The following is a 55,090-nucleotide window of genomic DNA, read 5'->3' as shown; positions in this document are numbered from 1 at the left end:
TAACGCTTGAATCGTTTACTTGTCAGGGTTGACACACAAGTAAGTTTACTCTAAAATTAAAAGTATAAATTTAGTACCACTGTATCGGAGTACCCCTCACGATTTAGGAGTCCGAAAAAATGACTAATAGACGCACACGCAGGACACGCAAGACAAGCCACACACGCCAGAGCCTTACAGCCTCCGGTTGGCTAAAACCCCAGTGCTGGCAAATCTCCAAAAAAGAAGCAGCCGAAGCCCTGAGAATGCCCGTCAACCGCATAGTGAAAGTCTACCCCAAACAACATCAAGTAATAGTCGTTTACCTGAACAAGAAAGGACAAAAATGCAGTTCCTTTTTCAGCTACAGACTATTTGCCAGATGGGAACAAGAGGCGATCGCAGCAATTGCCAGTTGTCGAAACCAGCAAATCCTAGCACCCCTAGAAGTCATTGTACAATACGACCTCGAACATTTCAAATATCCAGTAGCGATCGCCGATGCAATTTGGGAAGCCCTACTCAACCAAATCTCCCGCGTAACAAGGGAACTGAGGCTGAGCAAACAATGCGCCTAGCCCCCCATCACTCCATTAATTAGTAGAAGCAGCCAACTCAGCCAAACGTTCCTGCTGATCCTGAGAAATGCAAGTTTGAATAATCCCCTCAATATCCCCTTCCAAAACACTATTGAGCGAGAAATTTTCCCCCAAACGGTGGTCGGTAGCCCGATTGTCCTTATAGTTGTAAGTGCGAATCTTCTCCGATCGCGAACCAGTACCAACCTGAGCTAAACGCCGGGACTTCACCTCATCCTGCTGCTCCCGCAACTTCATCTCATAGAGCTTAGCCCGCAAAATCTGCATCGCCCGCTCCTTATTCTGCAACTGACTGCGCTCCTCAGTACAGAAAATCCGAATTCCCGTCGGCTTGTGAAACAAATCCGCAGCCGTTTCCACCTTGTTCACGTTTTGGCCGCCAGCGCCGCCCGATCGAGCCGTGCTCATCTCAATATCCTTCGGATCGATGTGAATCTCCACATCATCAACCTCCGGCATCACAGCCACCGTCGCCGTCGAAGTATGCACCCGGCCGCCAGCCTCAGTCACAGGCACCCGCTGCACCCGGTGTACTCCAGCCTCAAACTTCAGCTTGCTGTAAACGCTGTCGCCCGTAACTTCCAGAATCACCTCTTTAAAGCCGCCCATTTCCGCCAGCGACTCGCTCACCAACTTCACCTGCCAGCCTTGAGTTTGAGCGTAGCGCGAATACAGCCGCAGCAAATCTCCCGCCCAAATACTAGCCTCATCTCCGCCAGTACCCGCCCGAATTTCCAGCATAATATTCTTGTCATCGTTCGGGTCGCGGGGGAGCAGCAAAACCTTCAAACGACTTTCCAAATTCTCCAGCTTCGCCTCAAGTTCCTGAACTTCCAGCCCAGCCATTTCTTGCATATCTCGATCGCCCGCGGCTTCCTTGAGAACCTGTCGCGCGCCCACCAAATCTTCCTGAGTGGTTTTCCACAAAGCAAAAGTATCGACCACTTCCTCCAAGGACGATCGAGCTTTTGCTACCCGTTGAAACTCTTGATTGTCCCTAGCGACATCCGGGTCAGCCATGCGGCGAGTCAACTCATTAAAAGTTTGCTCTACCGACTTCAATTTATCCAGCAAATAAGATTCAGCCATTGTCAGTTGTCCTTTGTCAATCGATTTTAGATTTTAGATTTTAGATTTTAGATTTTAGATTTGAAGAACAGTTGGAATAGAATCTCCATCGAACTCTACTGCCTGCTTAGCAAGTCTTCAATCTAAACTCTCCAATCCGAGGGCGGATCGATTTTAGATTTTAGATTTTAGATTTTAGATTTTAGAACTCAAGAGCAGTTAGGATAGAATGTCGATCGAACTCTACGCGATAGAACTCAACTGCCTGCATAGCGAAGTCTTCAATCTAAAATCTAAAATCCGAGGGCAGTAAGTTGCCAGTAAAAAGAACTACTCTCAACAAACTGCGGACAAATGACAATCCGGCTACTTCTTCTTTTTGCCTTTACCAGCAGCCTTAGCAGCATCTGCTTTCGGGTCTTCCATTTTCAGCGGTCCAGAGGAAGCATCTGCCTTCGGCATTTCTACCTCGGTCATGCCGTATTTCCGCATAAAGCGCTCCACACGACCTTCAGTATCAATAATCTTCTGAGTGCCAGTATAGAAAGGATGATTTCCCGACCAGACATCAACTTGAAGCTTTGGTCTTGTTGAACCCACAGTCATCACAAGTTCGCCGTTGCAATAAACCTGAGATTCGGGATACCACTCAGGGTGAATGCCTTCTTTTGCCATTGTTTTTTACTCTCTAATTTTTGACTTTACAACCATTTTAGCTGCCGCAGGACTTGTACACCAACAACAGCAGGAATTTTGCCTTATATCTATTGGAACCAGGAATCAGGAATCGGAAATAAACTTCAAAAAAAGGCAGATAAAATCTGGATAGATAATTTTTGCCTTTTCTTTCTTCCTTCTTCCTTCTTCCTTCTTCCGTCAATCCGAACTTCCGTTACATCCGTTACATCCGTTAAAAAATCCGTTGCCGAACTTCCATTACATCCGTTACATCCGTTACACAATCCGCTGCCGAACCTCGATTACCGCTTCGAGTATTGAGGAGCCTTGCGAGCTTTCCGCAAACCGTACTTTTTCCGTTCTTTTGCCCGCGGGTCGCGAGTCAAATAGCCCTCAGTCTTCAGAGGCTTGCGGTTGTCCGGGTCTAATTGACAAAGTGCTCTAGCGACACCCAAGCGAATCGAGTCAGCCTGACCTGTCAAGCCACCGCCTTCGACTTTTACCAAAATGTCGTACTCATTTTCCAGACCCAAAGTTTCCAGAGGGGCCTTAGCCAGAGCCAAATAAGTAGGGTTGAATTGCAGGTACAAATCCCCCTCTTTACCATTGACAGTCAGTATGCCAGTGCCGGGAACCAAGCGCACCCGCGCTACGGAACACTTGCGGCGGCCGGTACCCCAGTACACAGCGCGACCCGATGTATCTGTTGCTTGCATTACTCATTTCCTCCCGGAATCGTGTGAACAATTAATTCTTCTGGTTTTTGAGCTTGGTGCGGGTGGTTGGGGCCAGCGTACACCTTGAGTTTAGTAAACAGTTGTCTGCCCAGAGAAGTGTGAGGCAGCATTCCCCGTATAGCTTCTTCGACAATTCTTTCGGGCAAACGTGCTTGCAATTTGGCAAAAGTTTCTGTTTTCATGCCGCCCGGTCTTCCAGAATGGCGGCGGTAGATTTTCTGGGTGCGTTTTTTGCCAGTAACAGCGATTTTGTCCGCATTGATGACAATTACGAAGTCGCCGGTATCCATAGAAGGAGTGTAAGTCGGTTTGTGTTTCCCCCGGAGGTACATGGCAACTTCAGTTGCCAGACGGCCGAGTCGCTGGTCGGCGGCATCGACCACGTACCACTTGTGCTCTAGGGAGTCTTGAGTAGGGACGTAAGTTTTGTTCATTGTTTGTTGTTAGTTGTTATTTGTTAATTGTTATTTGTTAATTGTTATTTGTTAATTGTTATTTGTTAATTGTTAGTTGTTGCCAATAACTAATAACCAATAACTAATAACTAATAACTAATAACCAATAACTAATTTGGGCTGGGTGTCGTACCAGACCTCTGGGGGAAAGGGAAATTCTGAATAGCCAACCCGCAGCAGGCACAAACCTTGAGCGGGAGCGGCATATTTTACCATTTCTCGGCGTTCGTTGACCCAGATATCGGTGAAATTGTCGATCGGCCTTTCCCCGCGACCCACCTGCACCAGCAACCCCACCAGCAGCCGCATCATCCCGTACAGAAACCCGCTCGCCTGAACCTCTATATAGATAAGAGGCCCAGAACGCTGACACTCGGCCGCTTGCACGTCCACCCAGGAATGGGGGCGGGCAGAACCCGCGCGGTGGAAAGCAGCCAGGTGATGCCGCCCGATGAGCGGTGTCAAAGCTGTTTGAATCAAAGATTCATCCACAGGGGCGTGATAGCAGTGCCAAGCAAAAGGACGCACAAACAAATTAGGGGTCGGGTCTGTATAAAGGGTGTAGCGATAGCGCCGCCAACTGGCTGAGAACCGAGCGTGCCAGGTAGGTTCCACCTTTGCCGAAGCTCGAATTAAAATATCTTTTGCCAGTCGAGAGTTGAGAACGCTTGCCCAGCGGTGAGCCGGAATTGGGCCGTGGGCATCAAAATGCGCTACTTGAGCAGCGGCGTGAACTCCCGCATCGGTTCTCCCAGCAGCGTGCAGCGTTACCGGGCGTTCCAGAACAGTCGATATTGCTGTTTCAATTTCTTCTTGTACTGTACGCTGGTTCGGCTGTCGCTGCCAACCGTGAAAGTTAGTGCCGAGGTATTGGATTACTAGAGCAACGCGCTGTATCGATTGGGGATTTTCGATTGGGGATTTTGGATTGTCAGTCATAAATCACAAATCTCCAACCCAAAATTGAATTAAACCAGTTCAACGATCGCCATTTCGGAATTGTCTCCTTGACGGGGGACAGTTCGCACTACGCGGGTGTAGCCGCCGTTGCGCGAGCCGTACCGTTCTTGGGCAGCCTCAAACAGGGCGTGTACTAACTGTTTATCGTAGATATAGCCCATAGCTTGGCGGCGAGAGGCTAAGGAGCCATCTTTGGCCAGGGTAATCATCCTGTCCGCCTCTGAGCGCAGCGCTTTGGCGCGGGCGAGAGTGGTAGTGATTTTACCGTGGCGGATTAATTCGGTGGTCAGCGAGCGCAGTAGGGCGCGGCGCTGGTCAGCCGGTTTGCTGAGTTGGGGAACGCGACAGCGGTGACGCATGGCAGTTGGTAATTGGTAATTGGTAATTGGGTGCCGGGATAGTCCGCGATCTAGGGGGGTGATTTCTTTAACTTAAAAACTCACCTACTTAAAATTCAGAACTTTTTTACCCGTTACCCGTTGATTAACTTTTAGCTGATTTTTCCTGTGGCAAGGTAATGCCCAAGCGTTTTTGTAAAGCTTCAATCACTTCTTCAGCAGACTTCTGCCCGAAGTTCTTGATCTCGAGCAAGTCTTCTTGGGTATAATCCAATAAGTCTGCGACTGAGTTGATCTGAGCCCGCTTGAGACAGTTGTAAGCCCGGACGGACAACTGCAATTCTTCGATCGGAATTTGGCTAGTAGGATCGGCTTCACCTGGATACTCTGGTTTGAGAGAATCTTGGGTGATGTCTTTGAGAGGTGAAAATAAATCTACCAGGATGTTGGCAGATTGACTCAAAGCTTCTTGAGGAGTCACGCTGCCATCAGTCCAGATTTCCATAATCAGCCGGTCTTTCTCGACAGTACCGCCTACCCTAGCATCTTCAACGCTGTAGTTGACTCTGCGAATCGGCATAAAGATGGCGTCAATTTGGAGAAAATCCAAAGCCGACCCATCATCGCGACTGCGGTCTACTGCTCGGTATCCGATGCCTTTTTCAATTCTGAATTCCATTTCCAGAACTGAGCCTGGGGAGAGAGTTGCAATGTACTGGGAACGATCGATCAATTCCACCTCAGAGGGCAAATCGAATCTATCGGCCGTTACTGTGACAGGCCCCTCAATCCGCAACCTGCCGATTTGGGGCTGCTGAGAATGAGTTTTGAGGACGACCTCTTTCATGTTCAGGAGAATTTCTAGAACATCCTCACGTACCCCTTCGATCGTGGCAAACTCGTGATTGACGCCCGCGATTCGGACTGAAGTTACTGCTGTTCCTTCCAAGTTTGACAGCAGAACTCGCCGAAGCGCATTCCCAACAGTTGTTCCTTGACCGCGATCGAGCGGTTCCAGGACAAATTTTCCGTACTGACTGCGGTCTTTGTCAGTGTTAGACTCTATACATTCAATTTGAAACTGCGCCACGGAGTGACCTCCCTTTTCCACTTTGGATTTTTGATTTTGGATTTTAGATTGCAGAGCATACCCCTGAACGGATTTCGGATTTTGGATGGACGGGGCAACAGTTAGAACCATTAGTTTTTGACTTTAAGCAGTTAGCCATTATCCAAAATCTAAAATCTAAAATCTCAAATCGTTTTAGACTCTACGCCGCTTGGGAGGGCGACAGCCGTTGTGAGGAATTGGGGTAACATCTCTAATCAGGGTGATTTCCAGTCCCGCCCCTTGCAGCGCCCGGATTGCAGTTTCTCTACCTGCTCCAGGCCCGCTCACCATTACTTCTATTTGGCGCATTCCTTGGTCGTTGGCTCTGCGGGCAGCACTTTCTGCTGCTGTTTGAGCGGCAAAGGGAGTTCCCTTTTTAGCTCCTTTAAAACCGCTGGAACCTGCAGATGCCCAGGATATCACTTCGCCGTTGAGGTCGGTAATAGTTACAATCGTGTTGTTAAAGGTAGACTGGATGTAGCCTACCCCATTGGGTACATTCCGTTTCTGCTTTTTTGCACCAGATTTCTTGCCTGTTTGTGGTCGCGCCATATTAGTCTCTTTAACGTTTCTCTCAACTAATGTCCCGAAGCGCTAGGAGCCAGCAGCCCCCAGCGTATTTTTCCCAAAAAGATGTTACTTCTTGGAAGGTGCCTTTTTCTTGCCCGCAACTGTTCGGCGGACGCCACGACGGGTTCTGGCGTTGGTACGGGTTCGTTGTCCCCGCACCGGCAGACCCAAACGGTGACGCCGACCGCGATAAGTTCCGATGTCCATCAGGCGCTTGATGTTCATTGACTCCCAGCGCCGGAGGTCTCCTTCGATTTGGTATGTTGTTTCTACATGAGCCCGCAGAGCTGTCACGTCGGCCTCTGTTAAATCCTTGACGCGAGTGTCAGGATTTACGCCTGTTGCAGCGATAATTTTTTGGGCTCGCGACAAGCCTATTCCGTAAATGTATGTCAGACCTATTTCGACGCGCTTATCGCGTGGAAGGTCTACCCCGGCAATCCGTGCCACACTTTTTCTCTCCCTAGTTTTCCTGTTTGGCTACAATGTTCAATTAGGATGCACCTGCGTGCAGTGCCCAATCTTCTTTTTTTCTAACCTTGGCGTTGTTTGTGTTTCGGGTTAGTGCATATCACCATCACTCGACCGCGACGGCGGATGACGCGACATTTCTCACAAATTTTTTTGACAGATGCTCGAACTTTCATCTTTCTTCCTGCCTGGAGAACCCCGCTCTAGCGGAGAACAGGCACGCTGGGACTGCCCGTAGAGCGGTGGGAGGAGAGGCTGGGCAAGGTGTAGACCTCTCCTCGATTAAATTGTATAAAGTGCGGGTTGTTTCATGAAGGAGCCCGCTTGCACCCACTCCCATTGCTGGGTAAAGTTCGCCTGCGCCAGAGTGGTGGCGAGCGATGTTTTTACGGTGTAACAATGACTTAACCCGATACACCGGTAGGTTGTTGACGCCCTTCTCGGCAACACTACAAACGTAGCATTATAGCATAAATTTGAAGCTTTTTACCAAATTCTCTCTAAATTAAACTTAGAATTAGTTTTTAGAAAGTTTTATCTAAGCCTATTTTTTCCGAAGGCGATATGTAATCCTGCCTTTGGTCAAGTCATAGGGAGTCAATTCGACTTTGACGCGATCGCCAGGCAGAATTTTGATGTAGTTGCGGCGGATCTTGCCGGAAATGTGAGCCAGCACGTTAAACCCATTATCTAGGTCAACGCGAAACATCGCATTGGGCAGGGATTCCGTCACTGTCCCTTCCATTTCAATTAAATCTTGCTTAGACAATTTGGTATTTACCTCAACTCTACATTTGATTAACTAGGAGTGTCCCGGCGTGAGCCTCAAAACCTATTTACTGGTAGGAGTCCAACGGGAACGGGGGGCAATAATTAGGGCGCCTCGATCGACTTTAATACTCAACCAACCGCTTGTTTTAGCTTTACTTGAGTAAAGTTGTGGCAATTAGTATCGAGTTCAATCCGGTCTCTAGCAACCCTCACAAAACCTGATAGCACAAAAAGCTCCTAGTTAACATATCTTAGCAAAAGCTTGTGAGTAACAAGCTGTATTGAGAGGGTTCAAGAGTCGATCGAGAGAGATTGTTGCAGTTCTGCGGTGACTAATTCCATTGCTCGATCGCCATCAACCGCAACTAACTGTTGACGGCCGCTGTAAAAATCAATCAAAGGCTCAGTTTGCTCGCGATAAACTTGCAACCGACGGCGGATCGTCTCCTCATTGTCATCCTGCCGGCCCCGCGACAGCAGGCGAGACACCAAAATGTCGTCAGGAACGTCGAGATTAACAGCTTTGAGACCACATTTTGGGTTCGATGTACTCCCCTCGGCACCGCTAAGCTCGTGCAGCAGTTTGTCTAAAAAAGTTGCCTGGGTAACAGTGCGGGGAAAGCCGTCGAGAATCCAGCCCGCATTAGCGTCCGGTTCATTCAAGCGTTCCTGCACGATATCCATCAGCAATTGGTCGGGAACCAACTCACCCCTGTCCATGTAGGCTTGCGCCTTTAGACCCAAGGCAGTTTTCGCCACCACGCAGGCGCGCAGGATTTCGCCGGTAGAAATGTGGGGTATTTTCCAGAGAGCGCCTAATATCTGAGCCTGAGTTCCCTTTCCCGCCCCTGGAGGCCCCATGAAAATAAATTGCATTACGATTACTTCACCATTCCTTCATATCTCTGGGAGATGACGTAAGTTTGAATTTGCTTAGCAGTTTCGATCGCGACACCTACTAGAATCAGTAGGGAAGTTGCGCCAAAACCTCTAAAAGTTTGCACTCCGATCGCGCTTTCTACAGCAGTTGGTACAATGGCCACCAGACCGAGAAAAATCGCTCCCAAGAAAGTCAAACGGTTCAAAACCTTCTCCACATAATCACTCGTTTTCTGACCCGGACGAATTCCCGGAATGCTAGCGCCCATTTTTTTCAAGTTCTGAGACATATCTACGGGGTTGACAATCAACGAAGCGTAGAAATAGCTGAAGAATAGAATCAAAGTCAGATAAAACAGCGCGTAAGCCCAAGGGGCTGGGCCGTTCGGACTCAAAACATTAGCAACTTGAACCAAAAACGGGTTATTGAGAGACTGAGCGAGGAAAGAAGGCACAATCAACACCGAAGATGCAAAAATAATCGGCATCACTCCGCCTTGATTCAAGCGCAGGGGCAGATAACTCCGGCTCTCCCGATAAACTTTGCGGCCGACTTGGCGCCGGGCAGAGATAATCGGAATGCGGCGAGTACCTTCCTGAACAAAAACAATCCCGACAATCGTCACCAAAAAGACCAGCAGTAGAACGACTACGCGGCCGACAACTTGCGTGTCCCCACTTTGAGCCAATTCAAAAGTTTGTCCCAAAGAGCGTGGCAATACCGACACAATATTGATAAAAATCAACAACGAAGCTCCGTTCCCGATACCTCGTTCCGTCACCACTTCCGATATCCACATCACAAACATTGAGCCGGCTGTCAGAGCCAAAGCAGTTTCTGCTATGAATAAAGGCGCTGGAGATTGAGCAAAAGGGCTGACCCAAATCGCAATGCCAATACTTTGCAGAATTGCCCAGCCCAATGAAACGTAGCGAGTAATTTGAGAAATCTTGCGCCGCCCCGCTTCCCCTTCATTTTTTTGCAAGTCTTCTAAGCTTGGCAGAGCCGCAGTTAGAAGTTGCACAATAATTGAAGCATTAATGTAGGGCAAAATCCCCAACGCGAAAATCCCCAAAGCAGACAAGCCGCCTCCTGAGAACAAATCCAGAAAGCCAATTAAAGGGCTATTTTGGACGTTTTGGGCAAAGGCGACTCGATCGATGCCGGGGACTGGCAAGTGGACACCCAGGCGTACTAAAATCAGTAAGCCAACGGTTACGAGGATGCGGCCTCGCAAACCAGCAGCTTGAGCCATCTGCATGAACGTCTCTTGTGCAGTTGGCGCTTTCTCTCTACTAACGTCCATAGTTACGATTTTGGATTTTAGATTTGGGATTTTCGACTAAATCATTTTCTGATAGCAAGCTTGAGGATTTGAGATTTGGACAGACTCTCAAACCTCAAATCTTCACGCAACTAATTCGCAACTTCCGCCTGCAGCTTCAATTTTGGTGCGAGCACCTGCGGTAAAAGCCGAGGCGCGCACTTGCAAAGGTACATTCAGTTCGCCATCTCCTAAGATTTTCAGCGGCCCGTCGTCTGTGGTGACAATTTTTGCTTGGATCAGAGAGGTGAGAGTAACTTCGGTGTTTGCTGGCAGCGATGCTAATTTACTTACATTAATGGTAGTGTACTCTTTCCGGTTCACTAGAGGGAAGCTTTTCAACTTGGGGAGACGGCGGTAGAGAGGATTTTGACCTCCTTCAAAACCGGGTCTAGTGCCGCTACCGGCTCTAGATTTTTGACCGCGCATCCCTTTGCCGGAGCTCGCGCCTTGACCGGCAGAAATACCTCTGCCCAAGCGTCGGGGGCGCTTTTGGGAGCCTGCTTTGGGTCGGGCGTCTTGCAATCTCATAGTTTTAGTAATTGGTAATTGGTAATTGGTATTTAGAGAGGGGGTACGCAGTAGTTTTGAGTGCGTGAGTTTTGAGTTGCGGATTTTTTTATTTTCACCGCAAGCACTTAACACTCAAAACTTACAGTTTCCCATTCTCGCGTGCCCTAACCGTAGAGATTTTCTACTGGAATTCCGCGCTCTTGAGCAACTTCGGACAAGGTGCGGAGGGTGGAGAGGGCATTGACTGCGGCTCGGGCGTTGTTTAAGGGATTTCCAGAACCTAGCTGTTTGGCTAAGATGTTGCGGACTCCTGCTAGTTCGAGAACAGTTCGCACTGCTCCCCCTGCAATTACCCCGGTTCCTGGAGCGGCCGGCCGCATCATCACTTTAGCTCCGCCACCGTCACCGTTGATGGGGTGAGGGATGGAGTTAGATTTGGTGAGGGGGACTTCAATTAGGTGCTTTTTGCCGTCAGCGACGCCTTTTTTAACGGCACCGATTACGTCGCTAGCTTTGCCGACTCCTACTCCTACTTGACCGCGTTCGTTGCCGATAATGACTATGGCGCGGAAGCTGAGTTTTTTACCACCTTTGACTACTTTGGTAACGCGCCGAATCTGAACAACCCGTTCTTGCCATTCGGATTCTTTTTCGCGCCCTTTGTTGTTGCTGCTGCTTTTTTTCTTGTTGCGCTGTTCTTTTTGTTCTGCCATAGTTTTGTTCTTTGGGAATTGGGGATTAGTAACTGGTAGTTGGAAATGAGAAATTAACAATTAGGAATTAAGAATTTTGTTGTATATTCTTTTTTCCTTCTTCCTTCTTCCTTCTTCCTTCTTCCTTCTTCCTAAAAGTCTAACCCCGCTTCGCGAGCTGCTTCTGCGAGGGCTTTGACACGACCGTGATAGAGGTTGCCCCCGCGATCGAATACGACTTTGACTATGCCAGCGCTGGAACAGCGTTTGGCAATCAACTGACCGACTTGCACGCTCGCGGAACAGTTGCCGCCAGAACTGAGAGTTGACTTCAATTCGGGATCGAGGGTTGACGCGGAGGCCAAAGTGTGCTGGGCGGTGTCGTCGATGACTTGAGCGTAGATGTGCTGATCTGAGCGAAATACCGCTAGTCTGGGACGTTCGGCGGTGCCGAACACCTTGCGCCGAACACGGCGGTGTCTGCGCTGGACTGATTCTTTGCGAGTAAGCTTCATTGTTACTTCTTACCTGTTTTGCCTGTTTTACCAGCTTTGCGCCGGACAACTTCGCCGCTGTAGCGAATGCCTTTGCCCTTGTAGACTTCGGGCGGACGCACCGCGCGGATGCGGGCTGCTGTATTGCCTACGAGTTCTTTGTCAATGCCGGAGACAATGACGTTGGTGTTGCCTTCAACTGCCATTGTGATGCCTTCTGGAGGGGGCATTTCAACGGGTTTGCTGTAACCGACGTTTAAAATCAGGTTCCGTCCTTGAACCTGTGCCCGATAACCTGTGCCGATAATTTCGAGACGCCGCTGAAAACCTTCTGATACACCTTCGACCATGTTGGCGACGAGGGTGCGGCACAAGCCGTGCAGTTGTCTGGCGACGCGAGATTCGTCTCGGCGGGTAACGAGTAAAGTCTCGCCTTCAATTCCCATGAGGATTTCGGCTGGGATAACTCGGGAAAGTTCACCTTTAGGGCCTTTGACGGCTACTTTTTGACCGTCTAGGGTGACGGTGACTTTCGTGGGGATGCTAATCGGACGCTTGCCAATTCGCGACATAGTTTTTTGGTCCTTTGTTTTTAGTTATTAGTCCTTGATTATTAGTGCTTAGTTATTAGTCCTTAGTGATTGATTTTTGAGTCTGTTGCCAACGACCAGTGACTAATGACTAATGACTAATGACTACCAAACATAACAAAGCACTTCACCGCCCAAACCTTGGCGTCGAGCTTCTCTATCCGTCATAATGCCGCTGGAGGTGGAAATAATGGCAATGCCAATTCCGCCTAATACTCTGGGCAATTCTTTACGGTTCGAGTAAACGCGCAGTCCTGGTTTGCTGACTCGCTTAAGTGCCGTGATAATGGGCTTGCGAGTTTTACCTTTGTACTTTAGAGAAAGCACTAAATGTCGCTTGACCCCTTCTGCTTCTGCTTCTTCAAATTCGCCGATGAAGCCTTCACTTTTGAGGACTTGGGCGATGCTGCGGGTCATTTTTGTAGCTGGAATTTGCGTTGTTTGGTGGCGCGCCATGCAAGAATTGCGAATGCGCGTCAACATATCTGCTATGGTATCGTTAGCTGCCATCTTTTGCTTCTTACTCTAGTGCTTAGTTGTCCCGGAACGGCATTCCCATTTCTTTAAGCAAGGCGCGTCCTTCTTCGTCGGTGTTTGCTGTGGTGATAATTGAAATGTCCATGCCTCGAATTTGATCGATGCGGTCATATTCTATTTCTGGAAAAATTAGCTGTTCTCTCAGACCCAAGCTGTAGTTGCCGCGCCCGTCGAAGCTTTTGGGGCTGATGCCGCGGAAGTCGCGGATGCGGGGAAGTGCGAGGTTGATCAGCCGATCGAGAAAATCGTACATCCGATCGCCGCGCAGCGTCACCATAACGCCGACGGGTACTCCTTTGCGGATTTTGAAGCCTGCGATCGCTTTTTTGGCCCGCGTCACCACTGGTTTTTGCCCGGTGATGATCCCAATCTCGTTGATCGACGAATCGAGTGCCTTAGCGTTTTGAGATGCTTCTCCCAAACCGCGGTTCACTGTAACTTTGACGAGTTTGGGAACCTGATGGATATTAGTATATTTAAACTGATCCATCAGTGTGGGAACGATTTTTCCTTGATAAAGAACCTTGAGTTTGTCCGGCATAGTTTTTGTGTTTCGTTAACTGTCCCTGGGCTTGGTCAGGGAATTATTAGTTGTCAGTTGACTGTTGTCAGTTGTCCGTTGTCAGTTGTCAGTTGTCAGGAAAGCATTTGTCTAATGACTAATGACTAATGACTAATGACTAATGACTAATGACTAATGACTAATGACTAATTATCGAGGATTTCTCCGGTTTTTTTGAGTTGTCGCAGTTTCCGGCCATCTTCGCTAAATGTATAGCAAACGCGGCTCGCTATTTTCTCTTTTTCGGAATAGTGCATGACATTTGAGCTGTGAATGGGAGCCTCAAACGTGACTATTTTGCCTGATTCTCCCTCTTGCTGGGGCTTGACGTGCTTTGTTCTGATGTTTACACCTTTAACAATTACTTTGCTGACTTTAGGATATGTCTTTAAGATTTCTCCGACTTTTCCTTTCTCTTTGCCAGTAATTATTTGCACGGTGTCGCCTGCTTTGACGTGCATTCTGTAGCGCTGCGGTTCGCTAGTTGGTTTACCCTTTTTTCCGTACATTTTAAAGTACCTCCGGGGCTAAGGAAACGATTTTAGTAAAGTTTTTGTCGCGCAGTTCGCGGGCTACCGGGCCGAAGACGCGAGTGCCTTTGGGGTTGCCGTCTACGTTGATAATAACGGCGGCGTTATCGTCAAAACGAATGCTCATGCCACTGTCGCGGCGCAGGCCTTTGCGGGTTCTGACAATGACAGCCCGGACGACATCTGATTTTTTGACGGCCATATTGGGGATGGCGTCTTTGACGACGGCAATGATGACATCGCCGACTCCGCCGTAGCGACGGTTGCCGCCTCCCAATACGCGGATGCACATCAGTTTGCGGGCTCCGCTATTGTCGGCGACATTGAGGTATGTCTGGGGTTGAATCATGGTGATTGTTGACTGTTAACTGTTGACTGTTAACTGTTGACTGTTAACTGTTGACTGTTGACGGCTAATTGATTAATCAAGTACCGATCGGGCGGGCGCGAGATCGCAATTAACTGTTAGCCGTTTTTTGTCCCGAAAATCTCAGCAACCGTCCAACGTTTGGTTTTGCTCAGTGGTCGAGTTTCAGTGATGCGGACACGATCGCCCGATTTGCACTGATTTTCTTCGTCATGAGCTTTGTAGCGCTTGGTGCGGACTACGATTTTGCCGTATTTGGTGTGGGAGGAGCGGTTTTCGATTGCTACCACGACGGTTTTATCCATCTTGTCGCTGACTACTACGCCAACTCGTTCTTTAATTGCCATAGCTACCTATTTTTGTTGTGCAATTGACTTGTTTTTAGCTACTGTGCGATCGTCGGCTCGGCTGCTTCTGACTCTTGGCTGACTGCTGCGGTTGCAGCAGGCTGTGCTACCTGTTTAGCTGCGGCTGATTTTGCTGCTGCTTCTTTCTCAGCAACGATTTGGCGCTCGCGTTCAACTGTCATCAATTGAGCTAGCCGGTGTTTGGCGTGCTTGAACAGGTGAGGCTTTTCCATGCGGCCGGTAGCTTGCTGGAGCCGCAATTCCATTAGTTGGCGCTTGACGGCTAAAATTTGCTCTGCTACTGCAGCATCGCTTAATTCTCTAGCTTCTTTAATCTTGGTCAAAGACATAATTGTGTGCTTTATCGTTAGCGAGCGGTATGACAGAAGACAGAATTGTCTCGCTTGGCTGAAGGTCGAAGGAAAGAAAAGTTATGAAAGCCAGATTTTAAAATGCTGTAGCCGTTTAAAATGCTGATTAATACAGACCTAATTCTACCTTCGCTCTTCGCTATGACTGGTCTTCTTCGCGAGTGATGAACTTGGTTTTAATTGGTAATTTGAAAGATGCCAAACGCATTGCTTCGCGGGCAGTTTCTTCACTTACGCCGCCAATTTCAAACATTACCCGGCCCGGTTTGACCACGGCAACCCAAAACTCTGGTGAGCCTTTACCAGAACCCATCCGGGTTTCTGCTGCGCGCTGGGTGACTGGTTTGTCGGGAAAAATGCGAATCCAGATTTTGCCGCCCCGGCGGATATAACGGGTCATGGCGCGCCGTCCGGCTTCTATTTGGCGGGAAGTGATCCAGGCGGGTTCGACGGCTTGGAGCGCGAAGTCGCCAAAGCTAACTGTGTTGCCGCGGGTGGCAACACCGCTCATTCGCCCGCGCTGTTGTTTGCGGAATTTGGTTCTTTTAGGGCTTAACATGGCGAAAGGGAGTTGGGTAATTGGTAATTGGTAATTGGTAATTGGTGATTGCTAATTGCTAATTGGTTTGGAACAACTGACAATTAACAAGTGACAACTAACAGTTAACAATTAGCTAGCCTTCGTTCGATCGATCTTCAAAGTTCTGGCGACGGCGCTTTTGTTTGGTGCGGGGCACTGCTGCATTTGGTGCAGCCTCTTGTTCCTGTCCGGGAATAATTTCGCCTTTGAAAACCCAAACTTTAATGCCCAGAATACCGTAGATGGTTTGAGCAGTGCAGTAGGAGTAGTCGATGTCTGCCCGCAGCGTGTGCAAGGGGACTCTTCCTTCGCGCGTCCATTCGGTACGGGCGATTTCTGCGCCGTTGAGGCGTCCGCTGACTTGAATTTTGATGCCTTGGATGCCGACTTTTTGGGCGCGGGTGATTGCTTGGCGGACTACTCGGCGGAAGGATACGCGCCGTTCTAGTTGCTGAGCGATGTATTCCGCGATCAGTGTGGCATCGGCGTCTACTCGCTGAACTTCGACGACGTTGATGCGGATTTGGCGGTTGCTACCGAGTTGCTGCTGCAAACCGACGCGCAAGGTTTCGATGCCTGCTCCGCCGCGGCCTACGACAACGCCTGGTCTGGCGGTGAAGACTTCTAGGTCGATTTGATCGGCTTTCCGCTCAATTTTGACCGAGGAAATCCCAGCATTGCTGAGGGTTTTACGAACGTACTTGCGAATTTTATAGTCTTCTTGCAAGAGTTCTGGATAGTTTTTGGGATCGGCAAACCAGCGAGAGCGGTGCTCTTGGGTAATGCCGAGGCGAAAACCAATTGGATGTATTTTTTGGCCCATAATAGTTGATGAGTTAATTGGTAATTGGTAATTGGTAATTGGTAATTGGTAATTGATGATTACCCATTTTTTTCAACTTTAAGCTGTTTATTACCTCTTACGTTTTTCCCTGGTTTAGTTTTCTACGAGCGGAGCTACTACTACGGTAATGTGACAGGTTGGCTTCCGAATTTGGTAGGCGCGACCTTGAGCGCGGGGTCTAAAGCGTTTGAGGACTGGGCCTTGGTCTGCGTAAGCTTGAGACACTACTAGCTTGGATTTATCCAATCCTGCGTTGTGTTCGGCGTTGGCTACTGCCGATCGCAAAACTTTGACGATTGGTTCGCAGGCGCGGTAGGGCATGAATTCGAGTAAAATCAGCGCTTCTTGATAGCTTTTGCCACGAATTTGGTCGAGGACTCGGCGCACTTTGAAGGGGGATGTTCTGATGTAACGGGCGATCGCCTTAATTTCGGATGTGGTATCTATAGCCATTTCGATTTCGGTAATTGGTAATTGGTAATTGGGCAAAAGGTAATTGGTAATTGGTAATTTTTTTTCCGACTACCTATTACCTGTCACCTAATTCGGCTATCTTTTCGCCTTTTTATCACCACTTTTCGCGTGACCTCTAAAGGTGCGAGTGGGGGAAAATTCTCCGAGTTTGTGACCTACCATTTGGTCGGTGAGGTAGACTGGTACGTGCTGTCTGCCGTTGTGAACGGCGATCGTGTGACCTACCATTTGGGGCAGGATTGTGGAAGAGCGCGACCAAGTTTTAATTACTTGTTTTTGGCCGGCGGCGTTGAGTTTTTCGATTTTTGTCATCAGATGATCTGCGACAAAAGGCCCTTTTTTTAGCGATCGAGACATGATTTTTTTAGTAATTCAGGAGTCATTAGTCAGCTTTCAGCAGTCATTGGTCATCAGTCCTCAGTCATTAGTTAGCAGTTAATAACTAAGCACTGAAGACTGCTGACTGATGACTAGCTTTGTCTGCCGCCCTTGCCGCGTTTGGAAGCTTTGCGGCGGCGCCGGACTATTAAAGCGTCGCTGCGCTTGTTTTTGCGTCGAGTTTTTGCACCCAATGCTGGTTTACCCCAAGGAGTGACAGGCCCCGGACGTCCGATGGGAGCTCTGCCTTCGCCACCGCCGTGCGGGTGGTCTACCGGGTTCATGACGCTACCGCGAACGGTGGGTCTGCGACCTTTCCAGCGGGTGCGGCCGGCTTTGCCGAGGCTGATGTTTCTGGCGTCTGTGTTGCCGACTTGACCGATGGTGGCGTAGCAGTCGGCGCGGACTTTGCGCTGTTCGCCGGATGGCAGTTTGAGGGTGACGTAGCTACCTTCTTTTGCCATTAGCTGAGCGCTGGAGCCAGCGGAGCGAACAATTTGTCCGCCTTTTCCGGGTACTAGCTCGACGTTGTGGATGCTGGTACCGAGGGGAATGTTCTTCAGGGGGAGGGCGTTGCCGATTTCGATCGGCGCGTCTGGGCCTGAGACAATTACTGTACCGACGTTTAAGTTGAGCGGGTGCAAGATGTACCGTTTTTCGCCGTCTTTGTAGAACAGGAGGGCGATGCGGGCGTTGCGATTGGGGTCATATTCGATCGCCTTGACAGTAGCGGGAATGCTGTGTTTGTCGCGGCGGAAGTCGATGTCTCTATACAGCCGTTTGTGACCGCCTCCCCGGTGGCGACAGGTGATGACGCCTCGGTTGTTGCGGCCTTGTTTGGTGTGCTTATTGCTGGTTAGAGACTTTTCTGGTTCTGATCTGGTAATTTCAGCGAAGTCCGAGACGGTTTGTTCTCGGGTGCTGGAGGTATAAGGTCGGTAAGAACGGATGCCCATAATCGATCTATTTTAGATTTTGGATTTTGGATTTTGGATTTGACGTTTATCGATTTTAGATTTTAGGTTGAAGATTGGCGATATTTGGTTAACTTACGAGTTTTCTGGTTCGATAATTTCCACCAGTTAACCGCAATTTAAAATCTAAAATCTAAAATCTAAAATCCAAAATCGTCTAGACTTCTGGGAATAGGAGTTTGCGGATCGAGTCTCCGTCGGTCAGAGTTACGGTTGCTCGCTTGTAACAAGGTTTAAAGCCGACGAATTTGCCAACTCGACGCTTTTTGCGCGGCGGGTTTTGGGTGTTGACGCCGATGACTTTGACCTTAAATAGTTCTTCGATTGCAGCTTTGATTTGAGGCTTCGTCGCTTTGGGAGCTACGTCGAATGTGAATTGATTTAATTCCATCATTCGGGTAGCTTTCTCGGTGAGAATCGGACGCTGGATCAAATCTGCGTAGTCGCGGGGGTCGATTTTACTCACCGTAAATCTCCTGAATTTTAGCTATGGCTGTAGATGTGACGATAATTTTGTCAGCCGCGAGAACGTCGTAAACATTCAGGGAGGTTGCCAAGATGACGTTTACTAATTCGATGTTGCGTCCGGATAAGTAGACGTTTGGTTGCGGTTCTGGCAAGATTAACAGAACTTTTGTATCGGGTTCGATGCCCCAGCGGGCGATCGCACTCAGCAATTCTTTGCTTTTCGGTCTCGGAAATTGCTCTGCAAATTCTTCAACCACAATGATGTCTTCGGTGCGACTTTGGAATGCTGTCCGCAAAGCGAGACGGCGTTCCTTTTTGTTCATTTTGACTTCAAAGTCTCTCGGTTTTGGCCCGAAGATGACACCGCCGCCCCGCCACAGCGGAGAACGGATTGAACCTGCTCTGGCTCGGCCGGTGCCTTTTTGACGCCAGGGTTTGCGGCCACCGCCTCTGACTTCCGATCGAGTTTTGGTGCAAGCATTTCCTTGACGAGCGTTATTCAGTTGCCGCGTCAATGCTCTGTGAACGATGTGAGACGCATTTTCTTCTTTGGCTACGCGCAGTTCTAAAGTTGTTTCTCCAACTTCTTCGCCTTGCCAATTTCGCACTACACAATTAACCATATCTTTTGTCCTTTGTCTGTTGTTAGTTGTCTGTTGTTAGTTGTCTGTTGTCTGTTGTCTGTCGTCTGTTGTCTGTTTTCAGGTCTTAGTTTTGGGTTTTAGTTTTCAGCTTTTAGTTCTTAGTTATTGCTTGCTACTAACGACCAACCACTATCTACTGACTGCTGACTACTGACTAATGACTACTGACTAACGTCCTACTTTTTTCTCAGGCACAACATTGACTAAGGCGCCAGCTTTGCCGGGAACTGCTCCCTTAATTAGCAGCAAATTCTGCTCTGTATCCACCCGGACAATTGTTAGTTTGCGGACGGTGACTTGAACGTTGCCCATACGTCCTGCCATTCTTTTCCCAGGATAAACGCGACCAGGAGTAGTTCCAGGTCCGATCGATCCAGGCTCGCGGTGGTTCTTGGAACCGTGAGACATGGGGCCTCGTTTAAAGTTGTGGCGCTTTTGAAAACCTGCAAAACCTTTACCGATGCTTGTACCGATGACATCTACTATTTGTCCCGGTGTAAAGGTATCTGCTTTTAGTTGTTGACCTAATTCAAAGGAACTGGTGTCTTCCAAGCGGTATTCCTGCAAGTGGCGCAATGGATTCGCCCCCGACTTGGCAAGGTGTCCTAGTTCTGGCTTGTTTAGAGCCTTTGGTTTGACTTCGTTGTATCCAACTTGAACGGCACCGTAGCCGTCAGTTTGTTTGGTTTTGATTTGAGTTACTGTACAAGGCCCTGCTTGTATGACGGTGACGGGGATGGCTCTCCCTTGGTCGTCAAACACTTGAGTCATGCCTAGTTTAGTGCCAAGAATGCCTACAGACACGGATTTTCTTCCTTTTATTTACGCAAGAGGTTTCGGATTGCGAAATTTACGTCAATCCGCTTGCTCTTGTGCAGAAACATTTATTTCAGTGTTCCTGCAATTAACTGTTATCAACCAACAGCCTTCCTCGGTGTTTAAAATTTGAGTTTTAAATTTGGGAGCGAGCTTGTGGAAGTCTTGCAAGGGTTGAGATTCGCGGCTTTTTACCTACTATATCTCCGAGTTTTGTCTCGGTCTTGCTTTTTTGTGCCAGGACTTGAGCAGCAAACCACTCAGTATCCTTGACGGCGACAATTCACAATAGTACATGAAGTGTTTGCCGTTTGTCAAGGCCGCGATGAGAATTTTTCGCCTCAACTTTAGGATTTATAATATTTCCAGCTCGCAAGCAGCGATCGACCAAATTTTGATACAGCAGGAAACACAATTTATGGGACTGATTACGACAGGATCTGATCTGATTCGGGATTTGGAAAAGTCGGGGTCGCTGGCCCTGTACGTTCCTTTAGAAGGAGGATTTGAGGGGCGCTACCTCCGCAGGCTGAGGGCTGCGGGCTACGGTGGGTACACGATTACGGCGCGGGGTTTGGGCGATTTGGCGATGTATTTAACGGGGGTTCACGGGGTGCGGCCACCGCATTTGGGCAAGAAAACTACTGGCAATGAAGGGGCTGTGGGTTATACGTACTACGTGCCGCCGATGTTGAAAACTCAATTAGACAATTTGCCACCTAAAGCAAAAGGACTGGTGCTGTGGATTATTGAAGGGCAGATTTTGTCGAGTCAGGAGATTGAGTATTTGACTGTTTTGCCGACGTTAGAACCGCGAGTTAAAATAGCAGTTGAGATGGGGGGCGATCGAGCTTTTAGCTGGAAGCCACTTAAAGATGCTTTAGTTGCAGCTTAAATTCCGGTATTTGCGATCGCAAATCAACTAAAAAACGCAGCGAGCAACTAAAGCTCAACAGCTTCTGCTCGCTGGTTTTGATATTTTTGGAACTTAATTAACAGGAAAAATCTTATGCTTCAGAACCGCGATTATACCATCATTATTGACAAAAGCGGCAGTATGTACACAAAAGACCAGATGGGCGGTAAAAGTCGGTGGGCGCTCATGCAAGAATCGACGATCGCATTGGCGAATAAATGCGAAGAACTCGATCCTGATGGCATAACAGTTTATGTGTTTTCCGGTCGCTTCAAGCGCTACGACAACGTAACATCAGCTAAAGTCGTGCAAATTTTCCAAGAAAACGAACCTTCGGGAACTACGAATTTAGCGGCTGTTCTGCAAGACGCCTTGAACAGTTATTTTCAGCGCAAAGCATCCGGTAAGACTAAGCAAAATGGGGAAACAATATTAGTAGTGACGGACGGCGAACCGGACGATCGCAAAGAAGTGATGAAAACGATTATAGAGGCTTCCCGGAAGCTCGATCGAGATGAAGAGTTGGCGATTTCTTTCATTCAAGTAGGAAATGCGCCGGAAGCTACTAAGTTTCTCAAAATATTGGATGACGAACTGCAAAGCGCCGGGGCTAAATTTGATATCGTTGATACTGTCACGATGGATGATATTGAAGGAATGACCCTGACAGAGGTATTGCTGAATGCAATAACTGATTGAGGAGGCGGGCGAAGTTCACGCGATTATATTTGGGCTAGTTAGCCCAGCAGCATTTTTTAGGGGGTTTAAGTTATGGAATCTATCGAACGCCTGTTAGGTGAACTTAAGGCAGAGTATCAAGCATCTCAAAAAAATGCTGAGTTGAAAACTCAGGCGCCGGTGCAAGCACAAGCGCCGGCAAATCCAACATTTAAAACATCAGATATAAATTTGTATGCTAGTCCTTTGGACAAGGATTTAGCTCAAATTAAGGCTGAGTACGAAGCGCAAAATAAAGCTCAAGAAGTGGCTTCACAGCAACCCCTTAAGGCTGAGCACGAAGCACAAAATCAAGCTCAGGAAGTAGCTTCACTGGAACCGCAGCCAGCAGAAAAAGTCGCGGTGCCGGAGTTGGACGTACAAACGCACAGACAGAAAGTTAGGCAAGCTCAGGTTTGGCTGAAAAAGTTGGATAAGAATTCCGATGAGGGATATTGGTTCGATCAGTTTGCTTTTAAGTATTCTTCGAGGATAGATGCGGCGATCGACTATTTGCAAGTGGTGAATGAGTTTGATTGATTGAACTACACCGTATTCATAATTTGTCAGGCCGTTTTTTGGTTAATTGCCATCTCTATTTGTTGTAAAGACACGGCAGTGCTGTGTCTTTGCAAAGGGTAAAATAAATATCATATCCTGTCTGATCGAGCGATTAAAAGGGCGGGTTTTTGAGATTGTCAATTATTGGCAGATATTTTTGGTGAACCCGCCCCTACCGTATTAGGGACCGGAAATAATATCCTGTGTATCACACGGGATTTAGGATACGGCACTGCCGTATCCCTACAAATTGCCAGCAAATAAATATCATTTATAGGGACACAGCACAGTTATTTCCTGTGGCTGCGACAACCACGGGAAGGATTGATCCTATACTAATTTTTTGGCAACAGATGTAGGATGCAACAAAAACAAAGCCGCCTTTTTTGCTGTATCTTCAGATAGCTGAATTTGTTTTAACTCAACAATACCTTCACTGATAAAAGTATCTCTCAAAGCAGCTTTTTCTCCGCTGTTAAAACTCGTTTCGTAAAACACTTCTCTAATGCCCGCCGCAATGACTAATTTCAAACAATAGATGCAGGGTTCTAAAGTGACGTAAATACTTGCCCCAGCAGTAGATATACCGTGTTTAGCAGCTTTGGCGATCGCATTTGCTTCCGCGTGAACCGCCCTTGATGGCAAAGTTTTGCTGGCGTCGCAACTACTCAAACCAGGATAGCAGAAGCCTTGAGTAGTACAGTGTGCCGAACCAGACGGCGAACCGTTGTAACCCGTTGCTAAAACTTGCCTGTTTTTAGTTATCACTGCGCCTACAGGAAAAGCCAAACAAGTCGATCGAGTAGCAGCCAATTTTGCTAACATTAAGAAGTATTCGTCCCAACTCGGTCTTTCTTCTTCTAGATTCATTTTCTATCCTGAATGTATTGGTTGCTGGTTTTCAGACACTCGGCCGCCTTTTGCAATTCTATTCCCAAATAACCAATATGCTCGCCTTTGATAGCCGGGGAAGCTGCACAAATTTCTCGCACTAACTTGAGAGGGTTTTTTCCAGAATAACAGGTGACAACTTCGCCACTGCCGGGGGTGGTTTGCGTGACAACTATTTGATTGTCGGCTACTTCAACTAAAAAATTGCCTGCTGCATCGAAAAAGTCTCGATCTTCGCAGATTTTAGCATATTGGGTTTGAATTAGTCGATCGGCATTTTCAAAGGTATCGTCATACAAGTGAGCCGATTGACTCAGCGTTACCAACGGGCCCATCGTCAAATTATAATCGGAACGCCTCGCAATTTCATCTCGAATGTGCTGCTGCAAAGCCCGCAAACCCATGGCATTAGCCGGCCAAGCCGCAAACATATCGTTACTGCGGAGAGTTGCGGTTAGCGATATTTCACCGTCTACAACTCGCACCCAAATGTGATTTAAACAAGGGCTGCCGCTGTGCTGGTGGTCTGAGGAACCGTCAGCCCTTCTGTTAACATTTCCGCCTGCATCCCACAGACTAATTACAGCACTTGCCGCGTCAATTTCCTTAATTAGTTTGGTAATAACTTCTTCAATTTGATCTCGTCCAAACCACGACCGCATCCGCTGTGCGTAGGTATATTTAATGCCTTCGTTATACGGGGCATCTTCCAGCATTTGCGGTTTGTACTGTTCGAGGAAATCGCGGTCGATTGGTAAGTAATTCGGTTCGGGAAAATAGAACTCCGCAGGTTCATCTGTAATCACTGCCATTAAGTCGATTAATTCTTGCCACTGTCCGTCGTAACCAGTCGGCCGCAAGGTGCCGGTGGTCTTAATTCGGTGAATGATTTTTACCCATGTTTCGGCGATAGTTTTGCCTTCGATTCTGTGTCCGTATTTCTGGCCGGGGAGTACGGTGGGGACGATTTCGACTAGCGGAAAAGTTACGGGTTCTCCCCAGGGTTCAACAGATTCTTTTTCAGAAAAACACTTGACAAAAGTCACTGTTTCTGCTATGTTTTTTGCTTCTTTCCATTCTATTGAATGACGCAATAGTTCTAAGGCTTCTGCTGCTATTTCAATATCAATGTAGCCAAATATTGAAGATTTAATTAGCCAGCAATCTCTACCTGTATCGCTTTTGCCTGCTTCAAAGCCGTTACGAAAAAAGTCGATTAGGCACGCTGCGGCACCGGAGTTGCGGTCTTCTTTGGTAGCGTTGAGAATTACTAAAAAGCGGACGTGGGGATTGCACAGCAAGTTTCTAATTAAGAAGTTGATGCCGCGAGTAGGAGAGTATAGTTGTCCGATGACAGCAAATTCATTGGGTTGTAATTTTTTGCCGTTAGCGCTGCCCTTGGAAAGGATCGCACTTTTTACTGTCCAGCCGCTGACAATGGCTGTTTGCCCCGTTCCGCAAATTAATTGATTTGGTTTGTATAGGGGTTTGTACTCAAATTTATTGACGAGATTTGTGGCTGTCATGGCTTACCGTTTTTTGCACCGCGTACTACTATATCAATACTGCAGAATCTTTGATAATTTTGTTTGAACAAATTCCTCAAGCCAACAATTCACTCACAGCTACGCTAAAACCTGCAAGCACACTTTGAGTGTTAACAACTTCATCGGCATTAAACAACCGCCAGCGTTGCCCTGCATTGACAAATATTAATCTAGCTTCAGGAAACAGCAACCAAACTTCTAAACATCCCGATTCCAAATATTCCTGAGCTTTGGCAAATAACTCTTCGCCACTATCTTCGGGAGAAGCAACTTCCGCTATCAAAGGAAAACTTTGGGAAAAGGCTGTAAAATTGCCTGATTGTGGCAGCAGTTCAGGAGTAATGTAAGCAACATCGGGACGGCGACCCTGTTTGCTAGTGCGGCAAAGGACTTCTGTAACAACTTCTCCTCCCTGTCCGCTGGAATGTTTGTAATTTCTCCAGGATGTAGATAATTTAGCTTGAGCGAGACCGTGCTTGAATGTCATTCCTGTTTTCTCAACTAAGTTGCCGTCAACCCATTCCATTCTATCAGGAGGCTTGACTAAAAACTTTTCGAGAGATATGACTTTTTTAGTCTCAGATTGTGGCGGAATTTCTGCTACATTTTCTAATTTTTGCGGTAGTTCTTGGTCTGAGTTTTGGTCGCCACTGTTTGGTATAATTATAGTAGCTGTCATGCTATAAACATCTCTTTAACGATTATAATTTTACAAGCGATCGCTCTCGATCGCATTCGATGACATGATTGAACTTGGTAGATTTTGTCTTTTCAACTTAGCCCGACAATTTATATATCATAGCAATTCAGAAAGGTGACTTTCATGATTCTCTCAAACCGTTTTTCTGAAGCCCTCACCTATGGGGCCGAATTGCACGCTACCCAAGTTCGCAAAGGTTCCGGCGTTCCCTACATTGCCCATTTGTTGGGCACTGCTAGTATAGCTTTAGAATATGGGGCAAATGAAGATGAGGCGATCGCAGCTTTGCTTCACTCCGGCGATCGAAGATCGAGGCGGCCCCACCACCCGCGAAGCCATCCGCCGCCGCTTTGGGGATACCGTCAATCGATTTTAGATTTTAGATTTTAGATTTTAGATTGAAGAATTGACTTGCGCGAGATAAATACGTTCGGCAAGTTTCATCAGATACAGGTTTTTTATTTCTGGACGGATGAATCACGTGGCGGGTATCCTGGATGCTTTCGGTAACAGCGATTGTAGACGGCTGTACCGACAGTGACGAGACGCCGAAACCCCCTTGGGGACAGCGAAAACAAGCTTATATCGATCGCATTTCTACAGCTTCTGCCTCAGTCAGATTAGTCTCGGCTGCTGATAAACTTTATAATGCTCGATCGATCCTGAAAGATTCCCGTCAATTAGGAGATACTGTTTGGGAACGCTTCAAAGGTGGCAAAGATGGTTCTCTCTGGTATTATCGTTCTTTAGTAGAAGCATTCCGCAAAGCTGAGTTAACGCCTATAGTGGAAGAATTAGACCGCACAGTTTTAGAATTAGAACAGTTTTCTGAAGGCTGAACACTGAAGGTAAAAATCACTAATTATCAATTACCAATTACAGTCACAAAATGGCAAATGTTCGCTTAGAAAATATTACCCGACGCTACCAAAACGTCACCGCGATCGAAAACATCAGCTTCAAAATCCCGGACGGGGAATTTTGGGTATTAGTCGGGCCCTCCGGCTGCGGAAAATCCACAATTATGCGGACAATTGCAGGTTTAGAAACCGCCACTTCCGGTAATCTTTACATCGGAGATAATTTAGTTAACAACATTCCGGCCAGACAGCGGGACGTTGCAATGGTGTTTCAAAATTACGCGCTTTATCCGCACATGACTGTCGCAGAAAACCTGGCATTTGGATTGCGGATGCGGAATGTTGACCCGACTAAAATTCAAGAACGAGTCGAAACAGTCGCCCGATCGCTCTCGATCGACCACCTCCTCAAGCGCAAGCCCAAACAGCTATCAGGCGGACAGCAGCAGCGGGTAGCACTGGGAAGGGCGATCGCCCGCGAACCGAAAGTATTTCTTTTAGATGAACCGCTTTCTAACCTCGACGCTCAACTGCGAGACGACACTAGAGCAGAACTCAAACAACTGCATCAACGGCTGGGAATTACCACAATTTACGTCACCCACGACCAAGTGGAAGCGATGACTTTAGCTGATAAGATTGTAGTCTTAAATGGGGGAAAAATTCAACAAATTGGAGACCCGCAAAGCATTTACGCCAAACCAGCTAACCGCATGGTTGCGACATTTTTAGGCAATCCCGCCATGAACATTTTGCCGGCAATTTATACTAACGACTCCTTTCAAGTAGGAGATCAATCTTTAGCCTGTCCGCCCTCGATTCAGAAAAAATTGCAGGCGAGAGAAGGACAAGGATTTGATTTGGGCATCCGTCCAGAAAATATAGAAATCTTTAGGCCACAAACAGTAGAAGAAGATGATTTGAAAAGCGATGTTTGGGCCTTAGAAAAAGTCCCCCTCGATCTAGAGGTAAAAGTAGTTGAACCTCTGGGGCGAGAAACTTTAATTCGGGCGAGTTTGCCGTTGTTGAGTGCTGAAACTACTGTACAGTTACAAATACCTGCAAGTGTTCGCTTGCGATCGGGCGATCGGCTAAAGGTACAGCTTGACTTCGATCGACTATTTATATTTGACCCTTCCACCGGTGAAGCGCTGTATCCTTAACGGGCTTGAACATGACTTACGCACGGGTAATCAGCCACCGGGGTTTTTTTAGTCGCCGTGCCTAAGTCCTCTTCAATCTAAAATCTAAAATCTAAAATCTAAAATAGACTGAGCCTTCCAGTGGGAAAGTCTCGATTCGTAGTTACAAAAATTTACACTTGACATTTATTAATTTACGCAGTAATGATACGATTAGTATTGGCACAACGGTAAAACCTCCCCCCAAAAGTTGATATTTCCTGAATCGGGGCGATCGCGACCCACAACGCCAGCATCTTCGCGCTAAAAAGCGGCTTTGCGCCCCGACTTGGGAGCAACTAGCGAACCAAAAACTCAGAAAAACGTTCTAGCGGCATTTTTAGATGAATCCCGACAACCTGCCTCAAATGCTGCAAACAGGATTTCACCTAACTTTAGGTGCAACTTCCTTTTTAATTGAGACATTGCAAGATCCCTTGAAGCGAGAAGAAAATCTGGACAAACTGAAGTCAGATTTTGGTCAGCTAGCCGATGATCTGCTGGAAAAAGGAGAAATGACTGAGCGAGAAGCCCGGAATTTTGTAGATACTATTTTCTCTCAACCGGGCGATCGGGAGAATGCAGACAGTGAATCTGTCTCGCCCAAGCAATCAGATGCAGCGAATGATGCTCCTCCCGAGTCGGTTGTACAGTCTAACGTAAAGCTAGAGATTCAAGAATTAACTGCACACATGGCAGCGCTAAGGGCCGAGTTGGAAAATTTGCGCGCCGAAAATTCCCAGTATTAAAGAATCAAGAGTCTTTAACACAGCCGGAGTTTACTTGCCAACTTAATTTAACAGAACCAAACTTTAGTCATTGTCCCATTTTTCAGAACCGATCAGGTCGGCGATGCGATCGCGCAGCAAGAAGTCGCATTTTTCTAATTCGCACTCTACACAAGCCCATTCCCGAGGCGGAATGAATTGGCAAAGCGTGTAGATCGGCTGTTGGCGGCTCAGCACGCCCTCGTGGACAAGGTGACGCGCTTCATCTTGGATCACATCTAAAGAGTATTGGATTTGGGGAATAGTGGAGTGAATCATAATGCGCCCTCAATGTTTTACTAAAAAATTTTATGGCCCTGGTAATAATATAGTCCAAACTTAGGAATATGGAAGTTAAATTTTGTCCGTATACAGCTATACAATTCACTGCCGTCCATTTAAAAAAATTATAGGAACGATCGGTAAGTGATGGGATCAGTCTTGGGATTTTCAGACGCAGCACATTTTCCTCAGTAGCAAGCGGATCTGCTGGAAAGCTCTATTGAGAACTTAGGAACCCGCCTCCAATTCCCGGTTTCTGGATACTTCGCCACCAAAGGCAGAATTTCTCGCGAGAAACCGGGTTGATAAATTTAACTCCTCACGCAGCAAGCAGCAAAGGAAAGATTCAGAATTCCCGCAAGCAACTCAATCATTACCAGTGGCGTCAATGCCGAATAGCACTTCTAGAACGAGAGATTGCGCTGTGGGCATCTGGCCAAAACAAAATACATAAGGAAGACTCGGAGGCAAGTGTGGCAAAAATTGCTCTAAAACGTAGGGACTGCCGTAAATTAACACAGCTTGCAGTTCTCCCGTTTTTAATAATTTCTTAAACCAATCTTGAGCTGCTTGGGTCAAACCAGCACTGCCTCGGAAGCAATTGCCGCGAATGAAAATTTGCAGCAGTGTCGGAGAAAAATGCTCTGCACCTGTATTTTCAGCGATCGCCCCTGTGCGATCGTCAATCAGTTGCAATTCGTAACCAAACTGTTCGGGAAGGGCGATCGCCGGAGTGTGGTTGCCCAAAAACTCGCACCCCAAAACATCATCTACAACAATCAAATTCCGCAAAAGCTGGTTTTCTGCGGGTTTTGCAACCTGCAAAGGTAGATTGCCGCCAAATTTCAAAGAATCTCGCAAAATATCGGCAGCAGTTGCCCTGGCATCAGGAGTTGCCAGCCAACTTAAGTCGATCGACTCGATCGAGTCGATCGATTGTAGATTCTTGCTCCCCCCCTTAGCAAGGGGGGGTTGGGGGGGGTCAGAAATCGGCAAACCCACCTTTATTTTCGCTTTCCAAATTCGCTTGACAGATTCCTGGATTTGTGATATGGGAATCCGCCCTTGAGTGACAGCTTCGCAGACAGCCAGAATCGCCCCTTCCGGGTCAAGCGGCATCAGCAAAACATCAGCACCAGCCTCAGCAGCCAAAACAGCAGCTTCATTAGCGCCGTACTTATTGGCGATCGCACCCATCACCAAAGCATCCGTCACAATCAAACCTTCAAATCCCAACTCTTCTCGCAGCTTCCCGATCAAAATTTTGCGAGAAAGAGTAGCAGGAAACTCGGCATCCCAAGCCGGAATCAGCAAGTGAGCACTCATCACAGCATCGACCCCAGCAGCCATCGCCTCAACAAAAGAAGGCAACTCAACCTCAGTCAATCTCGCTGGCGAATGCGGCAAAACCGGCAATTCCAAGTGAGAATCAACCGCGGTGTCCCCGTGGCCGGGAAAATGCTTAGCTGTAGTCAAAACCGGGTGCGGGCCTGCGCCGCGAATAAAAGCAGCGGCTAATTTCCCGACAATTTCCGGTGTCTCGCCAAAAGCGCGGACGTTAATCACAGGATTGTCGGGATTGTTGTTAACATCAACCACTGGTGCGAGAATCCAATTGAGACCGATCGCCCTAGCTTCGATCGCAGTGACAGCGCCCATTTGTTCAGCATATCGATCGGCTTTACCTGCATCCTGCCGGGCCACTTCAGCAATCGCCATCGGCGGCCCGAACCAAGTCGCCCCCGCGAACCGCTGGCCGACACCTTCTTCAATATCAGCCGCCAGCAACAGCGGAAACTTAGCCCAAGACTGCAATTGGTGCGATCGAACTGCCAACTCCGCAGCACTTCCCCCGACCAAAATCACCCCACCGACGCCCAAATTTTCCAGATAATAGCGGAGTTTGCTGGCAGTTGGTTCCCATTCCCGATAGCGAATTTGGTGGTCGAACAAGCAGCCAGAAGCGCGCACCACGAACATCTGGGCGACCAGTTCGGGCAAGGAAAGATTGTCAATCATTCGATTTTAGATTTTAGATTTTAGATTTTAGATTTTAGATTTGGGAATCGGGAATTGGGAATCGGGAATCGGCAAAACAGGGAATTGAGAATTTTCCCTATCTCCTTCTCTTCCCCTCTTCCTTCTTCCTTCTCGCTTCAATCGGGACTTTCATCCTCAGCGAATTCTTCATCGGGATCTAAAGTATCCGGTTTGCGATCGGCAGAAAGCTGATTCAGCAGTATCAACATTTTATCGCCCCGTTCCAAAGAACGGTCTTCCAGAAAAATCACTTCCGGCGTCCGGCGCAGTTGCAATCGTTGGCCCAACTGGTTGCGGACGTAGCTAGTAGCAGATTTCAAACCTTCCATAGTTTCAGCCTTCGCCTCATCAGTACCGTAGATGCTGACAAAAATTTTTGTATGCTGAAGGTCTCCCGAAACAATTACATCGGTAACGCTAACCATACCGGCACCTACCCGATCGTCCTTGATTCCATTCAGCAACATCAGGCTGACTTCCCGTTTAACCATTGAAGCTACACGCTCAATGCGACGACTTGTAGCCATAGCACCTACTCCTCTACTTTCCTAATCAGCCGTTTTTATCCCGATTGACAATTGTAGCGCGATCGGTCAGGGGTTTTACGGGCGATCGTCCAAGTTAGGGGTGAGATACAGCTTAGAGGAAAAAAAATGTTTGATTGCCTATAGGTGAATATATAGCAGCTAATATAGAGAGGTAGAGTGAGAGACAGCTTAGAGGAAAAAAAATGTTTGATTGGACTGTCAAAACCGTAGCCGATGCTTCAGGGGTAACTAACCAGCTAAAGATAGCTGAATGGGCAAGATTGAACAGGACTAACCCTTTCGATCTGGGAGCCAAAAACTACCAACGATGTATTCATGACTTAGGGTTAGGCGGAAAATATTATGAACTTGAATATAACGAAGATGGAACCCTAAAATATCAATAATTTCGCCGTAATTCCCTTGATTACACTTCATAATTATCCATTCTATTATCATCCCTAATCAATCAATCAAACAGAAACATTTTTTGTTAAAATTACTTTATCGCCGCGTTTTTTTAGGGAATAAAACTCATGGAAAAAGAATTTACAATCGGTCAAAAAGTCCGAGTTGTGGCGATGCCACCTTACGTCAAAACAGCCGAACCGATGCCGATGCTGCGGCCAGCGAATTTAATTGCGATCGGCGCTGAAGGCGTTGTGATCGATCGGCGTCCCGGCAATTATTGGGGCATTCGCTTTGAAAAAGGTGCTTTTCTGTTAGACAGTCAGTACATTGAAGCGGCAGAAACAATTGTAGAAGGTAATGGGTAATGGAGAAGGGGGAATGGGGAAAATTAATCTGATAGAGCAATCCTCGCATCATTTGTGAATTTCTTACGGACTCCCAGGGGGTTCGGGGAGGGTTGGGATGGGGTAAACAAATCACGAGTCCTGCAAGGATTGCTATAAAATCCGTTAGTATCAGAATTATTCATCTCTCTCTTCTCTTCCTCTGCGCCCTCTGCGGTCTCTGCGGTTAAATCATTCCGAGCCCTTTTCCTTGTTCCCTCAACATCCCTCCCTTAAATCCGTTAAATCTCATTGCTTGCTCGTTGCCGAAGTTCCTTCTTCAACAAGCCAGCTTAGCCTCAAAAGCCAAAGAATTAACAGGAAACTCCCCCAAAACTTCCTCTAAAATCGGAGAGGTGAAGTTACAAGGTTGAGGCTTGCCCAAATGATAACCTTGAGCGTAATCTACCCCAAGTTCATTGAGTTTATCCATAATTGTTTGATTTTCAACATATTCGGCAATAGTTTTAATTCCCATGACGTGAGCGATTTTGGTAATAGCTTCCACCATTGCGACATCAATAGGATTATCGACAATATGCTTAATAAAATTGCCGTCTATTTTGAGATAATCAACCGGCAAACTTTTCAGGTAAGCAAAGGAAGACATCCCGCTGCCGAAGTCGTCCAAGGCAAACTGGCAGCCTAGTTCCTTAAGTTGCCAAATCAAGCTGGCTGCCTTGCTGAGATTACCGATCGCCACGGTTTCGGTAATTTCAAAACAAATTATTTGCGGCGGTATTTGATGGATAGAAAACTGTTCCTGAATAAACTCGATAAACTTTTCTTCGTTGAGGCTGTCCCCAGAAAGGTTGATTGAATAAAGGTTGGGATATTGGCCAAATGAGGATTGCAGATCAGACAAAAGAGAGCAAGCAGGGAAGGTAACTATTTTATCGCTGCCTACCCCGGGGTTTTGAACTAATAAATTTGCCGTGAAAATTTTAGATAAATTGCTAAATAACGTGCTAATTACCCAGCGGTCGATCGCGTGCATTAAGTTGTAGCGTTCTGCAGCCGGAATAAACGCCATCGGCGACACCAACTCACCAGTTTCCAACTGGAGGCGCAGGAGGATTTCGCAGTGGGTTCCGGTGGTGGGAGAGTTGAGCAAAGGTACGATCGGCTGAGAGTACAAGCAAAAGCGATTCTCTTCTAAAGCTTGATGAATTTGCACCACCCACTCGGTTTCGCCGTGCTGTTTGATTAATTCTCGATCGCCGGCTTGATAAACCTGTACCCGGTTGCGACCTTTATTTTTAGCAGCGTAGCAGGCCATATCGGCGGCGCTCAAAATCGCAGATGTCGAGGCTGTTTTGGGATTGATTGCTACCAAACCGATACTGACGCCGATCGAAAAAGTTTTGTCCTGCCACGCAAAGCGGAAGCCCTGAATGCTTCGCAGCAGCGTTTCCGCAACATTCAATCCTCGTTCGACGGGACGATTGTACAGGAGTACGGCAAATTCATCGCCGCCGAGACGCGCCAAAATATCGGTTTTGTGGATATTGCTTTTAAATAGCTGGCTGACTTGGCGCAGCAGTTCGTCCCCAGCAGCATGACCGCAGGTGTCGTTAACTATTTTGAAGCGATCGAGATCCAGGTAAAGCATCACGTGTTCTTGGCCGTAACCTTGAGCGCCGTGTAGGGCGTGCTCTAGCTGGTACTCAAATTCCCGGCGGTTGACTAATTGCGTCAGGGGGTCATGAGTTGCCTGCCAGGTGAGTTGCCGCGCTTGAGTTCGCACTTGGGTGACATCTCGGAACACAACAACGGCCCCGACAATTTCGCCGCTGCTAGCGTGGATGGGGGCGACGCAGTGGTCGATCGCAAATTCGGTGTTGTTGTGGGCAATCAGCAAATTGTTGCGCCCTTGGTCAACAATCCGACCTTCGCACAAAGCGATTTCGGCGATATTTTCGATCGGCAGCCTGGTAGTTTCGTCAACTATTCTCAGCACGCTGGCGAGGGGCAAACCTTTAGCTGCCGAGGTAGACCAACCCGTGAGTGTTTCGGCAACTGGATTCAGGGTGGAAATACAGCCGTCGGCGTCAGTAGTGATGACGGCATCGCCGATCGATTGTAGTGTTACCTGAGCGAGTTCTTTTTCTTCAAAAAATGCTTGTTCCATGCGCTTGCGATCGGTAATATCTCGCTGCACGGACACCCAGTTGGTAACGTTCCCGGAGGTATCGGCAATGGGTACGCTGTTGAGTTCCACCCAATAAGTTGAACCGTCTTTGCGGTAGTTAATCAATTCTAGGCGTAGGGGTTCTCGGCGAGAGAAACCCAGGCGAATTTTAGCGACTTGGGTGGGGTCGCTTTCTGGGCCGCGCAAGCAACTGGGGGTTTGTCCGATGATTTCTTGGGGTAGGTAGCCCGTCATTTGGGTAAAAGCTTCGTTGGCATAGATGATGGTGGGGTCGGAGATATCGCTGTCTCCGGCATCCATAATCACGATTGCGTCGTTAGCGTTCACTACAGCAGATTCTAAAAGGTGGAGTCTGGCCTCGGCCCTAACGCGGATAGCAATTTCGCTTTCTAGTCTGGCGTTAGTCAAGCTGAGGGATGCGATCGCTTTTTCCAATTCCCTAGTTCTTTCTGCCACTGAATCGTGCAGAACATCGATCGCCCCGGACATTTCCATGGGGTCAAGTACGCGCAGTATGTTGGTTTGAGTAACTATTCCCAGGAGTTCTCCGCATTCTCCCGTTACTACCAACCTGCGGACTAAACGCTGGTGCATTTCCTGATGAGCTACCCACAGCGAGTCTTCTTGCTTGAGGCTAAATAAGGGGGTACTCATCACTGTTTGGGCGATCGTTTGCGACAAATCTATATCTAAAGCTTGAAATTCCACAATATCCCGTTCTGTGACTATACCTACTGGAATAGGGAACGGTGAATCCCTCGATAATTCTGTTGATTCAGTAATTACTACGCAGCTAACGCGGTGCTGCGCCATCAACTCAGCTAAACTCCTAACTGACGCGGAGCGAGGTGCTTGAATGACTTGTGCGGTCATTACTTCTTTCACGCAGCGCATTTTTAAGATATTTGCCGGTTTGAGCATGGCTTGGCGGATGCTTTCCGGCGTAATTACTCCTAAGAGTTGACCTTCACTATCCAATATTGGCAGATGCTTAATTCTTCGTTGCCCCAGCAGAATTAGGGCGCTGAAAATGTCTTGACTCTCGGATTTTGTCAGAGTTGCTGTCGGCTGCCTCATCACTTGTGCGATGGTGACACCTTTTAAGTTTTTGCCCGAGGCAATCAAATCGACAAGATCCCTTTCTGTGAAGATTCCTTGCAATTGAGAATGTGGAGCACAAGGCGAGGATAATTTTAAGAGTGATTTTTCCACGACAAAGACGCAGATACCTGTGGCGTCTCTGAATGCACTTGATGTGGGCGGATTTACGATTTCTGTTAGTGGCTGATAGATATCGGTTGGTGGAATGACTGCGTTTAGAGAGCAACTTGGGCGCCGTTGGCCCATCAGGGTAATTACTTCTGCTAGTGGGGTATCGGGCGCCACTGTCAAGGGGTAGCGGTCTATTACTTGAGCTAAGGTGGGCAGATACTTGGATGAATCGTTTTTGAGCATATTTAATTGAGTTTTGCGATCGCGTGGAATCTGCGACATTCCAAAAAAGTGCTGATTTCCAAGCACTAGGTGGATTTTTACGGCGCTGGTGAGACCTAATTAAAATTTATTGTTAAAAATGCAGCAGAGCTTGGGCTGGGGATCGGGCCAGTGACTGCTTTTCTTCTACCTATAAAGTTAGAAGCTTATCTTTATTTTAAGTTAAATTTTCTATCCCGTGACACATTTATTAAAAATAATGTATTTGTTGTGAACTTTTTGCGATAAGATTATCGGCTAAAATCATCCATAGCATTGCGAATCATCTCCCTCTTCAGAAAGACGCATCTGTTGGCTGTATTAGCTAACCTAGAAAAGGTTACTACAAAAAGGCACTGTATTAAGTTCGGCAGTGTTAAGTTTTGCAAAATTAAGTTTGGCAAGCTGGTCGAGACCATGTATGCGTTGTTGAGGGCAATCGATATCACAGCCAATGTGTGAATTAGATCGCAAGTTGCGAAAACAACCATGGTACGATTGTAGATATCAAGACAAGAACTTGAATACAGAGTCTGTGAGGAAAAGAGATTATGAAACGCAATCTATTCGCCGCTACTTTTTTAATTGCTCCCCTAGTGTTGGCAGGCCCGGCTCGCGCTGAAAATCCCGTTCACGTCGAACAGTTATTGTCAACCGGGCAATGTTTTAAGTGCGACTTGTCGGGAGCCGATTTAACGGGAGCTCATTTAATTGGTGCTGATTTGAGAGAAGCAAATTTACGAGGAGCAAACCTATCTCAGGCAAACCTCGAAGGTGCTGACTTGACGGGTGCTGACTTGACGGGTGCTAACTTAACTAAAGTTTTCCTGACTAATGCTAGTTTAAATGACGCAGACCTCGATCGGGCAAATCTGACCGCGGCTATCATTAACACCGCTGACGTATCCGGCGCATCAATGGAAGATATGACCATCATTGATGCAAAAATCTACAATACCCAAATCGGCGTCGGCGGCAGCTACGACCAGTAAACTCGTTAAAAGAATGGAAAACACCAATTTTGAGGTTAAAAACCCGGTTTCTCCCCAGAAACCGGGTTTTTAGTCTTTTTGTAGACTGCCCCGAAGCCTCACATTTTCTATCGTATTTCAAGCTAACAATCTGACCACGAATTTCTTCATGTGGTACCCGCCACGTGATTTATCCGTGGAATCAATCCAAAATCTAAAATCGAAAATCACTTATTGCCCCCCGCATTTATCTCGCGCAAGTCAATCTAAAATCTAAAATCTAAAATCGCGCAATCGATTGACGCACCCTACCACTACCACTAAAAACCCAAATCAACCGCTATTCGGTGCGCGCAAGCAAACCCAGAAAACGCCACCGCATTTAAACCCTGTCCGGGAAACGTACTGTCGCCCACACAATACAAACCAGGCATAGAAGTTCGATTAAACGGCATTCCCAGCAAACCCATTAGCTTCTGTCGCGGAATCGGGCCGTAAGTTCCGTCTTCGCGCCCCAAAAAGCGACGGTGAGAACGCGCTGTCCCCACTTCCATATAATCCAAACCGGCATCTAAACCGGGAAAAATCTTTTCTAATCTTTCAATAATTCTCCCTGCGGCCTCTTCTTTTTTATCCTCATATTCCTGCTGCGAAAGTCCTTCCCACTCTTCCATCCAGCTCGAAGTAAAAGCGTGAACGATGTGATATCCTGCGGGAGCTAAATCCGGGTCGAGCACGGTCGGAATTGACACCAAAACAGTTCCCTCCGGCGCTTCCATTTGGTTCCAATCTTCTAACAAAATGTGGTGGCAGGCACTACCCGCAGGGATTACGCTTGCTTCCACTCCCAAATGCAAACTCAAGAAACTGGGGGCTTTTTGATAGCGTTGCTGCCATTTCTTCTCGCTAGCTGGCATCTCTTCTGCGGGAAGCAATTTCTCAAAAGTATCCCAGCGCGTGGCGTTAGAAACTATGCGCTTGGCGCGGTAAACTTCGCCGGTTGCGAGCTCGACTCCGACAGCGCGACCGTTTTCTGTGATAATTTTTTTCGCTTTAGCTTTGTATTGAATTTTCCCGCCACATTTTTCTAATCCTTCGACTAATTTTTGGGCAATTTGACCGACTCCGCCTTTGGGATAATTGATGCCACCGTAATGCCTGTCGGAAAATACCATTCCGGCATTAATCATTGGCGTCAAGTCTGCGGGTACTACAGACCAGTAGTAGCATTCCATGTCGATAAATTTCAGCAAAGTAGGGTCTTTTATGTAGCGCCGCGCAATGTCGCCAGTATTTTGAGGCAGATATTTTACTAATCCCAAACAGGCTAAAGGATTCTGAAAAAAGACTCGAACGAGATATCCGGGTTCTTCTAGGGATAGCAATTCCATGCCGTTGAGGCAGTTGAAGACGCTCCAGCATTCGCCGTAAAATTTGTGGATTCCTTCGCGTTCGTGAGGGAACCTGTCTGTTAATTCTTGCAAGTATTTATCATAAGCCTGGGGAACTTCAAGTTCCAAGCCACTGGGTAAGTGATAGTGAAGCTGTACGGGGTCGGGAATGGTTTCTAAGGTGACGTTGACTGCTTTCAGGGCGCGGGTGAGGAGGTTGGTGGTGCCGCGCTGTCCGAAACCAAAAATCATGGAGGCGCCGACATCGAATCTGTAGCCTTCTCGATCGAAATATCCAGCGCTACCCCCCGGAATTGTATAGCTTTCGAGCACTAAAACTTTGGCTTTCTTAGCTGCTAGCTGGGTGGCTGTCACGAGTCCGCCAATGCCGGAACCGATGACAATTACATCAAACTCTTGCTCTGTTGGGCGGGAGTTGGGAGAAAATAACTGGGATTGGGTAGGAGCTGACATTCGGTTAAAAATCTTAATATTTCTATGATTTTACAGTCGATCGCTCCAGAAGCAAGAAGTTCGGCAACGGATTATGTAGCGGATGTAGCGGATGTCAAGAAGACCGAAGTTCGGCAATGCCCGATGCCCTGTTTGGCCGATGCCCTGTTTGGCCGATGCCCTGTTTGGCCGATGCCCCAGCTTTTAAAAAAAAATGCGGGAACAGTCTACCATTGCCGACTGCCCCCGTCTGCCGATCCTTTGAGAGGAGAACACTAAAAATCAATATAGCCTTGTTGCTAATTAATGTCAATACTATTAGAAAAATATTTCAATAAGCGGATGGAGGTCGATCGGCGAATGGGTTCTAACTCAATCTCTGGCTTGTATGCGCCCTCAAGGATGTGATAAGTTGCACAGAGCGATCGATCGCCCGTTGGGGAAGCCCGCCCCTACGGGGGCTACGCCAACGAAGCAGATCGATCGCACCGCATAAAATCCCTCAAACCTAGCAATCTCCCCAATTTCCTCATGTCCCTGCAACTGCGCGTTTACGTTCCTCCACATCCGTTAATTAAACACTGGCTGGCTGTTGCCCGCGACGCCGCCACCCCATCGGTACTTTTTCGTTCTGCGATGACAGAATTGGGAAGGTGGCTGGCTTACGAGGCGATTCGAGAATGGCTGCCGACAGTGGAAACAACGGTGCAAACGCCTTTGGCAGAATGTCCGGCGACTTTTATCAACCCAGAAGCTCCGTTAGTTGTGGTACCGATTTTGCGGGCGGGTTTGTCACTGCTCGAAGGAATTCAGACGGTTGTGCCGCTGGCTTCGGTTTACCACCTCGGCATGGCAAGAAATGAGGAGACGCTGGAACCGACTTGTTATTTGAACAAATTGCCGGCGCAGTTTAACCCGGAAACGCGGGTGATAATTAGCGAGCCGATGCTGGCGACTGGCGGGACGATTATAGCGACTATGCAGGAATTGACTGCACGGGGAATTGATCCGAGCTTGATTCGGATTATCTCTGTGGTGGCTGCTCCTCCGGCTTTGAAGAGGCTGAGTGCAGAGTACCCAAGTTTGATGATTTACACGGCAACGATCGACGAAATAGTCAACGAACAGGGCTTTATTGTACCTGGTTTGGGAGATGCGGGCGATCGAACTTACGGCACATGAACCAGCCAGTCAGTCAATTTTAGATTTTAGATTTTAGATTTTAGATTGACTCGACAGATAAGTCTGGGGGCTTGTAGGCCTTTTTGGGGGGGGGTGAGTGGTTCCAGGAACCAGTTGCTGAAATATCGGGGGAAAAAGATGAAAATCAAGCATCCAGGATACCCGCCACGTGATTCATTCCAACGCGCAAACTCAGGATCCAGAAATAAAAAACCTGTATCCGATGAAACTTGCCGAACGTATTTATCCGTGGGGTCAATCCTTCAATCCTTCAATTCTAAAATCTAAAATCTAAAATCTAAAATCGATTGACCCTGGTTTGGTAAAAGCAGGCACCGAGAGAGTTAGAATCAAAAGTACAAGTCAAAAATAAATAGCGTTTAGCACTCATTGCCCGTGAAACTTGATTCTGTTCCGCCAAGCTTGTCTGCTTCTGACTCAGTAAACCTCAATTATGATTTGCCACAACAGGTACAACTACAAATAAAAGAGGTTACTGAGATTTGTGCTGCTTTAACCCCGGAGCCCGCTGAACTCTCAGTGACTGTAAATCCCGATATTTGTCAGGAACAAAAGAAACTGAAGCCCAAGCACTGGGCAATTTTTGCTTCGACTTTTGCAACTATTTTTTTAGCTGAAATTGGAGACAAAACTCAGATCGCGATTTTGCTGATGACGGCTGAATCTCGAAATCCTTGGATCGTGTTTGCGGGTGCGGGTTCGGCTTTGATAGCAACCAGTTTGCTGGGGGTGTTGCTGGGAAGGTGGCTGGCTAGTCGGATTGCTCCGAGAACTTTGGAGAGAGCAGCCGGAGTGATTTTACTGGCGATTTCGGCGGTTCTGCTGTGGGAAGTGCTGGGTTAATTGTCTGCCTTGTCGGTAAGTCGTAGATTTTTACAATAGCTAACTAAGAACTAAAAAAACATGGACTGGCAACTTTTGGGAATCAGTTTTATTACAGTGTTTTTGTCAGAATTGGGAGACAAAAGTCAATTAGCTGCGATCGCCCTGGGCAGTAGTTGTAACTCGCCGCGGGCTGTATTTTTTGGTACGGCGTCGGCGCTGCTGTTGGCCAGTTTTATCGGCGTGGCCATTGGCTTCAGCACGGCAGAGGTGTTGCCGGAACGACTGGTAAAGGGACTCGCGGCGATCGGATTTGCGGTAATGGGTTTGCGCCTGCTGTGGCCAAAAGCAGATTTACCGGAAGCATCGGAGTAGGGCAGTCGATTTTAGATTTTAGATTTTAGATTTTAGATTTTAGATTTACTCTACAGATGAATCTGGGAGTTTAAACAAGAGTCTAAAATTTTGCTTTCTCCACGGGAGGAGTTCGCAAGTATCCGTTTTTGCGCTGGTTCAGGAAACTTGACCGTATAGTTGTATCAAATCAGTTAGCATCGGAGATTATTCATATATCTCCGATCTTCATCTGCGTGAATTAGCGTCAATACATTGTCATCTGCGGCCCAAGAAATTCTCTTGTTTTGAACCGCAGATAAGGGCAGATAAACACAGATTAACGCCGATGAATATCAAATCCGGTGTTTACGATCGCGTTAAAATTTAAAAAAATTAGCGGGGGGCGTGAATTCACGCCCCCCGCTGCGGGTTGAGTCTTTTTTCTCCACTCAACCTCTGAGCAGGGTGTCGATTAAACTTGGTTTTGGTAGCACCAGCCCAGCAGCGTACCGGCGACAGCCAACTTCAGCGCTTCCAATGCAAAATAGCCTTGGTGCAGTAGATTCATCCCGGCGGGGACTTCTGCTGCGGAATCGAACAGATTTAGCTGCAGTCCCAAGGCGCTCATTTGGGGTGTCAGGGCGTAGGTGTCAATCAGGGCGATCGCCAGAAGTACCAATGATAATAAAATTGCTGTGCGGCTGCGCTTGCCGAAGTCACCGACTAAATTGCTCAAAACCATCAAACCCGTTGCCACCACGCCCGCACAGATTAACTCAACGCGGTTGAATCCCCAGAACATTAAATTCCCGGCAGTTGCAAACTCCGGTGATGTCGTCATGCCAGATACGTAGAGACTGGGCATAATTACTAGATCCAAAATCAGGCTAACGCTGAGCCAGAAAATTAGGGCAACCATGACAATTGCTTGCCAGCGCGGTTTGATTGATTCCACTCTTGATGTTGTAATAGCTGTCATATAATTGAGCCTCTAAAATTTTCTTCTGCCTTTTCTAGAGTTTAACTAACTTTTTTCTCAAATCGTGTTAAGTATTTTTAAATTAATGGTAACTTTTGTGTAACAGACGCTGAAGAATTGTTAAGCTCACTTATGTTTGTCATCACCTCGGTTAATTAATACTAATTCCGAAAAAGTACGGAATAAATTAATAATTACTCACAGGACTTATGCACTGCGACCAAAGACATCTGTTTTTGAACCTGATTAAAGGTCATAACGTATTTTTTTCATAAAAAAACCGGGTTTCTGCGTCCAGAAATAACTCCTAATTTAAGTGTATATGCCTAAATTTCAATTATCCTCTTGGTTGCCCCGTCTCCCGCCTCAAGTCTGGATTCTTGCCGCCGGCAGATTCCTCTCCCAAAGCGGCACCGGTTTTACTTTATTTTACGCGCCGATATTTTTTGTCGATCGCGTCGGTTTATCTGCTACTGCTGTTGGGATTGGTTTGGGTAGCGGTTCAGTTTCGGGAATATTCGGCAGAATTTTGGGCGGTTCTTTTTGCGATTCCAAATTTTGGGGAAGGCGGCGAACTTTATTGCTGGCGACAATTATTTCGGCGGCGGCTTCTTTTGTACTGGCGGGGACTAATGATTTCGCTGGCTTAATTGCGGGCAATTTACTGATGGGTTTTGGGGTGGGTTTGTATTGGCCTCCAACCGAGACGATGGTGGCGGATTTAACCGAGGGCGAACAGCGACAGGAGGCTTTTGCTTTGACGCGGCTGGCTGATAATTTGGGTTTGCAAGTTGGGATTATTTTGGGTGGTTTGTTAATTTCTATAACGGGGAATTATCGATCGCTCTTTATTATTGATGGTATCTCGTTTTTAGTGCTGTTTGCAGTAGTTGCGATCGCGATCGCCGAAACCTACAAACCAGCTAATCCAGGGGATAGAGGCAAAAAGAATCGGGAAAATGGCTGGATGGTGGCGCTGAGCGATCGAAGTCTTCTAGTTTATGCTTTAGTAAATACCCTGTTCACATTATATATTTCCCAAATCCAAACCACAATGCCGCTGTACTTTAGCAAGTTTGTCGCGGTGGGGACATCGGGAAAAGGCTTTTCTACAGGTACAATTACGGTTTTGTTTGCTTTTAGCACGTTTTTAACTGTGGCTTTGCAACTGCCGGTTGTTAAAGCTTTGAAGCGGTTTTCCCATCCGAAAGCTTTGATGATTTCTGCGCTGCTATGGGGAATGGGATTTATCGCGATCGGCTTGACGGGAATGGCTGCCACTGGCAATCTATTATTAGCTGTTTTAGGCTTGAGCTTTTTGTCGATGGCGACTGTTGCTTATACGCCTTTTGCTTCTGCTTTGGTGGTGGATTTAGCGCCGGAGTCTTTGCGGGGCGTGTATTTGGCGGTTAGTTCTCAGTGTTGGGCGATCGGCTATTTAATCGGGCCGCCCCTGGGCGGTTTGGCTTTGGATAGAGGTAAAGGGGCGGCGGATAATTTTTGGTTGGGTTTGGCTTTGAGTGTGGGCGCGGCTATTTTTATTTTGCAAAAGCTCGATCGAATGTTGAAAAATAGCAGTCATTAGTTATTAGTAATTAGTCATTAGTCAGCAGTCATTAGTTATTAGTCATTAGTCATTTGTTGCTGCTATAGCAATCCTACATGAGTCGTAAATTTTTTACCCCACCCCAACCCTCCCCTTAGTAAGGGGAGGGAGTAAGAAATTTACAAATGATTTAGGATGGCTATACCAATGCCCAATGCCCAATGCCCAATGCCCAATGCCCAATGCCCAATAACCAATAACTAATTTATTTTCGTCGATCGCCCAATTTGCGGTAAACTTCTCTCAAATCAACTTGATGGTGAGCCAAAGCAACCAAAGCGTGATAAAATAAATCCGCAACTTCCCCAGCAATCCCCTCTTTATCGTCATCTTTGCAAGCCATCACAACTTCCGCCGACTCTTCGCCAATTTTCTTGAGAATCTTGTTGTCGCCGCCCTCGAACAATTTGCAAGTATAAGAACTTTCGTTAGGATTGTCTCGCCGATCGCAAATTACCGCAAATAATTGAGATAACATATCCCCTGGCGGCGGTGAAATTTCCCCATCAACTTGGTGAAAACAACTTCTTTCTCCTGTGTGACAAGCAATATCTCCGACTTGTTCGACAGTCACCAGCAAAGCATCGCTATCGCAGTCGTAACGCAGCCCTTTGACATTTTGAATGTGTCCCGAAGTCGCGCCTTTGGGCCACAATTCGGAACGAGAACGACTCCAGAACCACGTTTGCCCGGTAGAGAGCGTTTTTTGCAGCGACTCCCGATTCATCCAGGCCATCATTAACACCGTACCGTCCAAATAATCTTGGACGATCGCAGGCACTAAACCGCGATCGTCGTAACGAATCTTTTCAATTGGGATCGATCGGCTCAAACTCGATAAATCAGTAGTAGACATAATTTTATTTCAACTTGGTAATCTAGATTAACGCTTTCCTGTCGGAGATTGTTTTTTTATTAACCGCAGAGAACGCAGAGGAGGCAGAGGAAGAGAGAAGATTAACCAAGTGATGGCTAAATTGTCAAGAACTATTTTACAAAAAATTACATTTTAGGGCGATTCCCTACGGGATAGCTTCGCTTCACGGTGCTAGTGCGACAAAGCCTAAAAAACCCAAGCTAGTATTGCTACTGATTGGTTTGTACCCTAAAATCTACTAGAATAGTTTCCTTGAATAGACATAACCTTTATGCTGAACTGGCTCTAAAATTATTCTACCAACAACAGACGTTCACTAAGGAGAAAACATTGGTTTCCACAACCTTGAAAACGACCAAATCAGAAGAAATATTCGCTGCTGCCCAGAAGTTGATGCCAGGTGGCGTCAGTTCCCCCGTCCGCGCCTTCAAATCCGTAGGCGGACAGCCCATCGTCTTTGACAGGGTAAAAGGAGCCTACATTTGGGATGTTGACGAAAACCAATACATTGACTATGTAGGCACTTGGGGCCCAGCCATCTGTGGTCACGCCCACCCGGAAGTCATCAAAGCCTTGCACGAATCTTTAGAAAAAGGTACGAGTTTCGGCGCACCATCGCTGTTGGAAAACGTACTCGCCGAAATGGTCATCGATGCCGTTCCCAGCATTGAAATGGTGCGATTTGTCAACTCTGGCACCGAAGCCTGTATGGCCGTTTTGCGGCTGATGCGAGCTTTCACCGGACGCGATAAACTGATTAAATTTGAAGGCTGCTATCACGGGCACGCCGATATGTTCTTGGTAAAAGCCGGTTCCGGCGTTGCAACTCTGGGCCTTCCCGACTCTCCGGGCGTCCCGAAATCCACTACTGCCAATACCCTCAACGCTCCCTACAATGATTTAGAAGCAGTCAAAGCTTTATTTGCCGAAAATCCCGGCGAGATAGCAGGCGTAATTCTCGAACCAGTGGTGGGGAATGCCGGTTTTATTACCCCGGATGCAGGTTTCCTCGAAGGTTTGCGGGAAATTACTAAAGATAACGGTGCTTTGTTAGTTTTTGATGAAGTAATGACAGGTTTCCGCATCGCCTACGGCGGAGCTCAGGAAAGATTCGGTGTCACCCCGGATTTGACTACTTTGGGTAAAGTTATCGGTGGCGGTTTGCCGGTGGGAGCTTACGGGGGCAGGCGGGATATTATGGGGATGGTAGCTCCTGCTGGGCCGATGTATCAAGCGGGTACGCTTTCGGGAAATCCTTTGGCGATGACTGCTGGGATTAAGACTTTGGAATTGCTGCAAAAACCCGGCACTTACGAACAGTTGGATAAGATTACTAAAAAACTGTCTGACGGATTGCTAAAAATTGCTAAGGAAGCCGGACACGCGGTTTGGGGCGGGCAAATTAGTGGGATGTTTGGCTTGTTTTTTGCGGCTGGCCCGGTTCACAATTACGAGGATGCGAAGAAGTCGGATTTGACCAAGTTCAGTCGCTTTCATCGGGGAATGTTGGAGCACGGTATTTATCTTGCTCCTTCGCAGTTTGAGGCAGGATTTACTTCTTTGGCTCATACTGACGAAGATATCGATCGAACTTTGGCTGCAGCGCGTGAAGTGATGGCAAGTATTTAACGTGTGTAGTAAGGATCTTTGTCCTTAAAACTCAGGAATAAATAATTAAAGTCCTTGCTGTTTTTTGGCAGTAAGGACTTTAATTTTTAACTGTTTTATCAAATAAAGTCCTGAATCATACAGACTATTCAGGACTACCTTTTAATCAGGCTTACAGGCTTTTTTAGTAAATTTTCACGGGGTAATTCCTGTTTAAGGGTGTGAGGGAATTACAAATTAGTAATTATAGGAACTCTCTACTTTGCGGTAGCAATCCCTAACTTAGCTCCCTTAATTCGGCGTAATCGATCCATAACTTCCACCACATTTCCGTGATTGACGCTTTTATCCGCATTCAGCACAATTAATGAGTTCTGATTTGACCCCATTACCTGTCGCACGGTACTCTCAATCTGCTCTAAGTTGACTAACTTTTTATCAACCATTAATTTTCCCTGATCATCGATCGTAACGGTAATTTTAGCAGGCGAGTCCTGAACTTGAGAGGTTGATGCTTTCGGTAAATTTACAGGTAGACCCTCAGATTTGGATAAAGACAGAGAGGAAACAATTAAAAACGTTAATATGGCGAAGACCACATCAATCATTGGCACGATGTTAATCTGGGGAATACTATCAGGTTCATCGGGTAGGCGCATAGTTAGATTCTCTTGGTAGTTTTTCGTAGCGGTGACGGTACATTAACTCTAGCTGGCCTCCAGCTTCCTGAATAAAAGCAATCTGCTGTAAGTAAAACCCGCGAAACATATTGGCAAATAAGAGTGTAAAAATTGCCACAACTAACCCTATTGCCGTAGAAACGAGGGCTTCGCTAATCCCAGAAGTAACACCTGCGGCATTGGTACCCGTGGCATTCCCCAGTTTGAGAGAACTAAAGGTGGTAATTAACCCCAAAACTGTTCCGAGCAACCCAAATAGTGGGGAAAGGCTGATAATGGTGTCAAATATTGTATTGAATCGCTTCAGGATGGGGATTTCTGCCTGAGCACCACTCTCTAGGGCCAAACGAAATTCTTCGATGTTGGGGGAGTCTAATTCTAAAGCTTCTAAAAAAATCCGGGCTAGGGGCAAATCGCCGTTTACTTGTAACTTTTTGATGGCGGAATCGGGGTTTTGACTGTAAAGCTGTAGCACATCCCGCACGACTCGCCGCTGCCGCCGATTTACCCTAAACCAAAAGGCAAGACGCTCTATGATCAGCGCGACTGCTGCGATTGAGGAGGCAAATAGCGGCCAAGCAACAATGCCTGCGGCGCGAAAAATGTAAATGAAAGCATCCATTGATTTGTACTCTCGCTAGCTCGGTTGAGTGATCGCAAGCTGCCTAATGCTGTAATTAGCCCGATCGAAGGTTGGTAGAGTTTCTGCGTCAAGTCGGCACAAGTGATTCAGGCTGCGAATTGTTTCACTCAAGGGCGATCGCACTACCTGTATGTGACTATCTTCGTCTGTACCCAAAATGCTCCTACTGCGATCCCGATCGAGATCGCGACAGATTGTTCTGCCAGTGCTTCTTTGCTAAATATTTGCGTTAGGACTTGACAATAATCTTCAATAATTTAAAAGATTCTCAACTAGGTTTCCACAAAGTTCAGGGTTTGTCAAGTCATGCGCCACACTTTTAGATAATAATTATCGAACTGATAGCAAAAAAAAATAAGTTTTACTAATTAATTGATTTTTATGAAAAGCTTGAGAATGTGGAATTTTGTTGGTAGATTAGGGGCTAGAGTATTGCATTTAAGGCGTTGTGGAACCTGGCCCTGCCAGAATCAGAACATTGACACCGCCCATAAGAGCAAAGTAGACGCCCCCAAAGAAAATGCTGATTGGTAGCCTCTAGCCCCTATCTCAAAATTAAATAATGAAAATTAATTGCAAGAGTCTTGAACAGGGTGACAGTCTTCTTATAGGATGGGTAGGTTCATCAGTGATAGCAAGCTCAACCCGCAGTTGGTAGCTTGTTTCGGGTGATGTCGGGGAGCCAGCGAGGATGTTGCCATCCATAAAGGAGAGTGAGAAGGCATGAGTTTTTCAAATATTTCGGCGACGCAAAGACAACAACAAGAAGAAGCTCTCAAAAAAGTTCTGGCGATCAGTCTGTTAGCCTCAACCTTACTGCACGGTGTCGCGCTGCCGTTGAGCCTCAAGTTCGTCAAACCTGCTGAATTTGAAGAGGATGCAATTGAAATTGTTGTGCTTGATGAGCCAAAAGTAGAGGAAACCCAGCCAGAGCAGACTATTCCAGAAAAGGCATCTCCCCCGCCTGAGACGTTAAAACCAGAACCGCCACCAGATCCAACTCCCGCAGAGGAGCCACCAGTAGCGGCAACGCCACCGCCGATTCCAGAGGAGCCACCAGTAGCGGCAACGCCACCGCCGATTCCAGAGGAGCCACCGGTAGCGGTAACGCCACCGCCGATTCCAGAGGAGCCACCGGTAGCGGCAACGCCACCGCCGATTCCAGAGGAGCCACCGGTAGCGGTAACGCCACCGCCGATTCCAGAGGAGCCTTCCCCCGCACCTCAAGAGGATTTCAATTCCCCAAAAACTCCTCAAACCCCGATCGCTCAGGAACCCGAAACCCCCTCGCCCGATCCTCCAAAAAGCGAACCACCCGTTAGCGACTCCCGCCCCAAGGGTGCTGCGAGTCTCCCAGACTTTACAAAAGATGCTGGAAATCTCAACTCCTCAGACAGCCCTGAAAACCAGCCGCCTGCTTCGGCGGGTAGCGGGGAACCTTCCTCAGAGCCATTAAATCCTTCTTCCGGGCCCCTACAGCGATCGCCCGCGGCTGGCCCGCCAGTCACAGCTACTAGGCCAGGAGGCGGTAGTAACTCTGGAAATGCGATCGGGGATCTCACAAACCCCTCCTCCCCTGATAGCCCCGGAGGAAGTGCGTCGAACTCACCATCCGGTGCCCGCGAAAATGGCAACATACCTTCTGATGAGCCATTTGCGGCTGGTTCGGGGCGATCGCCCCGATCGCCTGCGGCTGGCTCCCCAGTCACGGCCACCAGGCCAGGAGGTGGCGGAAATTCGGGAAGTGCGATCGGAGATTTAGGAAACCTCCCCTCCTCTGGTAGCCCTGCAGGAAGTGCATCGAACTCATCACCCGGTGGAGGTGGAAATGGCGGCGGGGGTTCGTCACAGCCATTTGGCAGCGGTTCCGGGCCAATGCCAAAACCGACAAATCCAGGAAGAGGGGGGAGTCCTTCGCGCCCTGCCGGCGCGCCTCTGGCCACTTGCATTAGTGGCTGCGGTAAACCTGAATATCCGATCGCAGCCAGAGAAGAAGGGCGCCAAGGCCAAGTGGAACTCATTTGTGACATTGACCCCAACGGTAAGACATCCAACATCAAGATATTGACTCCTAGCAAATACAACGACTTGAATCGCGCAGCGATGAAACAAGTACAAGAAAGGAAATATGCCCCATCAGAGAGTGGCATTCAAGGGGAAAGAATAGTCATTATCTTCCGGCTCACTGACTAGGGATTTTATTGAGACTATAGCAATTTGGCTGGGAATTCTATAGCACCGTCCAAGGAATAGCAAAGTTAAAAGTTGAATTTTTTGTGAATTATGAATGTGGGAATGTCGTCAGCAATATTAAGTAAACTTCAGCGAGTTGGACTCACTCTATTACTTGGTACCAACTTGGGAATGGCTTTGTTGTTTGCCAACCCTCACAGCGCAATGGCAGGAGTAATTACTTTACCCGATGGCGGACGTTGCGAGGGAGAATTGAGTGAGGGAAAACTCAGCGGCCCCGGCATGTGTCAATATGCCAACGGCGATCGCTACGAAGGCTCTTTTCTCAACGGCCAACCTCACGGTCAAGGAATTTATACCTTTAAAGAAGAAGGTAAATATCAAGGAGAATTTGCCTTGGGTGAATTCAACGGTAAAGGTGTCCGCGAATTTGCTAACGGCAACCGCTACGAAGGTACTTTTAAAAACGGTGAGTTCGACGGTACAGGCACTTTTACCTCGACTAACGGCATTCGTTACGAAGGCTCTTTTACGAGTGGTTCTCCCAGCGGTCGTGGGGCTTTTACGTTCAGTAATGGCACTCGATGCGAAGGAGATATTAAAGAAGGAAAAGTTAACGGCAAAGGCGTCTGTCAATATGCTAATAAGAACCGCTACGAAGGAGAGTTGCTGAATAACTTGCCTCACGGACAGGGAATTTATACCTTTGCGGTCGGAGGCCGTTATGAGGGGCAATTTAGTGAAGGGCAATTTCACGGTAAAGGGGTTCGCGAATATCCGAATGGCAACCGCTATGAAGGAGAGTTTGTCAAGGGCAACACTCAAGGTCAGGGGTTGTTTACTTTTAAAGAAGGAGGACGTTATCAAGGGCCGTTTGACAATGGAGAATTTAGTGGTGAAGGTGTCCGCGAGTTCGCCAATGGAGATAGCTATAAAGGCACTTTTGTCAAGGGTAAGATGAGCGGGAAAGGAGTTTACGTTTTTAAGAATGGCGATCGCTGCGAAGGCGAATTTAGCGATGGTCAGTTCAACGGCAAAGGTACCTGCATTTACGCCAATGGCGATCGCTATCAAGGTGAATTCCTCAACGGCCAGAAACACGGGCAAGGTTCCTACATTTATGCAGATGGAACGAAAGTAGAAGGAAATTGGCAACAAGGTCAAATTAAAAAATAACCTTATAACCTATCTCGCCCTACTTGTTTACCCCCCCTCCTCACCAATAACATAAGGCGCTTTACAGTAGGCACAGCGGCGTTTTATAGCGCTTTTCAAGTTGGTGAGCTAGCGGAGGGTTTTTAATTTCACATCCGATTTACACAGGGTCTTTTTTAGGATTTTCTGGATAGCTCGAAGAAAAGTTATTTTTTTAACTGCATATCGACTCAGATAGACGTAGATAGATTACATTTTGGGGCAACGGATTTGGTATAAATTTTTCCCTTGTTCTCCATAAAAGGGATTTAAATCCTCGGCGTTTTGTTCATGCAGCTTGTTGAAAAGGCTGCAATGTCTCAGTTTAACCCTAGCAAATTAATTTTCAGTGTTTATACAACTAAAAAAACAAGGCCGGCGGATTGTCTCCTTATTAATGAGTTTTATTTTAGTTTTGCTCCTCAATAATTGGGTTCAAGCCGCGCCTCAAACCGGCACTCAAATTCTTTGGGATACCTATGGAATTCCACATATTTACGGAGAGAATAGTAAAAGCCTTTTCTACGCTTTCGGGTGGGCGCAGATGCAAAGTCACGGTAATCTGATTTTGCGTCTTTACGCACAAGCTCGCGGGCAAGCGGCCGAGTTTTGGGGCGAAGATTATCTGGAATCCGATCGCTGGGTGCAAACTATGGGAATTCCTAATCGCGCAAAGGCGTGGTATGAATCACAAAATCCCATTTTTCGCAACTATCTCGATGCTTTTGTTGGCGGAATGAATGCCTATGCAAAAGAACACCCAGAGGCGCTCACCGAAGAATTAAAAGTAGCATTGCCCCTCAAACCGGTAGATGTATTGGCACACGCGCAACGCGTCATCAATTTTACTTTTGTAGTCGATCCAGAGCGCCTTGAAGATCTCGCTGAAAATGATACCCCCAAAGGCTCTAATGGTTGGGCGATCGCTCCTTCGCGTTCAGAAAGCGGCAATGCCATGCTATTGGCAAATCCTCACCTTCCTTGGTCGGATTTATATTTATGGTACGAAGCACAACTGGTTGGCCCAGAAATTAACGCTTACGGAGCGACTCTCGTCGGATTTCCTGTATTAACGATCGCCTTTAATGACAACTTGGGATGGACTCATACTGTCAACACTCACGATGGCTGGGATGCCTACGAATTGCCCCTCGCTAACGATGGCTATCGCTTCGATGGCAAAATCCGCAGTTTTGACAGAGAAGAGAAGGTTTTAAAAGTCAAAGAAAAGAATGGGAATTTGCGATCGGAATCTCTAGTAGTGCGGCGTTCTGTTCACGGGCCGATTCTCACAGAAAAACAGGGCAAAGCGATCGCCCTGCGCGTTGTCGGACTCGATAAACCAGCAGCCCTTCAGCAGTGGTGGGATATGGCACGAGCCCGGAATTTCAATGAATTTGAGGCTGTTTTAAAGCGCTTAGAAATTCCCATGTTTACCGTCATGTATGCCGATCGAGAGGGGCATATCATGCACTTGTTTAACGGTCAAGTCCCCATACGCAAAAACGGAGATTTTAAATACTGGTCAGGCACGATCGCAGGCAATACGTCAGAGACTTTGTGGAGCAAAAATCATCCCTATGCGGATTTGCCGCGCGTTGTCGATCCGCCCAGCGGTTGGTTGCAAAATACCAACGATCCTCCCTGGACGACGACGTTTCCCAGTGCGATCGCACCGGATAAATATCCCGCCTACATGGCACCGCGCGGCCCGATGGACTTGCGATCGCAGCGATCGGCAAAAATGCTGTTAGAAGATGCAAAAATCTCTTTCGATGAATTGATGCAATACAAACATTCCACTCAGGTAGAACTCGCCGATCGCCTCCTCGATGATTTAATTCCCGCCGCACGCCAAGGCAGTGAAAAAGCGCGCCGCGCTGCGGAAGTTCTCGCGACTTGGGATCGGAAAGTCGATGCTGACAGTCGCGGTGCGGTGCTGTTTGCCTTTTGGAAAAAAGCGATGGATGCTGATCGGTTATTCGCCAAACCTTGGAGCGAAGATGCGCCGCTAACAACGCCAGACGGGTTGGCAAATCCTGCGGAGGCGGTGCGGGTGCTGTCCGCGACAGCAACCAAAGTTGAGGCGACTTATGGCGCGTTAGATGTGGCATGGGGGGAAGTCTTCCGATTGCCTGGGGTGGCGAATCTGCCGGCAAATGGAGCTGACGGTGCTTTGGGTGTATTTCGCTCAGTCTGGTTCGCTCCTGGGAAGGACGATCGCTTTCAAGCGGTTGCAGGCGATTCTTTTGTCGCTGCGATCGAGTTCTCCAATCCGGTGAAAGCGATGGCGCTAAACAGTTACGGCAACGCCACTCAACCTGGCTCGCCCCACGCAGGCGATCAGTTGCAGCTTTTTGCTCGCAAGGAATTGCGCCCTGTATGGCGATCGCGATCGGAAATTGAAGCTCACCTAAGTTCGCGCCAAAAACTATAGCAGAAGGCAGAAGGAAGAAGACTTCTGTGCGCCGTTTCCCCTTGATATCAAATCCGGTAGCATCCGAATTATTCCTCTCTGTATTCTCTCCCTCTGCGTTCTCTGCGCCCTCTGCGGTTAAATCATTCCGATCCAACCGGAAACGATATTATCCATCGCGCAACAGCCGGCAAGCATACCCACCGACGGCAACAAGCAATAAGCCCAGCGAGGAGATAGCGTATAACAAAGCCATGCCAGCACCCGCACCTGTCCCCAGAATTGGGCCAAAAATAGCTGCTAAAAAACCGGACGGTTGCATGGCGGGTTCAAAGACGCGATCGGCAAGTGGCCCTGCGATCAATAAACCGATCGCAGACGCCAATTGCACGATAACTGCTCTGGTAGCAAAAACGCGCCCCTGTACTTCTGGTGCGACTTTCGCCAACCAAATCGCCTCGTTGGAACTGCCGAGGATGGGGAAATTGAAAGACGAACAAAATTGAGCGGGAATCCAGATAGAAAGGGCCTGGCCGAAAGCAAAGACTATTTTACTCAAGCCCGCGCCTGCCATGCCGAGCAGAAAGCCCCGGATTCGGCGTTTGGGGCCGCCCCATATACTGACGATCGATGCTCCTAAAACGCCGCCGGCGCCGGCGGCTGAAAGGATAGTACCGAGGATTCTGGCATTGTTGTCGGTGCGTGCCAGAATCATCGGTGAGTAGAGGGCCGCGCCGATGTCGTGAGCGAACCAGAATAGCGACACGGACACCAGCAAGGCAAGCAGGCTGGGACGATCGACGATGTAGCGGAATCCGAAGCTGAGTTCTTGCCATAGGTGAAAGCGAGTCGCTTGGGGATTGGAAGCGATCGCGGGCTGTGGTATTTTGACAGATACTAGGGTGGCGATCGCGATTGTAAAAGTTGCCAGGTCGATCGTAAAAATCCCGCCGGGCCCGATCGCAGAATAGAGAATCCCCGCCAGTGTCGGAGCAATAATACTCGCGCCGTAATTTGCCAAAAAACTTAAACTGCTAGCGCGGCTGTAATGCTTTTCTGGCATCATTGTGGCGATCGCTGCTGAGTAAGCTAACTGCTGAATTTGGTCAAAAATTCCGTTAATCGCAGCCGCTACATATATATGCCATATTTGCAGGTTTTGGCTGATATAAAGTAATAGGATAGTGAGCGTTAACAGAGCTGAAACCGCATCACCTATCCCCATCAAAAATTTTCGATTCCAGCGATCGACGAGAATGCCAGCAACCGGAGCGAGCAAGATGCGCGGCAATTGAGTAAAAAACATCAACAAAGCCAAAGCTGTCGCTTGACTGGTGGACTCCCAAATCCAAATAGTCAGCGCAAACGCGGACATAGCGCTGCCAATCATCGAAGCAGTTTGTCCGAGCCATAGTTGAATAAATTTTTGCATGAAATAGGCGATTGATAGAATTTAAAATTCAGAGGATAGGGGTTTTTAGGCAGGAGAATGATATCAAATCCGTTAGCATCGGAATAGTAAATTCGAGTTCACTGTTGACTTTTCACTGTTCACTGTCAACAGTCAACCGTCAACAGTCAACATCATTCCGGTGTAACCGGAGATGATATGCACCCGCATAAAATCCCACGCCGCTCTCATTAAAACCAAGGCCATTGCTGGCTAAGTGGAGATAATTTTTCATATTGCTGTCTCGCCTCCTTACGGTAAAATTTCGCCAAGTGCCGCTGCCGCCACATCAGTACGCCCGTAACAAACAGTACGATCGCTGCTAATCCTGCGATCGTGTGTACAAGTCGCAAGTAAATTCCGCCATAGCTGCCAATATGTAGCGGATAAAGCGAGTTGAGAATTCGATTTGCTACAGAAGCTGAATTTACACTATCAGCCTGTAATATTTCGCCACTGTATTGGTCGAGATAAATGGTGCTAATCCCGTTTGGGTGCGGATCATTGGGAAATTTTTTCCGTACTTTAAAAGTTGCTTCAGGCTTCAAAGGCAGAGAAATAAAAGTAGTTTTAGCTTCCGGCCAAACGGTATTAACTTGGTGTAATATTTCGTCAAGGTTTTGCCTCGAACTGCTAGAGTGGGGATGAGAAGTCAAGGCGGGCTGTGGCTTTTCATTGGTTAGCCAATACAATGTCGATTCAACCGGCGCATAAAAAATTATCGCTGTCCCTGTAGCG

Annotated in this window: 65 protein-coding genes and 1 pseudogene (1 of these 66 running past the window's edge); 20 read left to right on the top strand and 46 right to left on the bottom strand. The window is 47.5% G+C overall.

Annotated elements, in window-relative coordinates:
- Positions 1 to 119: 119 nt before the first annotated feature.
- On the top strand, positions 120 to 557 hold the full coding sequence (locus QUA88_RS11930) for a hypothetical protein (protein WP_333209320.1): 438 nt from the start codon (positions 120 to 122) through the stop codon (positions 555 to 557).
- 15 nt (positions 558 to 572) lie between these two features.
- Here the strand turns inward: QUA88_RS11930 and prfA are convergent, their stop codons facing one another.
- The 31 genes from prfA to rplC form a co-directional block, all read right to left on the bottom strand.
- Positions 573 to 1,667, bottom strand: a complete 1,095-nt coding sequence (prfA, locus tag QUA88_RS11925) for a peptide chain release factor 1 (RefSeq protein WP_333057797.1) — start codon at positions 1,665 to 1,667, stop codon at positions 573 to 575.
- A 345-nt stretch (positions 1,668 to 2,012) separates the two neighbouring features.
- Positions 2,013 to 2,321: a 50S ribosomal protein L31 gene (gene rpmE / locus QUA88_RS11920; protein ID WP_333057796.1), complete on the bottom strand. Its 309-nt coding sequence runs from the start codon at positions 2,319 to 2,321 to the stop codon at positions 2,013 to 2,015.
- 305 nt (positions 2,322 to 2,626) lie between these two features.
- Positions 2,627 to 3,040: a 30S ribosomal protein S9 gene (gene rpsI, locus QUA88_RS11915; protein WP_194067224.1), complete on the bottom strand. Its 414-nt coding sequence runs from the start codon at positions 3,038 to 3,040 to the stop codon at positions 2,627 to 2,629.
- Positions 3,040 to 3,495, bottom strand: a complete 456-nt coding sequence (rplM, locus tag QUA88_RS11910; protein ID WP_015178725.1) for a 50S ribosomal protein L13 — start codon at positions 3,493 to 3,495, stop codon at positions 3,040 to 3,042. The genes rpsI and rplM overlap by 1 nt, the downstream gene beginning before the upstream one ends.
- Positions 3,496 to 3,612: 117 nt before the next feature.
- The gene (gene truA, locus QUA88_RS11905; RefSeq protein ID WP_333271844.1) at positions 3,613 to 4,455 is read right to left on the bottom strand and encodes a tRNA pseudouridine(38-40) synthase TruA; all 843 of its coding nucleotides are present in this window, start codon (positions 4,453 to 4,455) and stop codon (positions 3,613 to 3,615) included.
- 29 nt (positions 4,456 to 4,484) lie between these two features.
- Entirely contained in the window at positions 4,485 to 4,835 is a 351-nt protein-coding gene (rplQ, locus tag QUA88_RS11900) for a 50S ribosomal protein L17 (RefSeq protein ID WP_006634978.1), read from the bottom strand.
- 124 nt (positions 4,836 to 4,959) lie between these two features.
- Positions 4,960 to 5,904 carry a DNA-directed RNA polymerase subunit alpha gene (locus QUA88_RS11895; protein ID WP_333057810.1) on the bottom strand — a complete coding sequence of 315 codons (945 nt, stop codon included), beginning with the start codon at positions 5,902 to 5,904 and terminating at the stop codon, positions 4,960 to 4,962.
- A 174-nt stretch (positions 5,905 to 6,078) separates the two neighbouring features.
- Positions 6,079 to 6,477, bottom strand: coding sequence for a 30S ribosomal protein S11 (gene rpsK, locus QUA88_RS11890; protein WP_332978136.1), 399 nt, complete (start codon positions 6,475 to 6,477; stop codon positions 6,079 to 6,081).
- An 84-nt stretch (positions 6,478 to 6,561) separates the two neighbouring features.
- Positions 6,562 to 6,945 carry a 30S ribosomal protein S13 gene (gene rpsM, locus QUA88_RS11885; protein ID WP_006634981.1) on the bottom strand — a complete coding sequence of 128 codons (384 nt, stop codon included), beginning with the start codon at positions 6,943 to 6,945 and terminating at the stop codon, positions 6,562 to 6,564.
- A gap of 83 nt (positions 6,946 to 7,028) precedes the next feature.
- Positions 7,029 to 7,142 carry a 50S ribosomal protein L36 gene (gene rpmJ, locus QUA88_RS11880; RefSeq protein ID WP_015178722.1) on the bottom strand — a complete coding sequence of 38 codons (114 nt, stop codon included), beginning with the start codon at positions 7,140 to 7,142 and terminating at the stop codon, positions 7,029 to 7,031.
- Positions 7,143 to 7,510: 368 nt separating this feature from the next.
- A complete protein-coding gene (gene infA / locus QUA88_RS11875; protein WP_006276978.1) occupies positions 7,511 to 7,735 on the bottom strand; it encodes a translation initiation factor IF-1 in 225 nt (74 codons plus the stop codon).
- A gap of 293 nt (positions 7,736 to 8,028) precedes the next feature.
- Positions 8,029 to 8,613: an adenylate kinase gene (locus tag QUA88_RS11870; RefSeq protein ID WP_333209323.1), complete on the bottom strand. Its 585-nt coding sequence runs from the start codon at positions 8,611 to 8,613 to the stop codon at positions 8,029 to 8,031.
- 5 nt (positions 8,614 to 8,618) lie between these two features.
- Positions 8,619 to 9,923 carry a preprotein translocase subunit SecY gene (secY, locus tag QUA88_RS11865; protein ID WP_333057793.1) on the bottom strand — a complete coding sequence of 435 codons (1,305 nt, stop codon included), beginning with the start codon at positions 9,921 to 9,923 and terminating at the stop codon, positions 8,619 to 8,621.
- A 102-nt stretch (positions 9,924 to 10,025) separates the two neighbouring features.
- Complete coding sequence (rplO, locus tag QUA88_RS11860) at positions 10,026 to 10,472, bottom strand: 50S ribosomal protein L15 (protein ID WP_006634984.1); 447 nt, start codon at positions 10,470 to 10,472, stop codon at positions 10,026 to 10,028.
- A gap of 146 nt (positions 10,473 to 10,618) precedes the next feature.
- Entirely contained in the window at positions 10,619 to 11,167 is a 549-nt protein-coding gene (gene rpsE / locus QUA88_RS11855) for a 30S ribosomal protein S5 (RefSeq protein WP_190745441.1), read from the bottom strand.
- 131 nt (positions 11,168 to 11,298) lie between these two features.
- Positions 11,299 to 11,661: a 50S ribosomal protein L18 gene (gene rplR / locus QUA88_RS11850; protein WP_333057792.1), complete on the bottom strand. Its 363-nt coding sequence runs from the start codon at positions 11,659 to 11,661 to the stop codon at positions 11,299 to 11,301.
- Positions 11,662 to 11,663: 2 nt separating this feature from the next.
- On the bottom strand, positions 11,664 to 12,212 hold the full coding sequence (gene rplF / locus QUA88_RS11845; protein ID WP_333057791.1) for a 50S ribosomal protein L6: 549 nt from the start codon (positions 12,210 to 12,212) through the stop codon (positions 11,664 to 11,666).
- A 123-nt stretch (positions 12,213 to 12,335) separates the two neighbouring features.
- Positions 12,336 to 12,740 (bottom strand): 30S ribosomal protein S8, encoded by a 405-nt coding sequence (gene rpsH, locus QUA88_RS11840; protein WP_190657976.1) that lies wholly within the window; start codon positions 12,738 to 12,740, stop codon positions 12,336 to 12,338.
- Between the two features lie 22 nt (positions 12,741 to 12,762).
- Positions 12,763 to 13,308: a 50S ribosomal protein L5 gene (gene rplE / locus QUA88_RS11835; RefSeq protein WP_006634989.1), complete on the bottom strand. Its 546-nt coding sequence runs from the start codon at positions 13,306 to 13,308 to the stop codon at positions 12,763 to 12,765.
- A gap of 167 nt (positions 13,309 to 13,475) precedes the next feature.
- Positions 13,476 to 13,838 carry a 50S ribosomal protein L24 gene (gene rplX / locus QUA88_RS11830; protein WP_265233163.1) on the bottom strand — a complete coding sequence of 121 codons (363 nt, stop codon included), beginning with the start codon at positions 13,836 to 13,838 and terminating at the stop codon, positions 13,476 to 13,478.
- A 1-nt stretch (position 13,839) separates the two neighbouring features.
- Positions 13,840 to 14,208: a 50S ribosomal protein L14 gene (gene rplN / locus QUA88_RS11825; RefSeq protein ID WP_006634991.1), complete on the bottom strand. Its 369-nt coding sequence runs from the start codon at positions 14,206 to 14,208 to the stop codon at positions 13,840 to 13,842.
- Between the two features lie 116 nt (positions 14,209 to 14,324).
- Positions 14,325 to 14,573, bottom strand: coding sequence for a 30S ribosomal protein S17 (rpsQ, locus tag QUA88_RS11820; RefSeq protein ID WP_006634992.1), 249 nt, complete (start codon positions 14,571 to 14,573; stop codon positions 14,325 to 14,327).
- Between the two features lie 38 nt (positions 14,574 to 14,611).
- Complete coding sequence (rpmC, locus tag QUA88_RS11815) at positions 14,612 to 14,923, bottom strand: 50S ribosomal protein L29 (protein WP_333101806.1); 312 nt, start codon at positions 14,921 to 14,923, stop codon at positions 14,612 to 14,614.
- A 160-nt stretch (positions 14,924 to 15,083) separates the two neighbouring features.
- Positions 15,084 to 15,503 carry a 50S ribosomal protein L16 gene (rplP, locus tag QUA88_RS11810; RefSeq protein WP_333057788.1) on the bottom strand — a complete coding sequence of 140 codons (420 nt, stop codon included), beginning with the start codon at positions 15,501 to 15,503 and terminating at the stop codon, positions 15,084 to 15,086.
- A 115-nt stretch (positions 15,504 to 15,618) separates the two neighbouring features.
- Positions 15,619 to 16,347, bottom strand: a complete 729-nt coding sequence (gene rpsC / locus QUA88_RS11805) for a 30S ribosomal protein S3 (RefSeq protein ID WP_006634995.1) — start codon at positions 16,345 to 16,347, stop codon at positions 15,619 to 15,621.
- A gap of 114 nt (positions 16,348 to 16,461) precedes the next feature.
- Positions 16,462 to 16,821, bottom strand: coding sequence for a 50S ribosomal protein L22 (gene rplV / locus QUA88_RS11800; RefSeq protein ID WP_190657986.1), 360 nt, complete (start codon positions 16,819 to 16,821; stop codon positions 16,462 to 16,464).
- A 96-nt stretch (positions 16,822 to 16,917) separates the two neighbouring features.
- Positions 16,918 to 17,199, bottom strand: coding sequence for a 30S ribosomal protein S19 (rpsS, locus tag QUA88_RS11795; protein WP_041623488.1), 282 nt, complete (start codon positions 17,197 to 17,199; stop codon positions 16,918 to 16,920).
- A 113-nt stretch (positions 17,200 to 17,312) separates the two neighbouring features.
- Positions 17,313 to 18,176: a 50S ribosomal protein L2 gene (gene rplB, locus QUA88_RS11790; RefSeq protein ID WP_333057787.1), complete on the bottom strand. Its 864-nt coding sequence runs from the start codon at positions 18,174 to 18,176 to the stop codon at positions 17,313 to 17,315.
- Between the two features lie 175 nt (positions 18,177 to 18,351).
- On the bottom strand, positions 18,352 to 18,660 hold the full coding sequence (locus QUA88_RS11785; protein WP_006634999.1) for a 50S ribosomal protein L23: 309 nt from the start codon (positions 18,658 to 18,660) through the stop codon (positions 18,352 to 18,354).
- The gene (rplD, locus tag QUA88_RS11780) at positions 18,653 to 19,285 is read right to left on the bottom strand and encodes a 50S ribosomal protein L4 (protein WP_190657994.1); all 633 of its coding nucleotides are present in this window, start codon (positions 19,283 to 19,285) and stop codon (positions 18,653 to 18,655) included. Before rplD ends, QUA88_RS11785 begins: the two co-directional genes overlap by 8 nt.
- Before the next feature lie 189 nt (positions 19,286 to 19,474).
- On the bottom strand, positions 19,475 to 20,110 hold the full coding sequence (rplC, locus tag QUA88_RS11775; RefSeq protein WP_190657996.1) for a 50S ribosomal protein L3: 636 nt from the start codon (positions 20,108 to 20,110) through the stop codon (positions 19,475 to 19,477).
- A gap of 430 nt (positions 20,111 to 20,540) precedes the next feature.
- Between rplC and QUA88_RS11770 the strand changes: the two genes are divergently transcribed.
- The 3 genes from QUA88_RS11770 (at position 20,541) to QUA88_RS11760 (ending at position 22,295) form a co-directional block, all read left to right on the top strand.
- A complete protein-coding gene (locus tag QUA88_RS11770) occupies positions 20,541 to 21,017 on the top strand; it encodes an NAD(P)H-quinone oxidoreductase subunit N (RefSeq protein ID WP_333239162.1) in 477 nt (158 codons plus the stop codon).
- 114 nt (positions 21,018 to 21,131) lie between these two features.
- A complete protein-coding gene (locus tag QUA88_RS11765) occupies positions 21,132 to 21,737 on the top strand; it encodes a VWA domain-containing protein (RefSeq protein ID WP_333057785.1) in 606 nt (201 codons plus the stop codon).
- Between the two features lie 72 nt (positions 21,738 to 21,809).
- Positions 21,810 to 22,295, top strand: a complete 486-nt coding sequence (locus QUA88_RS11760) for a salt stress protein, Slr1339 family (RefSeq protein WP_333209328.1) — start codon at positions 21,810 to 21,812, stop codon at positions 22,293 to 22,295.
- Positions 22,296 to 22,646: 351 nt separating this feature from the next.
- Here QUA88_RS11760 and QUA88_RS11755 read toward each other — a convergent pair whose 3' ends face one another.
- From QUA88_RS11755 to QUA88_RS11745, 3 genes are all read right to left on the bottom strand, one after another.
- The gene (locus QUA88_RS11755; RefSeq protein ID WP_333160370.1) at positions 22,647 to 23,186 is read right to left on the bottom strand and encodes a dCMP deaminase family protein; all 540 of its coding nucleotides are present in this window, start codon (positions 23,184 to 23,186) and stop codon (positions 22,647 to 22,649) included.
- Complete coding sequence (locus QUA88_RS11750; protein WP_333057782.1) at positions 23,183 to 24,733, bottom strand: thymidylate synthase; 1,551 nt, start codon at positions 24,731 to 24,733, stop codon at positions 23,183 to 23,185. Before QUA88_RS11750 ends, QUA88_RS11755 begins: the two co-directional genes overlap by 4 nt.
- 76 nt (positions 24,734 to 24,809) lie before the next feature.
- Positions 24,810 to 25,433, bottom strand: a complete 624-nt coding sequence (locus QUA88_RS11745) for a Uma2 family endonuclease (RefSeq protein ID WP_333057781.1) — start codon at positions 25,431 to 25,433, stop codon at positions 24,810 to 24,812.
- Between the two features lie 144 nt (positions 25,434 to 25,577).
- On the opposite strand from QUA88_RS11745, the pseudogene QUA88_RS11740 reads away from it, so the two are divergent.
- From QUA88_RS11740 to QUA88_RS11725, 4 genes and pseudogenes are all read left to right on the top strand, one after another.
- Positions 25,578 to 25,815 (top strand): annotated as a pseudogene (locus tag QUA88_RS11740) (HD domain-containing protein); the annotation flags it as partial.
- 136 nt (positions 25,816 to 25,951) lie between these two features.
- Complete coding sequence (locus tag QUA88_RS11735) at positions 25,952 to 26,293, top strand: hypothetical protein (RefSeq protein ID WP_445243067.1); 342 nt, start codon at positions 25,952 to 25,954, stop codon at positions 26,291 to 26,293.
- A 50-nt stretch (positions 26,294 to 26,343) separates the two neighbouring features.
- The gene (locus QUA88_RS11730) at positions 26,344 to 27,477 is read left to right on the top strand and encodes an ABC transporter ATP-binding protein (RefSeq protein WP_333209331.1); all 1,134 of its coding nucleotides are present in this window, start codon (positions 26,344 to 26,346) and stop codon (positions 27,475 to 27,477) included.
- A gap of 362 nt (positions 27,478 to 27,839) precedes the next feature.
- Entirely contained in the window at positions 27,840 to 28,244 is a 405-nt protein-coding gene (locus tag QUA88_RS11725) for a hypothetical protein (protein WP_333057779.1), read from the top strand.
- A 63-nt stretch (positions 28,245 to 28,307) separates the two neighbouring features.
- Here QUA88_RS11725 and QUA88_RS11720 read toward each other — a convergent pair whose 3' ends face one another.
- The 3 genes from QUA88_RS11720 to rbfA form a co-directional block, all read right to left on the bottom strand.
- Entirely contained in the window at positions 28,308 to 28,541 is a 234-nt protein-coding gene (locus QUA88_RS11720) for a DUF4327 family protein (protein ID WP_333057778.1), read from the bottom strand.
- Positions 28,542 to 28,910: 369 nt separating this feature from the next.
- Complete coding sequence (locus tag QUA88_RS11715; protein WP_333057777.1) at positions 28,911 to 30,563, bottom strand: glycoside hydrolase family 3 N-terminal domain-containing protein; 1,653 nt, start codon at positions 30,561 to 30,563, stop codon at positions 28,911 to 28,913.
- A 137-nt stretch (positions 30,564 to 30,700) separates the two neighbouring features.
- The gene (gene rbfA / locus QUA88_RS11710) at positions 30,701 to 31,111 is read right to left on the bottom strand and encodes a 30S ribosome-binding factor RbfA (protein ID WP_333057776.1); all 411 of its coding nucleotides are present in this window, start codon (positions 31,109 to 31,111) and stop codon (positions 30,701 to 30,703) included.
- A gap of 203 nt (positions 31,112 to 31,314) precedes the next feature.
- Between rbfA and QUA88_RS11705 the strand changes: the two genes are divergently transcribed.
- Positions 31,315 to 31,518 (top strand): hypothetical protein, encoded by a 204-nt coding sequence (locus QUA88_RS11705; protein ID WP_333271832.1) that lies wholly within the window; start codon positions 31,315 to 31,317, stop codon positions 31,516 to 31,518.
- Between the two features lie 129 nt (positions 31,519 to 31,647).
- Positions 31,648 to 31,887 carry a regulatory protein SipA gene (sipA, locus tag QUA88_RS11700; protein ID WP_333058291.1) on the top strand — a complete coding sequence of 80 codons (240 nt, stop codon included), beginning with the start codon at positions 31,648 to 31,650 and terminating at the stop codon, positions 31,885 to 31,887.
- 298 nt (positions 31,888 to 32,185) lie between these two features.
- Here the strand turns inward: sipA and QUA88_RS11695 are convergent, their stop codons facing one another.
- Positions 32,186 to 35,551: an EAL domain-containing protein gene (locus tag QUA88_RS11695; protein ID WP_333271828.1), complete on the bottom strand. Its 3,366-nt coding sequence runs from the start codon at positions 35,549 to 35,551 to the stop codon at positions 32,186 to 32,188.
- Between the two features lie 530 nt (positions 35,552 to 36,081).
- Between QUA88_RS11695 and QUA88_RS11690 the strand changes: the two genes are divergently transcribed.
- On the top strand, positions 36,082 to 36,522 hold the full coding sequence (locus tag QUA88_RS11690) for a pentapeptide repeat-containing protein (RefSeq protein WP_333058289.1): 441 nt from the start codon (positions 36,082 to 36,084) through the stop codon (positions 36,520 to 36,522).
- Positions 36,523 to 36,821: 299 nt separating this feature from the next.
- Here the strand turns inward: QUA88_RS11690 and crtH are convergent, their stop codons facing one another.
- Positions 36,822 to 38,366, bottom strand: coding sequence for a carotenoid isomerase (gene crtH / locus QUA88_RS11685; protein ID WP_333209339.1), 1,545 nt, complete (start codon positions 38,364 to 38,366; stop codon positions 36,822 to 36,824).
- Positions 38,367 to 38,390: 24 nt separating this feature from the next.
- On the opposite strand from crtH, the gene QUA88_RS11680 reads away from it, so the two are divergent.
- The 4 genes from QUA88_RS11680 (at position 38,391) to QUA88_RS11665 (ending at position 40,745) form a co-directional block, all read left to right on the top strand.
- Positions 38,391 to 38,624, top strand: coding sequence for a hypothetical protein (locus QUA88_RS11680; RefSeq protein ID WP_333209341.1), 234 nt, complete (start codon positions 38,391 to 38,393; stop codon positions 38,622 to 38,624).
- Positions 38,625 to 38,876: 252 nt separating this feature from the next.
- Positions 38,877 to 39,527, top strand: a complete 651-nt coding sequence (upp, locus tag QUA88_RS11675; RefSeq protein WP_333058287.1) for a uracil phosphoribosyltransferase — start codon at positions 38,877 to 38,879, stop codon at positions 39,525 to 39,527.
- 396 nt (positions 39,528 to 39,923) lie between these two features.
- Complete coding sequence (locus QUA88_RS11670; RefSeq protein ID WP_333245931.1) at positions 39,924 to 40,391, top strand: TMEM165/GDT1 family protein; 468 nt, start codon at positions 39,924 to 39,926, stop codon at positions 40,389 to 40,391.
- 60 nt (positions 40,392 to 40,451) lie between these two features.
- Positions 40,452 to 40,745 carry a TMEM165/GDT1 family protein gene (locus QUA88_RS11665; protein ID WP_333058285.1) on the top strand — a complete coding sequence of 98 codons (294 nt, stop codon included), beginning with the start codon at positions 40,452 to 40,454 and terminating at the stop codon, positions 40,743 to 40,745.
- 433 nt (positions 40,746 to 41,178) lie between these two features.
- Here the strand turns inward: QUA88_RS11665 and QUA88_RS11660 are convergent, their stop codons facing one another.
- Positions 41,179 to 41,685, bottom strand: coding sequence for a hypothetical protein (locus QUA88_RS11660; protein WP_333058284.1), 507 nt, complete (start codon positions 41,683 to 41,685; stop codon positions 41,179 to 41,181).
- 322 nt (positions 41,686 to 42,007) lie between these two features.
- Between QUA88_RS11660 and QUA88_RS11655 the strand changes: the two genes are divergently transcribed.
- Positions 42,008 to 43,270 carry an MFS transporter gene (locus QUA88_RS11655; protein ID WP_333209344.1) on the top strand — a complete coding sequence of 421 codons (1,263 nt, stop codon included), beginning with the start codon at positions 42,008 to 42,010 and terminating at the stop codon, positions 43,268 to 43,270.
- Between the two features lie 226 nt (positions 43,271 to 43,496).
- Here QUA88_RS11655 and hisIE read toward each other — a convergent pair whose 3' ends face one another.
- Entirely contained in the window at positions 43,497 to 44,147 is a 651-nt protein-coding gene (gene hisIE, locus QUA88_RS11650; RefSeq protein WP_333239122.1) for a bifunctional phosphoribosyl-AMP cyclohydrolase/phosphoribosyl-ATP diphosphatase HisIE, read from the bottom strand.
- A gap of 351 nt (positions 44,148 to 44,498) precedes the next feature.
- Here hisIE and hemL point away from each other — a divergent pair, with 351 nt between their 5' ends.
- A complete protein-coding gene (gene hemL, locus QUA88_RS11645) occupies positions 44,499 to 45,797 on the top strand; it encodes a glutamate-1-semialdehyde 2,1-aminomutase (RefSeq protein ID WP_333059735.1) in 1,299 nt (432 codons plus the stop codon).
- A 236-nt stretch (positions 45,798 to 46,033) separates the two neighbouring features.
- Here hemL and QUA88_RS11640 read toward each other — a convergent pair whose 3' ends face one another.
- From QUA88_RS11640 to QUA88_RS11630, 3 genes are read right to left on the bottom strand one after another with little or no spacing between them, the layout of a single operon-like run.
- Complete coding sequence (locus QUA88_RS11640; protein WP_333271822.1) at positions 46,034 to 46,435, bottom strand: biopolymer transporter ExbD; 402 nt, start codon at positions 46,433 to 46,435, stop codon at positions 46,034 to 46,036.
- Positions 46,419 to 47,078: a MotA/TolQ/ExbB proton channel family protein gene (locus QUA88_RS11635; protein WP_333271819.1), complete on the bottom strand. Its 660-nt coding sequence runs from the start codon at positions 47,076 to 47,078 to the stop codon at positions 46,419 to 46,421. The genes QUA88_RS11640 and QUA88_RS11635 overlap by 17 nt, the downstream gene beginning before the upstream one ends.
- A gap of 15 nt (positions 47,079 to 47,093) precedes the next feature.
- On the bottom strand, positions 47,094 to 47,255 hold the full coding sequence (locus QUA88_RS11630; RefSeq protein WP_333058278.1) for a hypothetical protein: 162 nt from the start codon (positions 47,253 to 47,255) through the stop codon (positions 47,094 to 47,096).
- Between the two features lie 567 nt (positions 47,256 to 47,822).
- Between QUA88_RS11630 and QUA88_RS11625 the strand changes: the two genes are divergently transcribed.
- From QUA88_RS11625 to QUA88_RS11615, 3 genes are all read left to right on the top strand, one after another.
- A complete protein-coding gene (locus QUA88_RS11625; RefSeq protein ID WP_333271816.1) occupies positions 47,823 to 49,292 on the top strand; it encodes a TonB family protein in 1,470 nt (489 codons plus the stop codon).
- A 102-nt stretch (positions 49,293 to 49,394) separates the two neighbouring features.
- Positions 49,395 to 50,468 (top strand): hypothetical protein, encoded by a 1,074-nt coding sequence (locus tag QUA88_RS11620; protein WP_333058276.1) that lies wholly within the window; start codon positions 49,395 to 49,397, stop codon positions 50,466 to 50,468.
- Between the two features lie 367 nt (positions 50,469 to 50,835).
- Entirely contained in the window at positions 50,836 to 52,923 is a 2,088-nt protein-coding gene (locus QUA88_RS11615) for an acylase (RefSeq protein WP_333271813.1), read from the top strand.
- A 148-nt stretch (positions 52,924 to 53,071) separates the two neighbouring features.
- Here QUA88_RS11615 and QUA88_RS11610 read toward each other — a convergent pair whose 3' ends face one another.
- Entirely contained in the window at positions 53,072 to 54,334 is a 1,263-nt protein-coding gene (locus QUA88_RS11610; RefSeq protein WP_333271810.1) for an MFS transporter, read from the bottom strand.
- Between the two features lie 209 nt (positions 54,335 to 54,543).
- A protein-coding gene (locus tag QUA88_RS11605) for a PepSY-associated TM helix domain-containing protein (RefSeq protein WP_333271807.1) crosses the window boundary here: on the bottom strand, positions 54,544 to 55,090 show its final stretch. It continues 635 nt past the right edge of the window; 547 of the gene's 1,182 nt are visible here — the last part of the coding sequence; its start codon lies beyond the right edge, outside the window; the stop codon is at positions 54,544 to 54,546.

The organism is Microcoleus sp. D3_18_C2 (assembly GCF_036702395.1).
GTDB lineage: Bacteria > Cyanobacteriota > Cyanobacteriia > Cyanobacteriales > Microcoleaceae > Microcoleus.
This window is presented reverse-complemented; position numbering and strand designations above follow the sequence as displayed.

Bases quoted from the DNA above. Each gene is read 5' to 3' on its own strand.
- rpsS (WP_041623488.1), bottom strand. From the start codon at position 17,199: ATGTCTCGATCGCTAAAAAAAGGGCCTTTTGTCGCAGATCATCTGATG.
- prfA (WP_333057797.1), bottom strand. From the start codon at position 1,667: ATGGCTGAATCTTATTTGCTGGATAAATTGAAGTCGGTAGAGCAAACT.
- QUA88_RS11690 (WP_333058289.1), top strand. From the start codon at position 36,082: ATGAAACGCAATCTATTCGCCGCTACTTTTTTAATTGCTCCCCTAGTG.
- QUA88_RS11930 (WP_333209320.1), top strand. From the start codon at position 120: ATGACTAATAGACGCACACGCAGGACACGCAAGACAAGCCACACACGC.
- QUA88_RS11770 (WP_333239162.1), top strand. From the start codon at position 20,541: ATGGGACTGATTACGACAGGATCTGATCTGATTCGGGATTTGGAAAAG.
- rplM (WP_015178725.1), bottom strand. From the start codon at position 3,495: ATGAACAAAACTTACGTCCCTACTCAAGACTCCCTAGAGCACAAGTGG.
- QUA88_RS11625 (WP_333271816.1), top strand. From the start codon at position 47,823: ATGAGTTTTTCAAATATTTCGGCGACGCAAAGACAACAACAAGAAGAA.
- QUA88_RS11660 (WP_333058284.1), bottom strand. From the start codon at position 41,685: ATGACAGCTATTACAACATCAAGAGTGGAATCAATCAAACCGCGCTGG.
- truA (WP_333271844.1), bottom strand. From the start codon at position 4,455: ATGACTGACAATCCAAAATCCCCAATCGAAAATCCCCAATCGATACAG.
- rpsI (WP_194067224.1), bottom strand. From the start codon at position 3,040: ATGCAAGCAACAGATACATCGGGTCGCGCTGTGTACTGGGGTACCGGC.
- rplN (WP_006634991.1), bottom strand. From the start codon at position 14,208: ATGATTCAACCCCAGACATACCTCAATGTCGCCGACAATAGCGGAGCC.
- rplX (WP_265233163.1), bottom strand. From the start codon at position 13,838: ATGTACGGAAAAAAGGGTAAACCAACTAGCGAACCGCAGCGCTACAGA.
- rplV (WP_190657986.1), bottom strand. From the start codon at position 16,821: ATGGCTATAGATACCACATCCGAAATTAAGGCGATCGCCCGTTACATC.
- rpmC (WP_333101806.1), bottom strand. From the start codon at position 14,923: ATGTCTTTGACCAAGATTAAAGAAGCTAGAGAATTAAGCGATGCTGCA.
- QUA88_RS11725 (WP_333057779.1), top strand. From the start codon at position 27,840: ATGAATCCCGACAACCTGCCTCAAATGCTGCAAACAGGATTTCACCTA.
- QUA88_RS11705 (WP_333271832.1), top strand. From the start codon at position 31,315: ATGTTTGATTGGACTGTCAAAACCGTAGCCGATGCTTCAGGGGTAACT.
- rplQ (WP_006634978.1), bottom strand. From the start codon at position 4,835: ATGCGTCACCGCTGTCGCGTTCCCCAACTCAGCAAACCGGCTGACCAG.
- QUA88_RS11610 (WP_333271810.1), bottom strand. From the start codon at position 54,334: ATGCAAAAATTTATTCAACTATGGCTCGGACAAACTGCTTCGATGATT.
- QUA88_RS11720 (WP_333057778.1), bottom strand. From the start codon at position 28,541: ATGATTCACTCCACTATTCCCCAAATCCAATACTCTTTAGATGTGATC.
- QUA88_RS11635 (WP_333271819.1), bottom strand. From the start codon at position 47,078: ATGGATGCTTTCATTTACATTTTTCGCGCCGCAGGCATTGTTGCTTGG.
- rbfA (WP_333057776.1), bottom strand. From the start codon at position 31,111: ATGGCTACAAGTCGTCGCATTGAGCGTGTAGCTTCAATGGTTAAACGG.
- rplO (WP_006634984.1), bottom strand. From the start codon at position 10,472: ATGAGATTGCAAGACGCCCGACCCAAAGCAGGCTCCCAAAAGCGCCCC.
- QUA88_RS11870 (WP_333209323.1), bottom strand. From the start codon at position 8,613: ATGCAATTTATTTTCATGGGGCCTCCAGGGGCGGGAAAGGGAACTCAG.
- rplE (WP_006634989.1), bottom strand. From the start codon at position 13,308: ATGCCGGACAAACTCAAGGTTCTTTATCAAGGAAAAATCGTTCCCACA.
- rplP (WP_333057788.1), bottom strand. From the start codon at position 15,503: ATGTTAAGCCCTAAAAGAACCAAATTCCGCAAACAACAGCGCGGGCGA.
- QUA88_RS11730 (WP_333209331.1), top strand. From the start codon at position 26,344: ATGGCAAATGTTCGCTTAGAAAATATTACCCGACGCTACCAAAACGTC.
- rplF (WP_333057791.1), bottom strand. From the start codon at position 12,212: ATGTCGCGAATTGGCAAGCGTCCGATTAGCATCCCCACGAAAGTCACC.
- QUA88_RS11620 (WP_333058276.1), top strand. From the start codon at position 49,395: ATGTCGTCAGCAATATTAAGTAAACTTCAGCGAGTTGGACTCACTCTA.
- rplB (WP_333057787.1), bottom strand. From the start codon at position 18,176: ATGGGCATCCGTTCTTACCGACCTTATACCTCCAGCACCCGAGAACAA.
- QUA88_RS11715 (WP_333057777.1), bottom strand. From the start codon at position 30,563: ATGATTGACAATCTTTCCTTGCCCGAACTGGTCGCCCAGATGTTCGTG.
- QUA88_RS11640 (WP_333271822.1), bottom strand. From the start codon at position 46,435: ATGCGCCTACCCGATGAACCTGATAGTATTCCCCAGATTAACATCGTG.
- sipA (WP_333058291.1), top strand. From the start codon at position 31,648: ATGGAAAAAGAATTTACAATCGGTCAAAAAGTCCGAGTTGTGGCGATG.
- upp (WP_333058287.1), top strand. From the start codon at position 38,877: ATGTCCCTGCAACTGCGCGTTTACGTTCCTCCACATCCGTTAATTAAA.
- rpsH (WP_190657976.1), bottom strand. From the start codon at position 12,740: ATGGCAGCTAACGATACCATAGCAGATATGTTGACGCGCATTCGCAAT.
- rpsK (WP_332978136.1), bottom strand. From the start codon at position 6,477: ATGGCGCGACCACAAACAGGCAAGAAATCTGGTGCAAAAAAGCAGAAA.
- hisIE (WP_333239122.1), bottom strand. From the start codon at position 44,147: ATGTCTACTACTGATTTATCGAGTTTGAGCCGATCGATCCCAATTGAA.
- QUA88_RS11680 (WP_333209341.1), top strand. From the start codon at position 38,391: ATGATTTTACAGTCGATCGCTCCAGAAGCAAGAAGTTCGGCAACGGAT.
- rpsE (WP_190745441.1), bottom strand. From the start codon at position 11,167: ATGGCAGAACAAAAAGAACAGCGCAACAAGAAAAAAAGCAGCAGCAAC.
- QUA88_RS11755 (WP_333160370.1), bottom strand. From the start codon at position 23,186: ATGAATCTAGAAGAAGAAAGACCGAGTTGGGACGAATACTTCTTAATG.
- rpsQ (WP_006634992.1), bottom strand. From the start codon at position 14,573: ATGGCAATTAAAGAACGAGTTGGCGTAGTAGTCAGCGACAAGATGGAT.
- QUA88_RS11655 (WP_333209344.1), top strand. From the start codon at position 42,008: ATGCCTAAATTTCAATTATCCTCTTGGTTGCCCCGTCTCCCGCCTCAA.
- QUA88_RS11745 (WP_333057781.1), bottom strand. From the start codon at position 25,433: ATGACAGCTACTATAATTATACCAAACAGTGGCGACCAAAACTCAGAC.
- QUA88_RS11765 (WP_333057785.1), top strand. From the start codon at position 21,132: ATGCTTCAGAACCGCGATTATACCATCATTATTGACAAAAGCGGCAGT.
- rpmE (WP_333057796.1), bottom strand. From the start codon at position 2,321: ATGGCAAAAGAAGGCATTCACCCTGAGTGGTATCCCGAATCTCAGGTT.
- QUA88_RS11760 (WP_333209328.1), top strand. From the start codon at position 21,810: ATGGAATCTATCGAACGCCTGTTAGGTGAACTTAAGGCAGAGTATCAA.
- rpmJ (WP_015178722.1), bottom strand. From the start codon at position 7,142: ATGAAAGTTCGAGCATCTGTCAAAAAAATTTGTGAGAAATGTCGCGTC.
- QUA88_RS11695 (WP_333271828.1), bottom strand. From the start codon at position 35,551: ATGTCGCAGATTCCACGCGATCGCAAAACTCAATTAAATATGCTCAAA.
- QUA88_RS11750 (WP_333057782.1), bottom strand. From the start codon at position 24,733: ATGACAGCCACAAATCTCGTCAATAAATTTGAGTACAAACCCCTATAC.
- QUA88_RS11735 (WP_445243067.1), top strand. From the start codon at position 25,952: ATGCTTTCGGTAACAGCGATTGTAGACGGCTGTACCGACAGTGACGAG.
- rplR (WP_333057792.1), bottom strand. From the start codon at position 11,661: ATGAAGCTTACTCGCAAAGAATCAGTCCAGCGCAGACACCGCCGTGTT.
- crtH (WP_333209339.1), bottom strand. From the start codon at position 38,366: ATGTCAGCTCCTACCCAATCCCAGTTATTTTCTCCCAACTCCCGCCCA.
- rpsC (WP_006634995.1), bottom strand. From the start codon at position 16,347: ATGGGCCAAAAAATACATCCAATTGGTTTTCGCCTCGGCATTACCCAA.
- rplD (WP_190657994.1), bottom strand. From the start codon at position 19,285: ATGGTTAATTGTGTAGTGCGAAATTGGCAAGGCGAAGAAGTTGGAGAA.
- QUA88_RS11665 (WP_333058285.1), top strand. From the start codon at position 40,452: ATGGACTGGCAACTTTTGGGAATCAGTTTTATTACAGTGTTTTTGTCA.
- secY (WP_333057793.1), bottom strand. From the start codon at position 9,923: ATGGACGTTAGTAGAGAGAAAGCGCCAACTGCACAAGAGACGTTCATG.